The 57,671-nt window shown below is 63.8% G+C and carries 51 protein-coding genes and 1 pseudogene (2 of these 52 running past the window's edge); 23 read left to right on the top strand and 29 right to left on the bottom strand.

What is annotated here, in order from left to right:
• Positions 1-651, top strand: the 3' portion of a protein-coding gene (locus NCS03_RS21015; RefSeq protein WP_175980811.1) for an MFS transporter. 639 nt of this gene lie to the left of the window's left edge; 651 of the gene's 1,290 nt are visible here — the last part of the coding sequence; its start codon lies beyond the left edge, outside the window; the stop codon is at positions 649-651.
• 75 nt (positions 652-726) lie between these two features.
• Here NCS03_RS21015 and NCS03_RS21020 read toward each other — a convergent pair whose 3' ends face one another.
• The gene (locus NCS03_RS21020; protein ID WP_008348017.1) at positions 727-1,716 is read right to left on the bottom strand and encodes a LacI family DNA-binding transcriptional regulator; all 990 of its coding nucleotides are present in this window, start codon (positions 1,714-1,716) and stop codon (positions 727-729) included.
• A 198-nt stretch (positions 1,717-1,914) separates the two neighbouring features.
• On the opposite strand from NCS03_RS21020, the gene NCS03_RS21025 reads away from it, so the two are divergent.
• The 3 genes from NCS03_RS21025 (at position 1,915) to NCS03_RS21035 (ending at position 5,229) form a co-directional block, all read left to right on the top strand.
• A complete protein-coding gene (locus tag NCS03_RS21025) occupies positions 1,915-2,745 on the top strand; it encodes an NAD-dependent epimerase/dehydratase family protein (protein WP_008348019.1) in 831 nt (276 codons plus the stop codon).
• The gene (locus NCS03_RS21030) at positions 2,742-3,650 is read left to right on the top strand and encodes an SMP-30/gluconolactonase/LRE family protein (protein ID WP_250529713.1); all 909 of its coding nucleotides are present in this window, start codon (positions 2,742-2,744) and stop codon (positions 3,648-3,650) included. Before NCS03_RS21025 ends, NCS03_RS21030 begins: the two co-directional genes overlap by 4 nt.
• 232 nt (positions 3,651-3,882) lie before the next feature.
• Entirely contained in the window at positions 3,883-5,229 is a 1,347-nt protein-coding gene (locus NCS03_RS21035) for an MFS transporter (protein WP_008348022.1), read from the top strand.
• A 43-nt stretch (positions 5,230-5,272) separates the two neighbouring features.
• Here NCS03_RS21035 and NCS03_RS21040 read toward each other — a convergent pair whose 3' ends face one another.
• Complete coding sequence (locus NCS03_RS21040; RefSeq protein ID WP_250440954.1) at positions 5,273-6,034, bottom strand: FadR/GntR family transcriptional regulator; 762 nt, start codon at positions 6,032-6,034, stop codon at positions 5,273-5,275.
• A 144-nt stretch (positions 6,035-6,178) separates the two neighbouring features.
• Here NCS03_RS21040 and NCS03_RS21045 point away from each other — a divergent pair, with 144 nt between their 5' ends.
• The 7 genes from NCS03_RS21045 to NCS03_RS21075 all read left to right on the top strand — a co-directional run bounded on the left by NCS03_RS21045 (position 6,179) and on the right by NCS03_RS21075 (position 12,960).
• On the top strand, positions 6,179-7,024 hold the full coding sequence (locus tag NCS03_RS21045; RefSeq protein ID WP_250529714.1) for an NAD-dependent epimerase/dehydratase family protein: 846 nt from the start codon (positions 6,179-6,181) through the stop codon (positions 7,022-7,024).
• A 103-nt stretch (positions 7,025-7,127) separates the two neighbouring features.
• The gene (locus NCS03_RS21050) at positions 7,128-7,874 is read left to right on the top strand and encodes an amino acid ABC transporter permease (protein WP_175980815.1); all 747 of its coding nucleotides are present in this window, start codon (positions 7,128-7,130) and stop codon (positions 7,872-7,874) included.
• Positions 7,871-8,524 carry an amino acid ABC transporter permease gene (locus NCS03_RS21055; protein ID WP_175980817.1) on the top strand — a complete coding sequence of 218 codons (654 nt, stop codon included), beginning with the start codon at positions 7,871-7,873 and terminating at the stop codon, positions 8,522-8,524. Before NCS03_RS21050 ends, NCS03_RS21055 begins: the two co-directional genes overlap by 4 nt.
• The gene (locus NCS03_RS21060; RefSeq protein ID WP_250529715.1) at positions 8,508-9,236 is read left to right on the top strand and encodes an amino acid ABC transporter ATP-binding protein; all 729 of its coding nucleotides are present in this window, start codon (positions 8,508-8,510) and stop codon (positions 9,234-9,236) included. Before NCS03_RS21055 ends, NCS03_RS21060 begins: the two co-directional genes overlap by 17 nt.
• 47 nt (positions 9,237-9,283) lie before the next feature.
• Positions 9,284-10,081 (top strand): transporter substrate-binding domain-containing protein, encoded by a 798-nt coding sequence (locus NCS03_RS21065; protein WP_250436516.1) that lies wholly within the window; start codon positions 9,284-9,286, stop codon positions 10,079-10,081.
• Between the two features lie 302 nt (positions 10,082-10,383).
• The gene (poxB, locus tag NCS03_RS21070; RefSeq protein WP_033536202.1) at positions 10,384-12,105 is read left to right on the top strand and encodes a ubiquinone-dependent pyruvate dehydrogenase; all 1,722 of its coding nucleotides are present in this window, start codon (positions 10,384-10,386) and stop codon (positions 12,103-12,105) included.
• A 3-nt stretch (positions 12,106-12,108) separates the two neighbouring features.
• The gene (locus NCS03_RS21075) at positions 12,109-12,960 is read left to right on the top strand and encodes an alpha/beta fold hydrolase (protein ID WP_250529716.1); all 852 of its coding nucleotides are present in this window, start codon (positions 12,109-12,111) and stop codon (positions 12,958-12,960) included.
• A gap of 29 nt (positions 12,961-12,989) precedes the next feature.
• On the opposite strand, the gene NCS03_RS21080 is transcribed toward NCS03_RS21075, so the two are convergent.
• The 3 genes from NCS03_RS21080 to NCS03_RS21090 all read right to left on the bottom strand — a co-directional run bounded on the left by NCS03_RS21080 (position 12,990) and on the right by NCS03_RS21090 (position 15,304).
• Positions 12,990-13,652, bottom strand: a complete 663-nt coding sequence (locus tag NCS03_RS21080) for a hypothetical protein (RefSeq protein ID WP_008348031.1) — start codon at positions 13,650-13,652, stop codon at positions 12,990-12,992.
• Between the two features lie 219 nt (positions 13,653-13,871).
• Entirely contained in the window at positions 13,872-14,645 is a 774-nt protein-coding gene (locus NCS03_RS21085; RefSeq protein ID WP_250436520.1) for a DUF899 domain-containing protein, read from the bottom strand.
• 149 nt (positions 14,646-14,794) lie between these two features.
• On the bottom strand, positions 14,795-15,304 hold the full coding sequence (locus tag NCS03_RS21090; protein WP_008348033.1) for a DUF6622 family protein: 510 nt from the start codon (positions 15,302-15,304) through the stop codon (positions 14,795-14,797).
• 314 nt (positions 15,305-15,618) lie between these two features.
• Here NCS03_RS21090 and panS point away from each other — a divergent pair, with 314 nt between their 5' ends.
• Positions 15,619-16,578, top strand: coding sequence for a ketopantoate/pantoate/pantothenate transporter PanS (panS, locus tag NCS03_RS21095; protein ID WP_008348034.1), 960 nt, complete (start codon positions 15,619-15,621; stop codon positions 16,576-16,578).
• Between the two features lie 61 nt (positions 16,579-16,639).
• Here panS and NCS03_RS21100 read toward each other — a convergent pair whose 3' ends face one another.
• The 4 genes from NCS03_RS21100 to NCS03_RS21115 all read right to left on the bottom strand — a co-directional run bounded on the left by NCS03_RS21100 (position 16,640) and on the right by NCS03_RS21115 (position 23,334).
• Positions 16,640-17,899 (bottom strand): MFS transporter, encoded by a 1,260-nt coding sequence (locus NCS03_RS21100; protein WP_250440957.1) that lies wholly within the window; start codon positions 17,897-17,899, stop codon positions 16,640-16,642.
• Between the two features lie 83 nt (positions 17,900-17,982).
• Entirely contained in the window at positions 17,983-18,888 is a 906-nt protein-coding gene (locus NCS03_RS21105; protein WP_175980827.1) for a LysR substrate-binding domain-containing protein, read from the bottom strand.
• Between the two features lie 59 nt (positions 18,889-18,947).
• Positions 18,948-20,243, bottom strand: a complete 1,296-nt coding sequence (locus NCS03_RS21110; RefSeq protein WP_175980829.1) for a sugar efflux transporter — start codon at positions 20,241-20,243, stop codon at positions 18,948-18,950.
• 310 nt (positions 20,244-20,553) lie between these two features.
• Positions 20,554-23,334: an ATP-dependent Clp protease ATP-binding subunit gene (locus tag NCS03_RS21115; RefSeq protein ID WP_250529717.1), complete on the bottom strand. Its 2,781-nt coding sequence runs from the start codon at positions 23,332-23,334 to the stop codon at positions 20,554-20,556.
• An 898-nt stretch (positions 23,335-24,232) separates the two neighbouring features.
• Here NCS03_RS21115 and NCS03_RS21120 point away from each other — a divergent pair.
• Positions 24,233-25,282 (top strand): annotated as a pseudogene (locus NCS03_RS21120) (glycosyltransferase family 4 protein); the annotation flags it as partial.
• Positions 25,283-25,620: 338 nt separating this feature from the next.
• On the opposite strand, the gene NCS03_RS21125 reads toward NCS03_RS21120, so the two are convergent.
• The 16 genes from NCS03_RS21125 to NCS03_RS21200 all read right to left on the bottom strand — a co-directional run bounded on the left by NCS03_RS21125 (position 25,621) and on the right by NCS03_RS21200 (position 43,660).
• The gene (locus tag NCS03_RS21125; RefSeq protein ID WP_250529718.1) at positions 25,621-27,006 is read right to left on the bottom strand and encodes a GntP family permease; all 1,386 of its coding nucleotides are present in this window, start codon (positions 27,004-27,006) and stop codon (positions 25,621-25,623) included.
• 142 nt (positions 27,007-27,148) lie between these two features.
• Positions 27,149-27,871: a GntR family transcriptional regulator gene (locus tag NCS03_RS21130; protein ID WP_250529719.1), complete on the bottom strand. Its 723-nt coding sequence runs from the start codon at positions 27,869-27,871 to the stop codon at positions 27,149-27,151.
• 136 nt (positions 27,872-28,007) lie between these two features.
• Positions 28,008-30,743: an ATP-dependent Clp protease ATP-binding subunit gene (locus tag NCS03_RS21135; protein ID WP_034470945.1), complete on the bottom strand. Its 2,736-nt coding sequence runs from the start codon at positions 30,741-30,743 to the stop codon at positions 28,008-28,010.
• Between the two features lie 100 nt (positions 30,744-30,843).
• On the bottom strand, positions 30,844-31,749 hold the full coding sequence (locus NCS03_RS21140) for a LysR family transcriptional regulator (RefSeq protein WP_008348049.1): 906 nt from the start codon (positions 31,747-31,749) through the stop codon (positions 30,844-30,846).
• A gap of 77 nt (positions 31,750-31,826) precedes the next feature.
• A complete protein-coding gene (aroQ, locus tag NCS03_RS21145) occupies positions 31,827-32,264 on the bottom strand; it encodes a type II 3-dehydroquinate dehydratase (protein WP_250529720.1) in 438 nt (145 codons plus the stop codon).
• Between the two features lie 81 nt (positions 32,265-32,345).
• Complete coding sequence (gene aroE, locus NCS03_RS21150) at positions 32,346-33,191, bottom strand: shikimate dehydrogenase (protein WP_250529826.1); 846 nt, start codon at positions 33,189-33,191, stop codon at positions 32,346-32,348.
• Positions 33,191-34,411 carry a CaiB/BaiF CoA transferase family protein gene (locus tag NCS03_RS21155; protein ID WP_008348055.1) on the bottom strand — a complete coding sequence of 407 codons (1,221 nt, stop codon included), beginning with the start codon at positions 34,409-34,411 and terminating at the stop codon, positions 33,191-33,193. Before NCS03_RS21155 ends, aroE begins: the two co-directional genes overlap by 1 nt.
• Positions 34,411-34,878, bottom strand: a complete 468-nt coding sequence (locus tag NCS03_RS21160; RefSeq protein ID WP_250529721.1) for a MaoC family dehydratase — start codon at positions 34,876-34,878, stop codon at positions 34,411-34,413. Before NCS03_RS21160 ends, NCS03_RS21155 begins: the two co-directional genes overlap by 1 nt.
• Before the next feature lie 2 nt (positions 34,879-34,880).
• Positions 34,881-35,273 carry a VOC family protein gene (locus tag NCS03_RS21165; RefSeq protein ID WP_175980860.1) on the bottom strand — a complete coding sequence of 131 codons (393 nt, stop codon included), beginning with the start codon at positions 35,271-35,273 and terminating at the stop codon, positions 34,881-34,883.
• Entirely contained in the window at positions 35,270-36,220 is a 951-nt protein-coding gene (locus NCS03_RS21170) for a ketopantoate reductase family protein (RefSeq protein WP_175980862.1), read from the bottom strand. Before NCS03_RS21170 ends, NCS03_RS21165 begins: the two co-directional genes overlap by 4 nt.
• A gap of 182 nt (positions 36,221-36,402) precedes the next feature.
• A complete protein-coding gene (locus NCS03_RS21175) occupies positions 36,403-37,473 on the bottom strand; it encodes an SDR family oxidoreductase (protein ID WP_250529722.1) in 1,071 nt (356 codons plus the stop codon).
• 209 nt (positions 37,474-37,682) lie between these two features.
• Positions 37,683-38,591 (bottom strand): PilZ domain-containing protein, encoded by a 909-nt coding sequence (locus NCS03_RS21180; protein WP_250529723.1) that lies wholly within the window; start codon positions 38,589-38,591, stop codon positions 37,683-37,685.
• A 168-nt stretch (positions 38,592-38,759) separates the two neighbouring features.
• Positions 38,760-41,024: a xanthine dehydrogenase family protein molybdopterin-binding subunit gene (locus NCS03_RS21185; RefSeq protein WP_250529724.1), complete on the bottom strand. Its 2,265-nt coding sequence runs from the start codon at positions 41,022-41,024 to the stop codon at positions 38,760-38,762.
• Positions 41,021-42,031, bottom strand: coding sequence for an FAD binding domain-containing protein (locus NCS03_RS21190; protein WP_250529725.1), 1,011 nt, complete (start codon positions 42,029-42,031; stop codon positions 41,021-41,023). Before NCS03_RS21190 ends, NCS03_RS21185 begins: the two co-directional genes overlap by 4 nt.
• Positions 42,028-42,585 (bottom strand): (2Fe-2S)-binding protein, encoded by a 558-nt coding sequence (locus NCS03_RS21195; protein ID WP_250503221.1) that lies wholly within the window; start codon positions 42,583-42,585, stop codon positions 42,028-42,030. Before NCS03_RS21195 ends, NCS03_RS21190 begins: the two co-directional genes overlap by 4 nt.
• A 175-nt stretch (positions 42,586-42,760) precedes the next feature.
• Positions 42,761-43,660, bottom strand: coding sequence for a LysR substrate-binding domain-containing protein (locus NCS03_RS21200; protein ID WP_250529726.1), 900 nt, complete (start codon positions 43,658-43,660; stop codon positions 42,761-42,763).
• Between the two features lie 176 nt (positions 43,661-43,836).
• Between NCS03_RS21200 and NCS03_RS21205 the strand changes: the two genes are divergently transcribed.
• From NCS03_RS21205 to NCS03_RS21250, 10 genes are all read left to right on the top strand, one after another.
• On the top strand, positions 43,837-44,907 hold the full coding sequence (locus NCS03_RS21205) for an ABC transporter substrate-binding protein (RefSeq protein WP_008348073.1): 1,071 nt from the start codon (positions 43,837-43,839) through the stop codon (positions 44,905-44,907).
• A 36-nt stretch (positions 44,908-44,943) separates the two neighbouring features.
• The gene (locus NCS03_RS21210; protein WP_175980874.1) at positions 44,944-46,023 is read left to right on the top strand and encodes an ABC transporter ATP-binding protein; all 1,080 of its coding nucleotides are present in this window, start codon (positions 44,944-44,946) and stop codon (positions 46,021-46,023) included.
• Positions 46,010-46,882 carry an ABC transporter permease gene (locus tag NCS03_RS21215; RefSeq protein WP_008348076.1) on the top strand — a complete coding sequence of 291 codons (873 nt, stop codon included), beginning with the start codon at positions 46,010-46,012 and terminating at the stop codon, positions 46,880-46,882. Before NCS03_RS21210 ends, NCS03_RS21215 begins: the two co-directional genes overlap by 14 nt.
• Positions 46,883-46,898: 16 nt before the next feature.
• Positions 46,899-47,696 (top strand): ABC transporter permease, encoded by a 798-nt coding sequence (locus NCS03_RS21220; RefSeq protein ID WP_250436532.1) that lies wholly within the window; start codon positions 46,899-46,901, stop codon positions 47,694-47,696.
• Positions 47,693-48,820 carry an NAD(P)/FAD-dependent oxidoreductase gene (locus NCS03_RS21225; RefSeq protein WP_175980880.1) on the top strand — a complete coding sequence of 376 codons (1,128 nt, stop codon included), beginning with the start codon at positions 47,693-47,695 and terminating at the stop codon, positions 48,818-48,820. Before NCS03_RS21220 ends, NCS03_RS21225 begins: the two co-directional genes overlap by 4 nt.
• Before the next feature lie 11 nt (positions 48,821-48,831).
• Positions 48,832-49,200 (top strand): (2Fe-2S)-binding protein, encoded by a 369-nt coding sequence (locus NCS03_RS21230; protein WP_033536269.1) that lies wholly within the window; start codon positions 48,832-48,834, stop codon positions 49,198-49,200.
• Positions 49,190-50,605 carry an NAD(P)/FAD-dependent oxidoreductase gene (locus NCS03_RS21235; protein WP_008348083.1) on the top strand — a complete coding sequence of 472 codons (1,416 nt, stop codon included), beginning with the start codon at positions 49,190-49,192 and terminating at the stop codon, positions 50,603-50,605. Before NCS03_RS21230 ends, NCS03_RS21235 begins: the two co-directional genes overlap by 11 nt.
• Positions 50,598-51,761 carry an NAD(P)/FAD-dependent oxidoreductase gene (locus NCS03_RS21240; protein WP_250529727.1) on the top strand — a complete coding sequence of 388 codons (1,164 nt, stop codon included), beginning with the start codon at positions 50,598-50,600 and terminating at the stop codon, positions 51,759-51,761. The genes NCS03_RS21235 and NCS03_RS21240 overlap by 8 nt, the downstream gene beginning before the upstream one ends.
• Before the next feature lie 37 nt (positions 51,762-51,798).
• Positions 51,799-52,152 (top strand): RidA family protein, encoded by a 354-nt coding sequence (locus NCS03_RS21245; protein WP_008348087.1) that lies wholly within the window; start codon positions 51,799-51,801, stop codon positions 52,150-52,152.
• A gap of 125 nt (positions 52,153-52,277) precedes the next feature.
• Positions 52,278-53,186: a LysR family transcriptional regulator gene (locus NCS03_RS21250; RefSeq protein ID WP_008348089.1), complete on the top strand. Its 909-nt coding sequence runs from the start codon at positions 52,278-52,280 to the stop codon at positions 53,184-53,186.
• A 15-nt stretch (positions 53,187-53,201) separates the two neighbouring features.
• Here the strand turns inward: NCS03_RS21250 and NCS03_RS21255 are convergent, their stop codons facing one another.
• The 4 genes from NCS03_RS21255 to NCS03_RS21270 all read right to left on the bottom strand — a co-directional run.
• Positions 53,202-54,578 (bottom strand): MFS transporter, encoded by a 1,377-nt coding sequence (locus NCS03_RS21255; protein ID WP_008348091.1) that lies wholly within the window; start codon positions 54,576-54,578, stop codon positions 53,202-53,204.
• Positions 54,579-54,663: 85 nt separating this feature from the next.
• Positions 54,664-56,385: a GMC family oxidoreductase gene (locus NCS03_RS21260; RefSeq protein ID WP_250529728.1), complete on the bottom strand. Its 1,722-nt coding sequence runs from the start codon at positions 56,383-56,385 to the stop codon at positions 54,664-54,666.
• 33 nt (positions 56,386-56,418) lie between these two features.
• Positions 56,419-57,225, bottom strand: coding sequence for an enoyl-CoA hydratase/isomerase family protein (locus NCS03_RS21265; RefSeq protein WP_250436534.1), 807 nt, complete (start codon positions 57,223-57,225; stop codon positions 56,419-56,421).
• Between the two features lie 6 nt (positions 57,226-57,231).
• A protein-coding gene (locus NCS03_RS21270) for an AMP-binding protein (protein WP_008348097.1) crosses the window boundary here: on the bottom strand, positions 57,232-57,671 show its 3' portion. Its footprint extends 1,123 nt past the window's final position; only the last 440 of its 1,563 coding nucleotides appear in the window; its start codon lies beyond the right edge, outside the window; the stop codon is at positions 57,232-57,234.

Genomic DNA, 57,671 nt, shown 5'->3' on the forward strand with positions numbered 1-57,671 from the left:
GCCGCCGACGCGGCCAACGCCAAGGCGCGCGCGCCGGGGTTCAAGGAACTCATCAGGAAGCGTGAGACGTGGGCGTTCATCGTCGGCAAGTTCCTGACGGACCCGGTGTGGTGGTTCTATCTGTTCTGGCTGCCGAAGTGGCTCAACGAATCGCGCGGCATGGACATGCAGCACATCGGCTTGCCGCTCGTCGTGATCTACGCGATCACGACCATCGGCAGCATCGGCGGCGGCTGGATTTCTTCCGCGCTGCTGCGCGCGGGCTGGACCGTTAATGCGGCGCGCAAGACGGCAATGCTGATCTGCGCATGCGCCGTGTTGCCGATCGCGTTCGTTTCGCAGGCAGAAAACCTGTGGGTCGCGGTGGCCATCGTCGGTCTCGCCGCAGCAGCGCATCAGGGCTGGTCGGCGAACCTCTTCACGACGGCATCGGACTTGTTCCCGCGACGTGCGGTGGGCGCGGTGGTCGGCATCGGCGGCATGGCCGGTTCGATCGGCGGCGTGCTGTTCTCGGAAGTGATCGGCCAGGTGCTGCAACGCACGGGTCACTACTGGGTGCTGTTCGCGATCGGCGCATCGGCGTATCTCATCGCCTTCGGGATCATGCACTTGCTCACGCCGAAGATGACGCCGGCGAAGCTCGCAGCGTAATTCGTATTAGCGATTATTAGTCAAGACATGCGCCGCGCCGCCCGCACTCGCAACTTGCAGGCAGCGCGGCGTACGTCATGCAGCGGCAGCAGTCGATTCACGCACGATGAGCCGCGGCTCGAACATGGAGTTGCCCGGATCGGGATGACCGGCGAGGGCGTCGATGAGCTTCTGCATCGCGAGTTCGCCCATCTTCTCGCTCTGAATGTCGACGGTCGTGAGTCCCGGCGCGGCGTATGCGCCGTAGGGCACGTTGTCGATGCCGGTCACCGAGACGTCCTGCGGCACGCGAATGCCGAGCGAAGCGGCTTCCTTCATGAAGCCGAGCGCGATCAGGTCGTTGTAGCAGATCACCGCTTGCGGGCGCTTCGGACCGAGCATCACGCGCGAGCAAGCCTGTTCGCCGGCAAGCGACGTTGGCGCATGGGCTTCGTAGATATCGAGTTCGAGGCCCGCTTCGGCGAGACACTCGCGCGCGCCGCGAATGCGTTCATCGTTGATGCGCGCGTGCTCGAAGCCGAGATACGCGATGCGGCGATGCCCGAGATCGAGCAGATGACGCGCGAGCATGTAAGTAGCGAGGCGGCTGTTGATGCCGACGCTCGGAATCGGCAGCTCGGCGTTACGCAGCAGCACGACGGGCTTGTCGAGATCGAGCATCCACTGCGCGTTTTCGTCTGCCAGGCGCGAGCTGACGAGCAGGCCGTCCACGCGTTGCGCGAGCGCTTCGATGAGCGGCCGCTCGCGCGCCTGATTCTCGTCGATATCGACGAGCAGCAGCGTGTAGTCGTGCCGCAGCGCAATGCGGTTCGCGCCTTTCACGACATGCGTGAAGTGCGGATTGCTGATGTCGAGGATCGTGAGACCGATGGTGCGCGTCTTGCCGGTAATCATCGAGCGCGCAAGCGGGTTCGAGCGGTAGCCGAGCGAATCGATGGCTTCCTTGAGCTTGGCCTCGACCGGCGCGGAGAAGCGCTGCGCGCCATTGATGTACTTCGAGACGGTCGCGACGGAGACGCCCGCCGCAGCGGCGACGTCGCGAATGGTCGGGGAAATTTTTTTCATTCGGAGGGTAACGTTTTCGCACTGTTAACGGATTGTCGCAGAAATTCGGGAAACGATGACATCGAAACTTGCGTTTTGCATGCGGCGTTTTGCATGCCAGACGGCGATTGACGGCGCGTCGCGCCGATCGATATAGTCCCGAAAACGTTTTCTTCCTTATTGCTTTCAACGCATCAGTACGTATTGACAGGAGTCTCGATGAATCAGCCAAACGCAGCGGCCAAGCCGTTCAAGCGTCTGCTTCTGACCGGCGCGGCCGGCAATCTGGGTCGTCAGTTGCGCGGCGCGCTCGCTCAATGGGCCGACGTCGTGAGGCTCTCCGACATCGCGCCGCTCGACGATGCAGCGAGCCATGAAGAGATCAGCGCCGTGGATCTCGCGGATCGCGACAAGGTGATGCAGCTCGTCGAGGGCGTCGACGCGATCGTGCATCTCGGCGGCATCTCGATCGACGCGCCGTTCGACGATCTGATCGAAGCGAATATCCGCGGTACGTACAACATCTATGAAGCGGCGCGCCGTCATGGGGTGAAGCGCATCGTGTTCGCGAGCTCGAACCATGCAATCGGCTTTCATCCAGTCACCGAAGTGCTCGACGCCGATTCGCCCCATCGCCCGGACAGTCTTTATGGCGTGACCAAGTGCTTCGGCGAATCGCTGTCGCGCTATTACTTCGATCGCTTCGGCATCGAGACGGTGAACCTGCGCATCGGTTCGTCGTTCGAGGAGCCGAAGAATCCGCGCATGCTCGTCACGTATCTGAGCTACCGCGATTTCATCGAGCTCGTGCGCTGCTCGCTGTTCACGAATCGCGTCGGTCATGCGGTGGTGTACGGCGCTTCTGACAATCCGGTGAAGTGGTGGGACAACTCGAAGGCGGGCTTCCTCGGCTTCAATCCGCAAGACAGCTCGGCCCAGTTCGACGGGCTCTTTCCGGTGACCGGACCGAGCGCCGATCGCGATGATCCGGCGCAGCGCTTCCAGGGCGGCCCGTTCGTATTGGGCGAGCCGATGGAGCGCAAGCGATGAGCGCCGCCGTGCGCGCGGAACGCATCGACGCGGCCGGGCGCGCGACCGTCGGCGAATGTCCGGTATGGCGCGCGCAAGAGGGCGCGCTGTATTGGGTCGATATTCCCGCGCGACGGATCGTCAGGCTCGAGATCGAAAGCGCGAGACGTACGGAATGGGCGTTCGACGAACAGGTCGCATGCTTTGCGTTCGACAAGGCTGGGCGCGTCGTCGCGGGCATGGAAAGCGGCATGTTCGGCGTGACGCTCGCCGACGCGAACCAGGCGCACGCCGTGAAGCTCGCCGCGCCTTCGTTTCCCGCGACGGGCATGCGCTTCAACGATGGCCGCTGCGACAGGCAAGGGCGCTTCTGGGCCGGAACGATGGTGATGGACATGTCGCTCGCGAGTGCCGTCGGCGCGCTGTATCGCTTCGATGAGCAGGGCGCTTTGTCGGAGCCGGTCGTCGATGGTCTGATCACGCAGAACGGCCTCGCATGGTCGCCGGATGGCAGAACGATGTATTTGTCGGACTCGCATCCGCAACGGCGCATGATCTGGGCATTCGACTTCGACCCCGACACCGGCACGCCGCACGCGCAGCGCGCATTTGCCGATCTGCATCACTACGCGGGCCGTCCCGATGGCGCCGCGGTCGATGCGGACGGCTGCTACTGGACGTGTGCGAACGACGCCGGCCGCCTGCTGCGTTTCACACCGCGCGGCGAACTCGATCGCGAGATCGTGCTACCTGCGAGCAAGCCGTCGATGTGCGCGTTCGGCGGCAGCGATCTGAAAACGCTCTATGTCACGACTATTCGTCCGGCAATGAATGCCACTGACGACGACGGTCACGTGTTCGCATTGAACCCCGGCGTGCAAGGATTACCGGAGCCGGAGTACGCCGCACTGTTACCGGTAGCATAAACTTCACGAAAACGGGGCGATCATTCGCCCCGTCCGCATTTTTTTCGCATGATTTGGGACGCAAACGATTCGAGCGCACTTTATTGGCGCGCATCGAAATGATGGACACGTCCCCCTTCGGAACCGATACCAAGCACAAACACCAATGCTGCAAGTCCTTCTGAAAGAGTAGTCTCCGCAGGTATCTCAAGCACCCGCGATCAACAGATTCTCTAATCCGGAGGAGACATTGATGGACCTTGAAGCTCGCACCATGAAGCGCGTGATGGTTCGCCTCGTGCCGTTCCTGATCTTGTGTTACTTCATCGCATATCTGGACCGCGTCAACGTCGGCTTTGCCGCATTGCAGATGAACAAGGCGCTCGGTTTCACTGCGAGCATGTTCGGTTTCGGCGCCGGCATTTTCTTCATCGCCTATTTCTTTTTCGAGGTTCCTTCGAACCTGCTGCTCGAACGATTCGGCGCGCGCCGCTGGATCGCACGCATCATGTTCACGTGGGGCATCCTCGCAGCCGCGATGGCCTACATTCCGCATATCGCGCAGGCGACGGGCCTCTCCAACGCATACGTGTTCTATGGCTTGCGCATCCTGCTCGGCGTCGCGGAAGCGGGCTTCTTTCCCGGCATCATCTTTCTGCTGACCTTGTGGTTCCCGGCGAAGTATCGCGGCCGCGTCGTCGGCTATTTCATGGCGGCGATTCCACTGTCCACCGTGATCGGCGGACCGATCTCCGGCGCGCTCTTGCAGATGGACGGCATCAACGGCATGGCGGGCTGGCAGTGGCTGTATCTGATCGAAGCGATTCCCGCGTTGCTGCTCGCGTTCGTCGTGTACTTCTATCTGACCGACAAGCCTTCCGACGCACACTGGCTTGCAAAAGAAGAGCGTGACTGGCTCGTCGATCGTCAGGCGCAAGAGCGCGCGCATCGCGAATCCGTGCATGCGTTCAGCGTGAAGGAAGCCATTTTCAATCCGCGCGTGCTCGCCATTGCCCTGATCTACTTTGGCGCGAATGCCACGAACTATGGGCTGAGCTTCTTCCTGCCGCAGATCGTCAAATCGTTCGGTCTTTCCAACTTGCAGACCGGCTTCGTCACGTCATTGCCCTATGCCGTGGGCGTGATCAGCATGGTGCTGTGGGGCCGTCATTCGGATCGCAAGCTCGAACGGCGCTGGCATGTCGCGATTGCGTTGATGGTCGCGGCGGGCGGCATCGCGGCATCGGCGGGCCTCGACGATCCAGTGATGAAGATGATCGCGCTGTCGATCGCGGGCTTCGGCATCTTCGGTTGCCTGCCGGTGATCTGGACGCTGCCGGCCTCGTTCCTTTCGGGTGCGGCGGCGGCGGGCGGCATCGCGGCGATCAACTCGCTCGGCAATCTCGCGGGCTTCTTCGGTCCCTATGCGATGGGCTGGATCAAGGACAGCACGGGCGGCTTCGGCGCGGGCCTGCTGTGCCTGGCAGGGGCGGGCATGGTCGGCGTGGCGGCGGTCCTGCTGCTGCATCACGATCAGGCACTGGAGACGATTTCCGGCGCGCATGACGTCGAGGATGGCGAGCCGAACATGGCGCGTTGATGTTGCATCGCGAGTACCGCGCCAACGCGCGGTACTCGCGTATTCATTCAAGCGACGACTGCGCGCGTCGCAATCTCTCCCGGCTGTTGATCAGATGCAGACGCATCGCGGTGCGCGCCGAATCGGCATCGCCGCGTTCAATGGCGTCCGCGATCTGTTCATGCTCGCGATTCACGCGCATCAGGTAATCCGCGTATTGATCGCGCGGAATCGGCGTCGCCGTGATGCGCGTGCGCGGAATCATGCGCGTGCCCAGATGCTCCATGATCTCGACGAAATAGCGATTGCCCGTTGCATGCGCGATCTCCATGTGAAAGCGCAGATCGGGCGATACGGTATCGCTTGCTTCGCCCACATTTCTTGAAAAGTCCGCGAGCGTCGAGCGCATCGTCGCAAGACGCGCGGCATCGCAACGCATTGCGGCAAGTCCCGCGCTTTCGGTTTCGAGACTGATGCGCAATTCGAGGATGGCGAGCGCATCCATAGAACCGGCGACATCGGCGGGATCGAGTTGCAGAAGAGGCGACATGCCCGCTTCACACACGAACGTACCGATGCCATGCCGCGTTTCCACGAGTCCTGCCGCTTGCAGACGCGACAGCGCCTCACGCACGACGGTGCGGCTCACGCCGAAGCGCTGAACCATTTCCGCTTCCGTCGCGAGCCTGCTGCCGCCCTTCAGTTCCTGTGCATCGATCTGGGCGCGCAAGGCGTCGACGAGTTGCGCGGTCAGACTGCGTCGCGCTTGCGGCGATGCAATCGAGGATGCGTCGGTGCCGGCATGAAGATCGGGCGATAGCGTCACGGTATTCTCGTTGGCGTGGGTTTTACACACATTGACAAATCGTTCGGCAAATGATGATATGCGTCATGCAGTGATATGACAACGTACAAGAAGATGCGCGCAGGGTAATCCCTAGCGACGACAGCCTTCAGGAGACACAACACGATGGAACAACAAACCAGCACGCCGTCCGCCGACGAAGATGCGCAATTCGATCGTCTGTTGCTGACGGGCGCCGCCGGCGGAATCGGCCGCGCGATCCGGCATCGCGTCGCCGAGTTCGCGCGGCATGTGCGGATCTCCGACTTGCCTGGCGTGTTGCAGGGCGACGCCGCGCCTCACGAAGAGATCGCTCCTTGCGATCTCGCCGACCGCGACGCCGTCGATGCGCTTGCGATGGACTGCGACGCGATCATTCATCTCGGCGGGGTATCGGTCGAGCGTCCGTTCGAAGAGATTCTCGAAGCCAACATCAAGGGCGTTTTCAATCTTTACGAAGCGGCGCGCCGTCAGGGCGTGAAGCGCATCGTGTTCGCAAGCTCGAATCACGTCACGGGTTTCTATCGGCAGGACGAACGAATCGACGCCGCTGCGCGCAAGCGCCCCGATGGCTACTACGGCTTGTCGAAGTCCTTCGGCGAGGACATGGCGCAAATGTATTTCGACCGGTACGGCATCGAGACGGTGAGCATTCGTATCGGCTCCGTGTTTCCGGAGCCGAAGGACCGCCGCATGATGGCGAGCTGGATGAGCTACGACGATTTTCATGACCTGTTGCGCCGCAGTCTCTTCACGAAAGACGTCGGCCACACGATCGTCTTCGGCATGTCGGCGAACGCGCATACATGGTGGGACAACCGCTGCGCCGCGCATCTCGGCTTCGTTCCGCGTGACTCGTCCGAGCAGTTCCGCGAAAAGATCGAAGCGACGCCGCCGCCGGCGCCCACCGATCCCGTGGCGGTGCTGCAGGGCGGTGCCTTCACGACGACTGGCCCGTTCGATCCGGTTTAATGCATGCGAAATGCAGTATCACGGCACTCGTAGTATGTCGTCATACATCCAGAGCGGGCGCACAGCGTGTTAGCGCCCACACCCGACAGGAACTCTTGCCGCCATGTTCTCTCTCGATTTTTCACCGCTGCTGCCGTACTGGCCGACGTTCCTGCTGGGCGCATGGCTCACGCTCAAGATGACTTGCGTGGCTGTGTTCTTCGGGCTGATTCTCGGCATGCTGGTGGCGTTCGCGAAGCGCGCGAAAGTGCCGGTCCTCACGCGCCTGTGCATCGTCTATATCGAGGCGGTGCGCAATACGCCGTTCCTCGTGCAGATCTTTCTGCTGTACTTCGGTCTTGCGAGCATCGGCTTGCGCATGCCGACGTTCGCGGCCGCCGCGCTCGCGATGACGATCAACATCGGCGCATATGCGGCCGAGATCATCCGCGCGGGACTCGAATCGGTGCCACGCGGACAAATCGAAGCGGCCGAATGCCTCGGGCTTCCGAAGTGGCGCATCGGCTGGCATGTGATGTTGCAGCCGTCGATCGAAAAGGTCTATCCCGCGCTGACGAGCCAGTTCCTGCTGATGATGCAGGCCTCCGCGATCGCCTCGCAGATTTCGGCCGAAGAGCTCACGGCGGTCGCGAACACTGTGCAGTCCGATACGTTCCGCTCGCTCGAAACGTACATCGTGGTCGCGGCGCTGTATCTGGCGTTGTCGCTCGTCATCAAGCTCATCGCGTGGGCGGTGGGAGAGCATCTCTTCAAGCGCCGCCGCGCGATCCGTCTTGCTGCTAAACGCGCCGGCAAGACGCCGCCCGATCCGCAGCGCATCGATACGGTCATTCCCGGAGGTGCGGCATGAGCGGCGGATTCACGTCATCGCACCTTGTCTATCTAGTGCAATCGATCGGCTGGACGCTCGTGCTTTCCGCGCTTGCGTTCGTGCTCGGCGGTATCGGCGGCTTTGTCGTGATGCTCGCGCGCATCTCGCCGCGCGCATGGCTTGCGCGCGTGGCGCTCGTGTATATCGAGGCGATTCAGGGCATACCGCTGCTGATCCTGCTGTTCATCGTGTACTTCGGCCTGTCGGTGTACGGCTATCAGGTGCCCGCGCTCGTCGCGGCCGGGCTCGCGCTGATGATCTATTCGAGCGCATATCTCGGCGATATCTGGCGCGGCTGTATCGAAGCGATGCCCAAGCCGCAGTGGGAAGCGTCGGAATGCCTGTCGCTCACGCGCTGGCAGACGCTGCGCCTCGTCATCATCCCGCAGGCGATGCGTCTCGCGCTGCCGCCGACCGTCGGGTTTCTCGTGCAGCTCATCAAGATGACGTCGCTTGCTTCGGTGATCGGCTTCATCGAGTTGACGCGCGCGGGGCAGATCATCAATAACTCGATCTTCCAGCCGTTCCTCATCTTCGGTCTGGTCGGCGCTTTCTATTTCGTCCTGTGCTATCCGCTTTCGCGCTGGAGCCAATCGATGGAGAACAAGCTCAATGTCAGCAATCGTTAAGGTCGGCGATATTCACAAGAGCTTCGGCTCCAATCATGTTCTCAAGGGCGTTTCCTTCGAAGTCAACAAGGGCGAGATGATCGCCGTGATCGGCGCGAGCGGTTCGGGCAAGAGCACGGCGTTGCGTTGCATCGACAGGCTGGAGACGATCGACCAAGGGCAAATCGAAGTGTGCGGCATTCGCGTCGATGATCCGAAGGTCGATCTGCATCTGTTGCGCCGCGAAGTGGGCATCGTGTTTCAAAGCTATAACCTCTTTCCGCATCTGACGGTCGAAGAGAACATCATGCTCGCGCTGCGTCACGTCAAGAAGATGTCGCGCGACGAAGCGCGGCGCATTGCGATAAACGTGCTGGAGCAAGTCGGTCTCGGACAGAAGGCCGATGCGTATCCCGAGCAATTGTCGGGCGGACAGCAGCAGCGCGTGGCGATCGCGCGCTCGCTCGCGATGTCGCCAAAGGTGATGCTGTTCGACGAAGTGACCTCGGCGCTCGATCCGCAATTGACGGGCGAAGTGCTGCGCGTGATGGAAGACCTCGCTGCCGACGGCATGACGATGCTGCTCGTCACGCACGAGATGGCCTTCGCGAAGCGCGTGGCGGATCGCATCATCTACATGCATCAGGGAAAGGTTTGGGAAGTGGGCGACGGCAGCATGCTCGATGCGCCGCGCACACCCGAATTGCGCGCATTCCTCGATAACGGACTTTGATAATCGCAGCATCAATTCAGCAACATTAATAACGACGGAGACGTAACTTGAAAGCGAAATCAATCATTGCACGCGCAACGCTCGCAACGTTGATGATGGCAGGCGCGGTTCACAGCGTGATGGCCGATGAACTCGACGACATCAAGAAGGCAGGCGTCGTGCGCGTCGCGATCGCCATCGGCACGCCGCTCTTCAGCTATGCCGACCAGAACCTGAAGCCCGCGGGATCGGACGTCGATACTGCCGCCGCGCTTGCGAAGGATCTCGGCGTGAAGCTAGAACTCGTGCAGATCACCAACGCCGCGCGCATTCCGACGCTGCAGGCGAAGCGCGCGGACCTCGTGATTTCCTCGCTGTCGGTCACGCCGGAGCGCGCCAAAGTCGTCGATTTCTCGAACCCGTATGCGGTCATCTCGATCATCGTTGGCGGCGTGAAGGCGGCGAACGTGAAGAGCTATGCGGATCTCGACGGCAAGACCATCGGCCTCACGCGTGCAACGGTGAACGACACGCTGACGACACAGCAGGCGAAGGGCGCACAGATTCAGCGCTATGAAGACGATGCGACGCTCATCACGTCGATGGTCACGGGACAGGTCGACATCTTCTCGAGCACGCCTTCGAACTTGAAGGAGATGCAGGATCGCGCTCCGCAACGCAACATCGAGATGAAGTTCGAGCAGAAGACGTTCGATCTCGGCATCGCGATGAACAAGGACCAGCCGCGCCTGAAGGAATGGGTGAACAACTGGGTCGGCGCGAACATGAAGAGCGGCAACCTCAACACGATCTACAAGAAGTATCACGGACGGGATCTGCCGGAGAACATGCGCAAGGGCGCCTGAGCGCAGGGTCTCGCTTCAGTCATGCGCAACGGCGGCGGGTCATCGATCCGCCGCCGTTGTCGTTTGCATTACGCATACCGGATTCCTTCCGGAATGATGCATTCAAAATACCGCGATCGCCTATCCTGAACGCCCGCACCACGCGGTCTCGACACGGTTCAGGACAAACCGCCGCGCTCCGGCGTACACTCCTTTTGCGTTTTGAATCCTGCATGCATTGAGCCAACACGGATGCGCGCCACGTCATTCCGTGCGCGGCTCCGTCGATCACTGGACATCCTCTCTTCATCACGGGACACATCATGGCCAAGGGCACGATAGCGGACTATCTGGCGAAGACACTGGCGGCGGCGGGCGTAGAGCGAATCTGGGGCGTGACGGGCGACAGCCTGAACGGTTTGGCGTTCAGCCTCGATCGTGTCGGCTCGATCCGCTGGATGCATACGCGTCACGAGGAAGCAGCCGCTTTCGCGGCCGGAGCCGATGCCGCCGCGACAGGCAAACTCGCGGTATGCGCGGGCAGTTGCGGCCCAGGCAATCTGCATCTCATCAATGGTCTTTACGACTGTCATCGCAATCATCAACCGGTGCTCGCCATCGCGGCGCACATTCCATCGACGGAAATCGGCCTCGGCTACTTTCAGGAAACGCATCCGCAGGAATTGTTCAGGGAATGCAGTCACTTCGTGGAGCTGGTGTCGAATGCGTCGCAGTTTCCGCGCGTGCTCGAACGTGCGATGCGCGCCGCGATCGATCAGCGCGGCGTCGCGGTGATCGTGTTGCCGGGCGACGTCGCATTGAGCGAAGGCCCGGCCGTCGAGCCGCGCTGGACCGCGAGCGCGCCGGGCGCGATCGTGCCGGCAGACGCCGATCTCGACAAGCTCGCGAGCCTTCTGAACGGCTGCGAAGCGGTGACGATCATGTGCGGCAGCGGCGTCGCCGGCTCGCACGACGAAGTGGTCGCGCTCGCCGATACGCTCGGAGCACCGATAGTGCATGCGTTGCGCGGCAAGCAGTTCATCGAGTACGACAACCCGTTCGATGTCGGCATGACAGGGCTCATCGGTTTCAGTTCGGGCTATCACGCGATGATGTCGTGCGACACGCTGCTCCTGCTCGGATGCGATTTTCCGTATCGCCCGTTCTATCCGCCGCAAGCGAAGATCGTGCAGATCGACTGGCGCGGCTCGCAACTCGGACGCCGCGCGCCGCTGGAAATGGGGCTCGTCGGCACGATCAAGGAAACGCTCGCGGCGCTCTTGCCGAAGCTCCAACGCAAGGACGAGCGGCGTTTTCTCGAGAACGCATTGAAGCACTATGCGACCGCCCGCAAGGACCTCGACGATCTCGCGACGCCATCCGCGCCGGGACGTCCGATTCATCCGCAATATCTGACGAAGCTCGTCGATGAAATCGCAGCCGACGACGCGATCTTCACCGTCGACGTCGGCACGCCGACACTGTGGGCCGCGCGTTATCTGACAATGAACGGCAAGCGCCAGTTGCACGGCTCGTTCAATCACGGCTCGATGGCAAACGCAATGCCGCAGGCGCTCGGCGCTCAGGCCGCGCGGCCGCAACGGCAAGTCGTTTCGCTATCGGGCGACGGCGGTTTGTCGATGCTGCTCGGCGATCTGCTCTCGGCCGTGCAACTCGATCTCCCGATCAAGGTCGTCGTGTTCAACAACAGCCTGCTCGGTTTCGTGTCGATGGAACTGAAGGCTGGCGGCTATCTCGACACCAACGTCGATCTCAGCAAGACCGATTTCTCGCAGATCGCGAAGGGCGCGGGCATCTGGTCGGTGCGCGTCGAGGAATCGGAGCAACTCGAAAACGCGCTGCGCGAAGCGTTCGCGCACAAGGGACCGGCGGTCGTCGATGTCGTCACGTCGAAGCATGAACTCGCGATGCCGCCGACCATCGAACTGTCGCAAGCGAAGGGCTTCAGCCTCTATATGTTGCGAGCGATCCTGAGCGGGCGCGGCGATGAGATCGTCGAACTCGCGCGCACGAATCTGCGTTAAGCCATGAACGAATCGAACGATACGCTGCCACTCGATCACGTTTTCGAATACGAAGGACAAGCCGTGCGTTACGGCATGATCGGCGAGGGCGCGCCGCTCGTGATGGTGCACGGCACGCCGTTTTCATCGCAGGTGTGGCGACGCATCGCACCGGTAGCGGCGCGTTTGCGGCATGTGCATTACTTCGATCTGCTGGGCTACGGTGCGTCGGAGATGCGCGAGGGGCAGGACGTATCGCTCGGCGTGCAGAATCGCGTGCTCGCGGCGCTTCTCGCGCACTGGTGCGGTGAGTGGAACGGTGCCTTGCCCGATGTGCTCGCACACGATTTCGGCGGCGCGACATCGCTGCGAGCCGCGTTGATCGACGGCTGCGCGTATCGTTCGCTGATGCTCGTCGATCCGGTCGCCGTCGCGCCGTGGGGATCGCCCTTCGTGCGTCATGTGCGACAGCATGAAGCCGCGTTTGCGGGTGTGCCGCCGTACATGCATCAGGCGATGCTCGATGCGTATCTGCAGGGTGCGGCGCATCGGCGGTTGCAGCAAGAGACGCTGCGCGTCTATACGCGGCCGTGGACCGGCAAAGTCGGGCAGGCCGCGTTCTATCGGCAGATCGCGCAGATGGATCAGCGCTATACCGATGAAGTGCAATCGCGCTATGGCGAATTGAAATGCCCCGTATCGATTCTTTGGGGCGAAGAGGACGAGTGGATACCGGTCGAGCGCGGTGTCGAACTCGCATCGCTGATTCCGGGCGCGCGCTTTACGCGCGTGCGCGGATCAGGGCATCTGATGCAGGAAGATGCGCCCGAAGCGATCGTCGGCGAATGGCTGACGTTCGCGGACGCAATCCAGTAACGCGATCAGAAGCGCTATCAGAAGCGCGATCAGAAGCGATAAGTGACGCCCACCTTTACGATCGGATAGAAGCGCAACTTGTCCGCCTTGTTCTGCAGATCCTGCTGTTCGGCGTCGATGTTTTCCTGTCCCGCCGCCGCGACGATATCCGCCGGAACGTCGAGCGTGACGCGCGGGCGGCCATACGCGACGCCTGCATCGAAGAACGCGGAGAAGCCTTTCTCGGCAACAGGCGTATGCCCGAAGCCGATGCCGATATACGGACGCACGGCCGGGAACTTAGCCTTGGCGTGAATGCTTTCCCCGAAAGTCGGATAAGCGATGCCGTCGATGGTGTAGGTGCCGTTCATGCTGGTCGCGGTGCCATCGACATGATCGCCGCCGATGAGCGCGCCAGCCGTGATGCGAAAACCGACCGTTCCCGGCGCCGGAAAAAAGTCGAAATAGAAGCCGCCGTGATAGATGCTCGCGGTGCCGTCGTAGTGGAGACCGCCAGCGTCGAAGTTATGCGAGAACTTCAGGCCGTTGAATTCGGCGCGCACGTTGTCGCGCGTGCCGAGCGGTTCCGAGTAGCCGATGCCCACGCCTTCGGTGCCGATCTGACCGTAGATTTCGCGGGCGTGCGAGAGCGGAGCGGCAAGCGCGGCGAGCGTGCCGATAGCGGCCGCGCATGCGGCCAACGACTTCTTCATTGCAGATTATCCGTGGAGGAGATGGACGAGAGGGCGTCCAGGCGAAAGCGGCGAATAGTGCCGGCTGGTGCGGGAGAGCCGTGCGCGACGGAGGCGTCGCTGTTGATGATTGTGTTTACGGAAACGTTTGCTGAAAACTTTAGCTAAATCGTTCCACAAAAATGCGGAACGGAACCGGCAAGAAATGATGACCGGTTCCGCATTCAACATCGCTCGCTTTTAGACCTTGTTCCTTGCGCTTTCAGCACGGAATGCCGCTTCGCCGGCATCGGAGATTTCGACCCATTTTTTATCGGGCGGCGCATCGTCGACATAACTGTCGTGCCAGTTCCACCACTTATAGGTCGGTGTCTGCGGATAGCCTTCAGGCGAGTCTTCCCAGAGTTCCTGTCGGCCGAGCGGCGTGATGTCGAGATAGTTCCAGGTATTGCCCATCTGCTCGTCGCCGCGATTGTTGAGAAAGTACGTGCGAAATGCACGTTCTCCTTCGCGGAAGAACACGTTCGTGCCGTGCCACTCGTCGACGCCGAAGTCGGCATCGAAGCGATCCGTCAGCGTGAACCAGGGAATGGTCCAGCCCATGCGTTCCTTCACCCGCGCGATGTCCTGCTGCGGCGCGCGCGATACGAAGACGAGCGTCGTGTCGCGCGCATTCAGATGTGCAAGATGCGCGACCTGATCCGCGACCAGCGAGCAGCCGCGGCACGCGTGCTCCGGCCATCCGAAGACGCCCGGCTCATAGAACGCGCGATAGACGATCAACTGACGCCGGCCATCGAAAAGATCGAGAAAGCCGATCTTGCCCGCGGGGCCTTCGAACATGTAGTCCGTCTTCACGGCGGTCCAGGGCATGCGGCGGCGTTCAGCGGCGAGCGCGTCGCGCGCGCGCGTCTGGGCTTTCTCCTTCACCAGCAACTGCTGACGCGCTGCTTCCCATTGCTCCTGCGACACGACGGGCGGCGTGCGCATCCCTGTTTCGTCGGATGTAGTCATGGCCTTGCAACCTCCTGAGTTGGACTCTTGCTCGTTGTTTGCCGTGATTCAGTCTGACTCCGATAGCGGAAAACGGAGAGTAACAAGTGTGACGCCATTTGCCCGATCGCGCGTTCCGATGGCCCGACGCGCGACCGCAGCAATCAGGATCAAGCCCACGAAGCGCGCAGCGCGTGCATCGTTTTCCAGTACGTGAAGAAGCGTCCCGCGAAGATGCCCGCGACGATGCCCGACACGGCGGCGTCGATTGCCGCATAGGTCGTGAGCGCGGGCAGATAGGCGACGGTCGCCATCTCGAAGCCGAGCCAGAACTTCGCGATGAACGTCGCGAGGATCAGCAGCATCGGCAACATGGAGCCGGGCAGCATCACGGTTCGCGCGATCGGATCGACGATGAAGCGGCTCTGGCTCGCAAGGAACACGCCGCCGACGATGCCCGCGCCCAGCGTGGCGATCCACACGGCGACGGCCATCCATCCGGCGAGCGGCGACGCGACGAGATGCGCGATGCCCATGCCCGCGAAAATAATCGGAACGATTGCGAGCTTCGACAGCGGGGTGGTGCTGGCCTGCATCGCCTTGATGCCGCGATACAAAAGGAATGCGAGCAGCACCCAGACCCACGTCGGCGTGCCTTGAACGATGGCGATTGGCGTCATGATCATCTCCTTGCAAGTGGTTGTTTGATGCGCATGATGACGCCGGAGAATGAGCCGCGAATGAGTTGGCGAGCGTATGCGCGCGTCGCGGGAATTAAGCGAATTCCGAAAACCCGTCGCGCGACGGGTAAAATGCGGCGCCTGCCCGACGATCGGCTAGAGAGACCGCGCGTGACCCGCGCGCGCCGGCATCGCGGGCAGCGTCCGCCCCACGAGGGCAAGCTTTCGTCCGTCTGCGCCTGTCCGGTCAACCCGCGCACCGCCGCTTTCGCTGAACCACACACGACACGCAACGACATTCGAGGATCGTTTTCATGCTTGCCCGCATCACCCGCCTTTTCCCGCTCTGGGCCGTGCTGGTTTCCATCGCCGCCTATAGCGCGCCTTCATCCGTGACGGGCATCGCGCCGCACGTCACGACGCTTCTCACGATCATCATGCTGTCGATGGGCGTCACGCTTTCCATCGACGATTTCAGGCGCGTGTTCACGCGGCCCGCGCCGGTCATCGCGGGCATCGTGCTGCATTACCTCGTGATGCCGCTCGCCGCGTGGGTCATCGCGAAAGCGCTGCACATGCCGCCCGATCTGATGGCGGGCATGGTGCTCGTCGGCAGCGTCGCGAGCGGCACAGCGTCGAACGTGATGATCTATCTCGCGCGTGGCGACGTGGCGCTGTCCGTCACGATCAGCGCGCTCTCGACGCTCGTCGGCGTGTTCGCGACGCCGCTGCTCACGCGCCTTTATGTCGATGCCTCCATCGCCGTCGACGTGCACGGCATGCTGATGAGCATCGTGCAGATCGTCGCGCTGCCTATCGTCATCGGCCTCGTCGTGAACCATCTGTTCGGCAAGCTCGTGCGCAAGATCGAGTGGATGCTGCCGCTCGTGTCGATGGTGGCGATCCTGCTCATCATCGCCGCGGTGGTCGGCGGCACGCAGAAGAGCATCGCGTCGGTGGGCATGGTCGTCGCGGTGGGCGTGGTGCTGCACAACGGCATCGGTCTATTGGGCGGCTATTGGGGCGGGCGTCTGCTCGGCTTCGACGAAGCCGTCTGCCGCACGCTGGCAATCGAAGTCGGCATGCAGAACTCGGGGCTCGCGGCGACGCTCGGCAAGCTGTATTTCACGCCGATCGCGGCGTTGCCCGGCGCACTTTTCTCGGTGTGGCACAACCTGTCGGGGTCGATGCTCGCGGGCTATTGGGCGGGACGTCCGGCGAAAGGCTCGACGCGCGAAGCCCACGCGCAGGCCGCCGTCGCGCGGCACGGCTGAACGTGTGAATCGATCGAAAAAAAACGCGCCGATTGTGGCGCGTTTTTTTTCGGACGCGAAATCAACTCGCCGCGAGCGATGCTTCCGCGACCGGCCGGTCATCGATCGGAAAATGCAGCAGCGCCGCGACGAGTCCGGCGATTGCCGTCGCGGCCCAGATCAGCGAGTACGAGCCGGTCGTGTCGAACACGTAGCCGCCGAGCCACGCGCCGAGAAACGATCCGAGCTGATGACTGAGAAACACGACGCCGAATAGCGTGCCCAGATGCCGCGTGCCGAACACCTTCGCGATGAGTCCGTTGGTGAGCGGCACCGTGCCCAGCCACGTCAGGCCCATCACGGCGGCGAAGACGACGACGGATACGCTCGTCGTCGGCAACAGGACGAAGAGGGCGATCGCGCCGCCGCGAATCAGATAGAGCCACGCGAGGACGTGATGCTGCCGCCAGCGTCCGCCGAGCCAGCCGCATCCCCAACTGCCGATCATGTTGAAGAGGCCGATCAGCGCGAGCGCGGTCGCGCCGAGTCCGACCGGCATGTGGCACAGCATCAGATAGCCGGGCAGATGTGTCGCGATGAACGCAAGCTGAAAGCCGCAAGTGAAAAAGCCGAGCGTCAGCAGCCGATAACCGCGATGCCGCGACGCATACGCGAGCGTTTCGCGCAACGGCATCGCGGCGGCTTGCGCGTGCGTTTCGTGCGATGCCGAAGATGCCTTGCTCCGGCGGCTCGCGCGATCGAGCGCGATGCCGAGCGGCGCGGCGAGCAGCAGCACGAAGGCGAGGGCATAGAGCGACGCCGGCACGCCCGCATGCACGCGCACTTCCTGCGCGAACGGCACCATCAGCACCTGGCCGAGCGAGCCGCCCGCGCTGGCCAGGCCCATCGCGACGCTGCGTGTTTGCGGCGACGCCACGCGTCCGACCGTCGCGAGCACGACGCCGAAACTCGTGCAACTGATGCCGATGCCCACGAGCAAGCCGAGACCGAGCACGAGCATCCAGCCGGAAGTCGCGGCGGCGGCGAGCGCGAGCCCGGCGGCGAACGTGGCCGCGCCCGTCGCGACGACCGGCGCTGCGCCGTATCGATCGGCGGCCGCGCCCGCGAACGGCTGCGCGAAGCCCCACACGAGGTTGTGCAGCGCGATCGCGAAGGCGATCAGCGTGACGGGCATGCCGCGATCGAACGAAAACGGCCCGATGAAAAGCCCGAACGTCTGGCGCACGCCCATCGCGGCGCTCAGGATCAGCGCGGCCGCGCCGATGAGCACCCACGTCGTCGCGCGGTCCGTGGCCGATCGTGTGGTCGATAAAGACGACATGGCTCGTTCCTCCTTGCGGCCATCGTCGCAGGCGAACGTCCGTGCTGACAAACGAAAAGATTTCGCCGTCGGATGAGCGCAGTTCAACCGTTATCGACGAAACCGGCCGCTTGTTCGATCAGCCAGTTGCGAAACGCGACGAAATCCGCGCGCGCGCTCGCTTGCGGCGTCTCGCAGAGCCAGTAGGCGGTTTGCGTCTCGACGCTCGTCGCGGACGCTTCGACCAGCGTGCCCGCCGCCAGCTCGCGATCGACGAGCGGACGCCTGCCGATGACGACGCCAAGCCCGGCCGCGGCGGCATCGAAGCCGAGCTGAACGGTATCGAAGCGAAGGCCGCCGTGCAGATCGAGACCGTCGATGCCCGCGCCGTCCATCCACGCTTGCCAGTCCTGACTGGCCGTATCGATGTGAATGAGTGCGGCGCGGGTGAGATCCGGAACGCCGCCGGCGCCGGTCAGCATCGCGCGATAGGCGGGGCTGCACACCGGCACGAGCCGCTCGCCGAAGAGACGTTGCCACGACGATGCGCCATCGACCGGGCCGCGCGAGAGGCGCAGGCCGAAGTCGAAGCCGTCGACGGGAAAGCCCGCCTGGCGGCGCGAAGTGTCCACGGTGACGTCGATGTTGGGCCAGCGCGCGCGGAAATCGGCGAGGCGCGGCACGAGCCAGCGGGCCGCGAGCGTCGGCGCGCACGTAACCGAGATCGCGCGGCGCTTGCGCCTGTCGGGCAGCGACTGCGTGCCGACGACGATAAGCGAAAACGCTTCGGCGATGTACGGCAGATAGTGTTCGCCGGCGGCGGAGAGCGACAGCCCGCGCGGCTCGCGCACGAAAAGCTCGACGCCGAGCATCGCTTCAAGCGCGCCGATGCCGTGGCTCACGGCGCCCGGCGTCACGTTGAGTTCGGCGGCCGCGAGCTTGAAACTGCGATGGCGCGCGGCGGCTTCGAAGAGACGCAGGGCGTTGAGCGGCGGGAGGCGCTGAGACATGGTCGCGTGGGAATCGACGAAAGGTGCGCCTATATTGCCATTCCCCGACAGCGAAGAGGTCAGGCCGATGTCTGCCGCCGCGCCTTCCACCAGTCGAGAATGCGCCGCGCGATGAGCGCGAACGGCGGATTGGCGAACAGCACCGCCGCGCTCAACGCGATGCATCCGCACACGAGAAACGTGCCGCGATAGCCGAGCGCGGCCACGAGCGCGCCGGACAGAACGCCCGACAGGATCGATCCGACGCGCGACGCGTTGAAGAAAAGCGCCGTCGCCGATCCGGGGCTTTGCGGCATCAGATCCTGCATGTACGTCATGCCGAGGCACGACGTCACCGAGACGACGAAGGCGTTGAAGGCTTGCATCGGAATGAGGAAGTGGACGTTGGGCGACGCCGCCACCGCAATGAAATAAATCAGATGCACGACGGCGCACGACGCGAGCCATCGCTGCTTGTCGAGACGCGAAGCACGCGCGCCGAGCGCGAGCATCATCGGAATTTCGAGGAATGCGCCGAGGCCCAGCATGATCGATACGTCGATGCGCGTGCCGTGCATGCCGTGCACGACGTAGAGCGGCAGGACGATCATCGTAGCGCTCGCGGCGAGCCCGATGAGCGTCATCGCGACGGTCGCGCGCCAGATCTCGGCGCGAGAGTGCGACGCGCCGGGGTGCGGCGGGACGAGCTCCTCGGTGTCGGGCGCGGTGACTTCGAGCAGCGATGTCGGGTCGCCGGCGTAGTGCGCCGGTGCGCTGTGCGGGTCGCCCCTGGGCGAGCCGTGCATGCGCCAGACGATCGCGCCGCACGCGACGAAACAGGCCGCCGCGAACAGAAACAGGCCGTAGAAGCCGGCGCCGGCCAGCACCAGCGCGCCGACGGAGGGCCCGAAGACCCACGCCATCGAAAGAACGGTTCGCAAGGTGGCGAGCGCGAGGGACCGCTCGGCTTCGTCGTCGACGGGCAACGCGGCGCGCGCGAACGAGAACACGAGCGACATCGCGGAGCCGCCTGCGCCGAGAAACAGGATGCCGATCACGACCAGCGCGGTGTAGTTGCGCACGACGCACATCAACAGAAAACCGAGCGATGAAGCAATGAGCGCCGCGAGCAGCAATTCCCGATGATGGCCGTGCCTGTCGGACCATTTTCCGGCAAACGCGCTGGCCACGACGCCGCTCGCGGCGATGACCGTCATGAAGACGCCGAGCTTCAAGGGGCTCATATCCGCCTGTTCGACGCTGAACAGCGACAGATACGGCGCGGTGAACGACATCGCGACGCCGAGCATCAGGGTCGCGCTGGAGAGCGGCAGGAAGAACGGGATGCGGGTGAGACCGAGCAGGCGTGTGTTCATCGGGACGTGGGTCGGCTTGGAGACTCGGGCCGAAAAGGCAGGTCGTGCTTTGAGCGCAAGCGGCGTACCGCTTTGAATGCGGCAACGCGCGGAACTTGCGCAGTTTGCCATCGTTGTCGGAGGATGCGTGTAGCGATTAGTTAATCGCGATTGACATAATGCAAATTAGCGCATGGATTGATGCCGAGGCTCAATTGAAATGTCGTACTTGGAATTGCGACAGCTAGCGAATCGTCTATCCGTACGTGCCGCGGGGCGCCCGGTCGAACCTGACCGTGCGCGCTTCGGACGGCATTGGCAACGGCCGCGTTCAATGTTCGCTCTTGGCCGACTCCTTGCTGCGTTCCGCCGACTTTGCCCCGTTCTTCTTCTTGCTCGCTGGACCGGACTTGTTTTGTTTCGGCTTCGCTTCGCCCTCGACCTTGGCGAACGTGATCGCGTCCTTGTCCTTGTCGTAGCTCACGTCTACCGTGTCGCCCGGAGCGAGTTTGCCGCCGAGAATCTCCTTCGCGAGCCGGGTCTCCAGTTGCTGGCGGATCTGGCGTTTCAGTTCGCGTGCGCCGAATTCGGGCCGATAACCCACCTCGGCAAGATGATCGATGACCGAGTCCTGCACCCTGAGCGTGATGTCCTGAGCCGCCGCCGTGCGCGCGACGCGGTCCAGCTGTATCTGCACGATCGAGCGGATGTTCTCGCGCGAAAGCCCGTGGAACACGATGATTTCGTCGATGCGATTCAGGAACTCGGGGCGAAAGTGGCCTTTCAGCACGTCCATGAGCTTCTCGCGCATGGCTGCCTCCGTGTCGCGGTCCTTCTCGGTTCTCTCGAGGTTGTCCATGATGATGGACGCGCCAAGATTGCTGGTCGAGATGATGACGGTGTTGCTGAAGTCGACGACGCGGCCCTTGCCATCGGTGAGGCGGCCATCGTCGAATACTTGCAGCAGCACATTGTTCACATCGGGATGCGCCTTCTCGATTTCGTCGAGCAAGATCACGCAGTAGGGACGGCGGCGCACGCGTTCGGTCAGCTGTCCCCCTTCGTCATAGCCGACGTATCCCGGCGGCGCGCCAATCAGCCGCGCGACTGCGTGGCGCTCCATGTACTCGGACATGTCGATGCGGATCACCGCCTGCTCGTCACCGAACACGGTCTCCGCTAGCGCCTTCGCAAGCTCGGTCTTGCCGACGCCCGTCGGTCCGAGGAACAGGAACGTCGCGATGGGCCGGTGCGCTTGCCCCATGCCCGCGCGTGACAGCCGCACCGCATCGCTCACCGCGACCACGGCTTCGTCCTGACCGATCACGCGTTCGCGCAGCTTGCTCTCCATCTCGAGCAGTCTTTCGCGTTCTTCCTGCGTGAGTTCGGTGACCGGAATGCCGGTGAGACGCGAGACCACTTCCGCGACCGCTGCAACCGTCACTTCGAGCGTCTCCGATCCGGTCTTGCGCTGCCATGCCTCGGTCAGGTCGTCGAGCTTCGTCTGCTTCTCGTTGATGCGTTCCTCGAAGTTCTTCGCTTCATCGAAACGCTTGCGCGACGAGGCATAGGCCTGCTCGCGCTTCGACTGGGCGATTTCCGCTTCCAGCTCCTGCATTTCGGGCGGGCGCGACTTCGAGCCGATTCGCACGCGCGCCGCAGCCTGATCGATGAGATCGATAGCCTTGTCGGGCAAATAGCGCGATGTGATGTAGCGGTCCGACAACTCCGCTGCCGCGACGAACGCTTCATCGGCGAAAGTGACCTGATGGTGCGCTTCGAGTTTGTCGCGCAAGCCGCGCAAAATGACGATGGTTTGCTCGACCGTCGGCTCCGGCACGAGTACCGGCTGAAAGCGCCGCTCGAGCGCCGCATCCTTCTCGATGTGCTTCTGGTATTCGTTGAGTGTCGTCGCGCCGATCAAACTCAGCTCGCCGCGCGCGAGCGCCGGCTTCAGCACGTTCGCGATGTCGAGTCCGCCCTCGCCGCCGCCCTGACCCGCGCCGACTATCGTGTGCAACTCGTCGATGAACACGATGAGTTCATCCTGCTTCGAAGTGATCTCGTCGATCACCTGCTTTGCGCGCTCTTCGAATTCGCCGCGATACTTCGCGCCCGCGACCATCGAATTGATGTTGATCTCGATGAGCCGCTTGTTGCGCAAGTCTTCGGGCACATCGTCGTTCACGATGCGCTGTGCCAGCCCTTCGACGATCGCAGTCTTGCCCACACCCGGCTCGCCGATCAACACAGGATTATTCTTCTTGCGCCTCGCGAGCACCTCGATGGTACTTTCGATTTCCTGTGCGCGTCCGAGCACCGGGTCGAGTTTGCCTGCGCGCGCCATCGCGGTGAGATCGCGGCCGAACTTGTCGAGCGTCGGCGTGCCGGTCGGCGTATCGACGCGGCCGTCTTCCGCACCCTTGCCCACGACCTTCACCACTTTCTGGCGAAGCGCCTCGGGCGTGACGCCGTACTTTCTGAGGAGCCCCCCGGCGATGCTGTCGGTCACGGACGCAAGCCCTATCAGCACATGCTCGGGACCGACATAGGAATGGCCGAGTTCTCGCGAGGCCTGGAACGCGTACTGAAAAGCCTTCTTCAAGCGCGGCGAAATCGTCATCTTTTCGACCGGCGTATCGGGCGCGGCTTTGCCCTTTTGCGCGTGCTCGTCGATATAGCGGCGGATGTCGTCGGCAGAAAGCTTCAACTCCTTGAAGAGCGCCTGCACGACGTCCATGTCGGCCAGCACGTAAAGCACCTGCTCGGTGTCGAGTTCCGTCTTCTGCAATTCGTGCGCCTTTTCGGCGGCGCGTTGCAGAAGTTCCATCGTCTGCTCGCTGAAGGCATCGGTCACGTCGACGGACTCGCGCGGCACCGAAGCGACGATATCGTCCTCGTCTTCCTCGCCAGTGCCGTCCGTGTCACCCATCAGACGCGACAGACCTCCGCCGCCCAGTAAGGAATCGAAAGGATTCAGCATGGTTTGATGCCGCATCAACTGGCGATAGTCGTACTCGCAAATCGACATCGATTTGCGGCGGCCGTTCTGCACGACGGTTACCTGCGCAACCGCCGGACGGGCATGACAAATCTCGCAAAGGGCTGGCATATCAATCGTCTCCGGTTGGGGCGATTCGATACCTATGGCGCACAGCGCTGAGTTCTTTCGAACCGCCGGGTGTCGAGGGGCATCTCCTGACAAGTCTCTTTCGAACGTGTTCCTCCGTGCGGCGTGTCGGCTAATTCGCCGGCCGCGATGAAACGGATGCCTGACTCATCGCTAACGTTCATCGTGAGTGAGCGGTGGTATCGGACAGCATTCGACGTTCCGTTAAATGCCTGCTCTCTTGCACCGATCTTCTTTTCGCGTTGAATCATCGCGACCACGGGCAACGGGTGGCCGGTGGCTCTGCATTGGTGTCCACGCCAGGGGAAGCATCTCCGTGTGCTACGCGATGTGAGCGTTTCGCGAAACGGCTCGTCTCTGTGTCTGATCCGCGGCCCGTCACCAGATCGGTGCGCTTCGTCGTCCTGGACAGGTGCTCATGACGAGGCATCACCGATGCAGACTATGCGTGCGCGTCAACTGACCGAATGGCGACCCTTCCGGCTCGTGAACCTAGCCGCTGTTGCAACATCTGCAGCCAAGTGCAAGTTCTCCGCGATTACGCGATTACACGTCGCGCGCCACGCATCGATTAGATAGCCATACCAATCGCACCGAATCTCGATGCTCATCCGCGAGCCGATTCTGTCGACATGAATCGGGCACGCCGATAGCTGCCGATTTCATCACGCACCGTCACGAATAATGCGCGGCGTTGGCACTCACTGTTTAGGATGGCGATAGATTGTCCGGATTCAACCAGCAATAGCAGAAGCTGTCTGCAAGGTGCCGGTCTGCATGAGAGGGGACGTCCCGCAGGGATGGGCGCGAGCGTCGCGAGCATGTCTGAGCACTCGCGTTGCACGAATCCGCAGGCCGGGCCGCACTGGAGAACCAACCTATGCGAATCGCACAAATCGCACCGTTGCACGAAGCGGTTCCCCCGAAGTTATACGGCGGCACTGAGCGCGTGGTGTCGTATCTGACAGATGCACTCGTCGACCTCGGCCACGATGTGACCTTGTTCGCAAGCGGCGATTCGCAGACCCGCGCGAGGCTCGAACCAGCCTGGCCGCGCGCTCTGCGGCTCGATCCGGGCATCCGCGATTCGCTTGCCCCGCACATGCTGCTGCTCGAAACCGTTCGCCGCCGCGCGCATGAGTTCGACGTCTTGCACTTCCATCTCGAGTACCTGCCGTTCCCGCTGTTCTCTCAAAGCGATACGCCGTTCGTCACGACGCTGCACGGCCGTCTCGATCTGCCCGAGCTGCGCGCGATCTTCGCGACGTTCACGCACGCGAACATCATCTCGATCTCGGACGACCAGCGTAGCCCCTTGCCGCGCGCAAACTGGCTGAAGACGGTGTATCACGGCTTGCCGGACGGCCTGCTCACGCCGCAGCCGCACAAGAAGCCGGAATATCTGGCGTTCCTCGGCCGCATCAGCCCGCAAAAGCGTGCCGATCTCGCCATCGAGATCGCGGCGCGAAGCGGCTTGCCGCTGAAGATTGCGGCGAAGGTCGACAAGGCTGATGAGAAGTATTTCGCGTCGACTGTCGAGCCGCTGCTTTCGCAGGCGCACGTCGAATTCATCGGTGAAATCAGCGAAACGCGGAAGCCGGATTTTCTGTCGGGTGCGAAGGCGCTACTGTTTCCGATCGACTGGAACGAGCCGTTCGGCCTGGTGATGATCGAATCGATGGCGTGCGGGACGCCGGTGATTGCGTTCAAGCGCGGAGCGGTGCCCGAGGTGATCGATCATGGCGTGACCGGTTTCATCTGCGAAGACGTGCAAGACGCGGTCGGCGCACTGCATCGGATCGACGAGCTGTCGCGCCCCCGCGTCCGCGCGCAATTCGAGCGCCGCTTCAGCGCCAGCAGGATGGCGCAGAATTATGTCGATGCCTATACGTCGATGCTGCACGCCGCCAAGCGCCCCGTGCCGCGTAGGGAATCGCCGAGGTGCGCGATGGACGGAAGACGGAACCATTGGAATGCCGACCGTAAGCGAAGCGACGCACTGACTTGCGAAACCATCGACGACAACGAGCCTGTGCCGCAACGAAAGTTTCAACGCGCTCGCTTCGGCGGTCCGAACATCGGCAGCGACAATCCCTGGACCTTCGCCCTTGCCATTCTGCGAGGCCTAGGCAGCTTGGCCACCCTAGGCTGGGCTTTGGGCACGGTTGTAGCCGTGGCCGTCACGAAGCTGCGCACGCGCGGTGATCACGCGCTTCGTCTGGAGTCGTCAGCGCTCCGATGACTGATTGCCGGCGTGTTCCCTGCAGTTCAGCCAACGTGGACTGCCGCGTTGAAGATCAGCGCCATCACCAGGCCAACCACAGCCACGATGGATTGAACCACCGAGATCGTTTTGGTGGCTTCGCCCATCGTCATGCCGAACGATTCCTTCACCATCCAGAAGCCGGCGTGGTTCGCATAGTTGAAGAACAGCGAACCGCAGCCGATGGACAAGGCCAGCAAAGGCAAGTTAAGGCTCGGATCGGCGCCGGCCAGCGGAGCCAGCAGACCCGCCGCGCCGACGATTCCCACCGTCGCCGATCCGGTAGACACGGACAGCAACATCGCGATCAGCCATCCGAGGATCAGCGGGGGAAAAGCGAAGTGCTGCGTCAGATGCACGATCGCCTCACCCACCTTCGCACTGGTCAGCATTTCCTGAAACGCGCCGCCGCCGGCGATGATCATGATGATGGAAGCAATCGGCTTGAGGCTGTTGCCGAGCGCGTGACGCAGCTTTTCGGCATCGCCGCCCCGGGCGAGGACCAGCGCCGCAACTGCGAAAAGTACGCCCAGCAGCATGGCTATCAGCGGATTGCCGAGGAAGCTGGCAACGTGCAGCATCGGTGCGTTCTTCGGCAACACCATCTCCGCCACCGCATGAACCAGCATCAGGATGGCGGGCAACAGGGCCGCCAGCACGCCGAGACCGACCCCGGCGCGGTGGCCATTGTCGGACTGTTCGACGACGGTGAACTGGTCCAGCAAGGCCTGATCGGGCCTGGTGCTCATGCGCGGCGAGATGAACGCGCCATAGAGCGGGCCGCCCAGAATCATCGCGGGAATGGCCGCCAGAAAGCCGTACAGCATGGTCGGCCCCACCGAAGTCCTGAGCGTGGCGATAGCCGTCAAAGGACCCGGATGGGGCGGCACCATGCCGTGCATCGCGGCAAGAGCCGAAATCACGGGCACGCCGACGTACACATAGGCCGAGCCCTTGAACCGGGCATGGCTTTCCAGCTTGCGCGCCACGCTGAAAATCAAGGGAAGCATGACGACCAGCCCCACTTCGAAGAACATCGGAATGCCGACCACGAAAGCCACGAGGGTCATCGCCCAGGGAATCATACGGTCGGAGGCGCGCCTCAGGATGGCCTCGGCAATCTGCTCGGTAATGCCCGCATCCGCGAGGATTTTGCCGAGCATCGCACCCAGCGCGATGACGACGCCCACCGCGCCCAACGTCTTGCCCGCGCCGTTGGTCAGATGCTTGACGATGCTTCCCGGCTCCATGCCGGTTGCGAACCCTACGCCGATTGAAACGACGAGCAAAGCGAGAAGCGGATGCATCTTGATGCGCGACACGATGAGCGCGACAAGCAGCACCACGCTGATCAGCGCGGTCAGCAACAAATCGATATCTAGACTGGTCATGGAATGAATCTTAGGTTTGGAATGGTTTGCCGAGCGTGCTCGTCAATCGATCGTGCTCGGAAAGGGAAGCATGGTCGCGTCGGCTTCAGGCGAACGGCCCTGAACCGGCTGCGCATGCCGTCTCCCAATCGCGGTTCTTTGGCTAGCGGATCTCCGCCTGATAGATGAATTCGCTGGCGGGTCCGCGCGAACGGCGCCACTCGAGCGGCTGCCGATCGTAGCCGAAGGCGAGACGCTCGATGACCACGGCAGGCGTCCCCGGCTCGATGTTCAAAAGCTTCGCGTGTCGCGAGCCGATGGCTTCGACGGTAAGGGTTTCCGTGGCGGATGCCACGATCTGATTGCACTGCGTCTCGTAGACCGGGTAAAGGAGGTCGCCGATCTCGCCCACGTCCATCTTCGCAAACGCCGCAAAACGTGCGTAGGGCAACCAGATCTCTTCGGCGAGCATCGGAACGCCGTCGATCAGCCGCACGCGCGACATCTGGATCACGCGCGCCGTGCTCGATATCCGCAGTCTCGCGGCTACCGCCGATGGCGCATCGACCACGTCCCGGCGCAGTATGCGACTCTCCGGAATGCGCCGTTCGCCTTGCCGTGTTTGAAAGCGGAAGAAGCGAAACAGGGAGCCGTCGAAGTTCGCGCGCCGTACAAAGGTCCCTCTTCCCTGAAAGCGCTCGAGCATGCCTTCCGCGACGAGCAGATCGACGGCCTTTCGCACTGTGCCGACAGCAAGGCCGTAGCTTTGAGAAAGCGCCTGCTCGGTCGGGATCGCTTCGCCCGGGCGCCATTCACGAGCCGCGATCAGGGCAACCATTTCATCCCGCAGGCGCTGATAACGGGGTAAGCGGCCATCGGCCTGCATGATCGTCTCCATCGAATTCATATATATGATTACATGTTTTCTCTCCGAATGGATCGGGGATAACCCTGCCGGATCATGACGCGACCGTCGCCCGTCGGCTTGAAAGACGCGAGGTTTGGCGTAGTGATGCTCGCGGTCAAGGTGTGGGCGGCGTGCCCTCGCCCGCCTGATTCGCCAGTCCCGCGCGCTTCACATCGAACGCGAGCCGCTTGTTCTCCGCGTCGTAGTGGCACTTCACTTGTGCGCCCTCGGTAACGTCGCCCTTGAGCATTTCCTTCGCCAACTGGTTTTCGATCGACTGCCTGATCTGCCGACGCAGTTCGCGCGCACCGAACTCGGGACGGTAGCCGACGTCCGCGAGATGATCGACGACGGATTCGTCGAACTCCAGCACGACGTCCTGGCTGTGCGCGAGGCGCTGCACCTGATCGAGCATCAGCCGAACGATCTGGCGCACCTCATCGCGGCCGAGCGAGGAAAACAGAATGATGTCGTCGATCCGGTTCAGGAACTCGGGCCTGAAATGCTGGCGCAGCACGCTCATCACGCCATTCTGAACCGATGCGTCCGCATCGCTCGCGTTGGTCGTGAATCCGAGCGTCGCGCGCTTCTGACCGGCGATCACGTCAGAGCCGAGATTGCTCGTCGCGATGATCAGCGTGTTGCTGAAATCGACCACGCGGCCTTTGCCGTCGGTCAGGCGCCCGTCGTCGAAGACTTGCAGAAGCACGTTGTACACATCGGGATGCGCCTTTTCGATCTCGTCGAGCAGGATCACGCTATAAGGCCGACGCCGCACGCGCTCCGTCAATTGCCCGCCTTCGTCATAGCCGACATAACCCGGCGGCGAGCCGATGAGCCGCGACACCGCGTGACGCTCCATGTATTCGCTCATGTCGACGCGCAGCATGGCGTCTTCATCGCCGAAGACGACTTCCGCCAGCGCTTTCGCAAGCTCCGTCTTGCCCACACCCGTCGGCCCGAGGAACAGGAACACGGCGATCGGCCGGTTGCGGCCCTGCAAGCCGGTACGTGCGCGCCGCACCGCGTCCGACACCGCAACGACCGCTTCTTGCTGCCCGATCACCCGCTTGTGCAGGCGCTCTTCCATTTGCAGCAGACGGGCACGCTCCTCCTCGGTCAGTTGAGTCACGGGAATACCGGTGATCGTCGCGACGATCTCGGCGACGTGCGCGACCGTCACCGTCGACGTGTTCGTGCCGACGCGCTGCTTCCAGCTATCCGTGGCATCGCCGAGTTGCTTTTCCTTCTGCGCGATCTCGCTGTCCAAAGCATGCGCGCGGTCGAACTGCTTGCGCGATGCCGCATAGTCCTGTTCGCGTCGCAATTGCGCGAGCTCGGACTCCAGTTCGAGGATATCGGCGGGGCGCGATGTGGCCGACAGATTCACGCGCGCCGCGGCCTGATCGACGAGATCGATCGCCTTGTCAGGCAGAAAGCGCCCCGTGATATAGCGATCCGACAGTTCCGCCGCGCCGACGATCGCATCGTCCTGGATCGTGACCTTGTGGTGCGCTTCGAGCCGGTCGCGCAGTCCACGCAGGATATTGATGGTCTGCGCGACGGTCGGCTCCGCGACCAGCACCGGCTGAAAGCGCCGCTCGAGCGCCGCGTCCTTTTCGATGTGCTTCTGATACTCGGCAAGCGTAGTCGCCCCGATCATGTTCAGCTCGCCGCGCGCCATCGCCGGCTTGAACACGTTGGCGATATCCAGTCCGCCTTCGCCGCCGCCCTGCCCCGCGCCGACGATGGTATGCACTTCATCCACGAACAGCAGCAGCTTCTCGCGATTCGCGGTGATTTCATCGACGACCTGCTTCACGCGCTCCTCGAACTCGCCGCGATACTTCGCGCCCGCAACCAGCGAGTTGATGTTCAGCTCGACGAGGCGCTTGTCGCGGAGCGACTCGGGCACATCGCCGTTGACCATGCGCTGCGCGAGCCCTTCGACGACCGCGGTCTTGCCCACACCCGGCTCGCCGATCAGCACCGGATTGTTCTTGCGCCGGCGCGCGAGCACTTCGACCATGGTTTCGATTTCGCGCGCGCGTCCGATCACGGGGTCGAGATGCCCTTCACGTGCGAGCGCGGTGAGATCGCGGCTGAACTTGTCGAGATGCGGCGTGCGTGACGGCGGCCCGTCGCCGCGCGGCGGTCCGCCCGCGCCGACCGTCTGCGCGGTCTGCTGCCTGAGCGCCTGCTGATCGACACCGAGCTTGCCGAGCAATTGGCCCGCGAAGCTGTCGGGTACATCGGCAAGGCCGATCAGCAAATGCTCCGGCGCGACGTAGCTATGCCGCAGCTGACGCGATGCGAGAAAAGCGCGGTCGAGCGCGCTCTTCAGACGAGGCGACACGGCGATCATGCCGTCCGGCGGCGGGCTCGCGCGCTCGCGGCGTTGCGCGTTGGCGTCGATGAAGCCGCGGACTTCGGCCGCATCGATGCCGATGCTCTTGAGAATCGACTCGATGACGGCGTTGTTTGCAAGCTCGTAGAGCAGATGTTCCGTGTCGACCTGCGAGCAGCCGGATTGCACGGCGCGCTCGGCGGCGCGCATCAGCATCTCTTTCGCGCCGTCGCTGAAGTATCGGTCGATGTTCGCGCCTTCGTTTTCGTTGCGCCGCACACCGGCATCGCGCGGTTCTTGCTGTGCGGCACTTTCGGGCGCGGACGCCTCGCCGGGCGCGCCGCCCATGAACAGCGATTCGAGCGGCGAGAGCGCGCGCTGGTGCCGCGTGAGCTGCGCATAGTGAAAATCGCACACGTCGATGACGTGACGGCGGCCGTTGCGCAGCACTGCGAGGCGCACGGTCGCGGGCCGTGCGCCGCATACGTCGCACAAGTGAGCCATATTCGTCTCCTAGGTCGTGGCAGGGCACGCCGCCCCGGAGAGGAATTTGCTGCAACCGTTGTTCCTGCGCCCGGCGGAACGACGATTGCTACTCGCCCGTCTAGTTTTTCGCGAGGAACAGCTCAGCGACGACAGAGCGAAGCCAGCGGTTTCCCGCTTCGTCGTGATACTTCGCATGCCAATGCTGCCGTACCGCGAACTTCTCTACCGGGAACGGGCAAGAGTGAACCGCAAGGCCATTCACTTTTGCCAAGGTTTCTCCAATGTTTCGCGGCAGCGTCGCGATCAGGTCGGTTGATTTGACAATCGATCCAAGCCCAAGCATTCCCGGAAGCTCCAGCACGACATCACGTTCGATTCCATCGCGCAATAATGCCTGCTCGAGTAACTGCGCACCCGTGCCTGCGGCGATGATGACGTGCCCTTCGCTGCGGTATTGCTTCAGTGTCAGCTTCGCGCGGACGCGCGGATGGTCCGGGTTGGCGAGACACACCCAATCCTGCATATAGAGCTGTTGCTGATACATTCCGCCGCCGAGCCACGGAACATGACCGATCGCCAGATCGGCCTCGCCAGATTCGAGCGCGCGCTCGGTGTTGCCGTCGATCCGCGCCGCCTCCAGACGGATGCCCGGTGCCTTGGCGCGCACATAGGCCAGCATCCGCGGAAGCAAGGTGATATGACTCGCGTCGGTCATGCAGATGCGAAACCGTCGCTTCGCCGTGACCGGATCGAAAGAAATCTCCCACGACGAGAATCTGCGAAGCGACTCGAGGATTTCCCTGCACGGACCGATCAGCGCATCCGCCTGAGGCGTGGGTGTCATGCCGCCTGGCGTGCGAATGAAAAGGGGATCCTGCAGATGTTCGCGCAAGCGCGCGAGCCAGATGCTAACGGTCGGTTGGGCCTGTCCAAGCTGCTCCGCTGCACGCGTGACGCTGCGAACGTCATAGAGCAGATCGAAGAGCTGAAGCAGCTTGAGGTCGGGCAGATCGGGCGTGGTCATGCATCCATTGTAGAACGCAATGTCGCTCTCGCGACCATTGCATCAGAGATGACGCACACCGGACCTGACTTTGTTTGTCACGCTGCCGCGGACACCGCCGCGCGCAGACCAAAGGAATAGCTTTCGATACCGAACCCGCATATCTGCCCCTTGACGATTTCCGCGAACACCGAATGATGACGGAAAGCCTCGCGTGCATGGATGTTCGACATATGAATCTCCACGACGGGCACGGTCAGAATGGCGAGTGCATCGCGGATGCCGTAACTGTAATGCGTCCATGCGCCAGCATTGACGAGCACGCCATCGACCTTGTCGGCAAACGCCTGATGGATGCGTTCGCACATGTCGCTCTCGCTGTTGCTCTGATAGCTTTCGACCGTTACGCCGAGTTCATTCGCGAGCGCCTGCAATTTCTCATCGATGTCGGCGAGCGTGGCCGTGCCGTACTGAACGGGATCTCGCTTGCCGAACATGTTGTGGTTGACACCATGCAGCATAAGAAACGTTTTCATTCTTTCGTCCGAGTCTAATTGCAGACCGTTAATGTTCATTCCACCGATGTCTTCTCGACCGCCGCGCCTCTTTTCGCCGGATCAATCGAGCGGAACGGTCAGCCGCTCGATGAGCGCGCGCGTTTCTGGACGCACGCCCCGCCACCACGCGAACGCCTCCGCAGCCTGCTCGACCAGCATGCCCACGCCGTCAGCGATACTTTTCACCCCTGCATCGCGCGCCAGCCGCAAGAAAGGCGTGAGCCCCTTCCCGTAAGCGAGTTCATAGGCGCTTCCGCCGGCGCTGAAGACACTCGCTGGCACCGGCGGCAGTTGCCCGGTCAGGCTCGCGGATGTCGCGTTGATGACGAGGTCGAAGCGCCCCAGTGCCGCCAGGTCCGCATACCCGCACGCGGTGAGCGATCCGCCAGCAGTGTTCGATCGGGCGACCTGTTCGACAAGCGCACGCGCCTTGTCCACATGCCGGTTGGCGACGACGAGCTCGGCAGGCCGTGCCGCGACGAACGGCAGCAGCGCGCCGCGCGCAGCGCCGCCCGCGCCGAGGATCAGCACGCGCTTGCCGACCATCGGCTGATGCAGGTTGACTTCGATGTCGCGCACGAGTCCGACGCCATCGAAGTTTTCGGCGATGATTTGGCCGCCCTCGAACTTCATCGCGTTGACCGCGCCCGAGAGCTCCGCTCGTTCGCTGCGCTCATCGGACATGGCGAATGCAGCGAGTTTGAACGGCGCGGTCACGTTCATGCCGCGGCCGCCCGCTGCAATGAAGCGCTTGACGCTATCGGAGAAGCCGCTGGCAGGTTCCACAGGCCCTTCGATGGCCTCATAGCTCATGTCCTGGCCGGTCTCTTGCGCGAAGAAGCCGTGGATCAACGGCGACTTCGTGTGCCCGATCGGATTGCCGATGACCGCGTATCGATCGCTCATCATGCCCCCGGCTTCGAGAACAGCACGCCGTCGGTCTGCATCGCATCGATCTCGGCCGCGCTGAAGCCCAGCGACCGCGCGACTTCCTCGTTGTGCTGCCCGAGATCGGGGCCGACCTCGCGAATCGACGTATCGCAGTCCGAGAAGCGAAACGGCAGGTTCGGCAGACGCAGCGTGCCCAGACGCGGATGCTCCTGTTCGATCACCATGCCGCGCGCGACGATCTGCGGATCGGCCACGACCTCGTCGATGCGTTGCACCTTCGCGCAGGGCACATCGACGCTGTCCAGCAGCGCGAGCACATCGGCGACGTTGCGTGCAGCGACCCACGGCTTCACGACCGCGAGAATGGCCTCGCGGTTCGCATTGCGCCCGTTCAGGCTGTGCAGGCGCGCATCGGTGGCGAAACCCGCAGGCCCGCCGTTTTGCTCGACCGCCGCGGCGAAGCGCTTCCACGATTCGTCGACCTGCGCGGCGATGACCAGGTCGCCATCGTTTGCGCGGAACACGCCGTATAAAGTCGATGTCGGCATGTCATGACCGGTCTGCTCGGGGACCACGCCCTGCATCGTGTAGCACTGGACGGCATATTCGTGCATCGAGAACAGCGTATCGTACAGCGCCATGTCGATATGCTGGCCGCGTCCGCTCTTCACGCGGCCGAGCAAGGCAGCGTTGATCGCGGCCACCGCATGAATGCCGGTGTACATGTCGCCGAGCGAAATCCGCATGAGCGGCGGCGGCTCGCCCGGGTTGCCGATCATCTGCATGATGCCGCTCTTCGCTTCCGCGATCAGCCCAAAGCCTGCGCGATGCGCGTCCGGACCCGTGTGACCATACGCCGAGATCGAGCAATAGACGAGACCCGGATTGCGCTCGGAGAGCGCGGCATAGCCGAGGCCGAGCTTATCCAGCGCACCGGGGCGATAGTTCTCGATGAACACATCCGCCGAATCGCACAGGCGCTGCATGAACGCCTTGCCCCGCGGATCTTTCATGTCGACGCTCACGCCGCGCTTGCCCATGTTCAACTGGAGGAAGTAGGCGCTTTGCTGGTCGTCGAGGATCGTCGCGTGCTGGCGGCCTGCATCGCCGCTGCCGGGACGCTCGACTTTGATGACTTCGGCGCCGAGCGCGGCGAGACAGCGTCCGACATACGGACCGGCGAGAAAGTGGCTGTAGTCGACGACGCGAAAGCCTTCGAGGGGACGGGCTTGCATCAGTAGGCTCCCGGACGGCGCGGGACCATCAGACGATGCTCGCCGCGTTGAACGACTTCGCTGTTCTGGTTGATCAGTTCGGACGGCAACACGACGATGCCCCAGCCCGGACGGCTCTTGCTCGCGCGCATGGACGTCACGCGAAACTTCACATGCAGCACGTCGTTGACCTTGATCGGCAGCACGAAGTCCCACGTCCAGCCGAGCGACATGCCCGGCAGGAAGCGATAGTCGCTCTGTGTCTTGAGGCCATCGGCGATCGACAGCCCGAACAGGCCATGCGCGACGATCGACCCGAAGTGGCTCGCGTTGGCATAGTCCTCGTCGACATGCACCGGCGTATGGTCGCCCGTGAGATCGGCGTAAGCGAGAATGCGTTCCTTCGTGACGGTGTAGGTCGGGCTGACGCACTCGTCGCCTTCCTGCGCATCGTCCCAGTATTTCTCGGTGATGTTGATGGTGCTCATGCTCACGCCTCCGCGCGTGGATTGATCGACAGCGCCTGCGCGACGCATGTGGCGGGTCTTGCCTGAATGAGTTCGACGGCGAGCCCGTCGGGCAGACGCAGCCAGTTGCGGCCCTGCGTCATCTCCGTGACGCCGAACGGCTGCGCGGCGGCGAGCGCGGCTTCGAGGTCCTCGCACATCACGCCCAGATGCGCGAGCCGGCCTTCGGGACCGTCGTAAGTCGGATCGCTGATGAACTGGAGTCCGCCGAGTGTCCAGTACTGACGCGGCTCGTCGCGCGGGCCGTCCACTTCGCGCATGGTCATGCCGAGCACTTCTTCGAAGAAGCGAATGTGCCAGTGGATATCCTTCACCCAGATCGCGACGTGCTCCAGATAGGCTTTGGTTGCGCTCATGCCGCGCGCTCCTCATTCTGGCGGTCGGTCATGCCACGCTCGATGCCTTTTATGCACGCCACGAGCGTCGAATTCACCGGCGTCGGCACGCCGAGCCGTTCGCCCCATCGCACGACCGCGCCGTTGATGAAGTCGATTTCGGTGACGGACGACTTCTCCAGGCTTTGCAGCATGGAGGTCTTGAACGCGGCCGGCAGTCCTTCGGCGGCCATGTTCCAGGCGTCTTCCGCACGCGTGATGGAAAGTTCGATGCCGGCCGCCTTCGCCGCGGCCATCGCTTCCTCGATGGCGGCAAGCGAGGTCGCCTTCAGCACCGGTTCGCTGTAAAGCTGCCCATACGTCAAACGCGTGATGCCTGTGATGGCACCGGTCGCGACGTTGATCAGCAGCTTGTCCCACATCGTGCCGAGGATGTTGTCGCTGACCGTGGTCGTGAGCCCCGCGCTGTTGAACGCTTCCGCCACGGCTTGGGCGCGAGGCGTCACGCGGCCGTCGAGTTCGCCGATGATGGTGATCTTTCCGGTCACGCCGGACTGGATGTGTCCCGGTGCGCGCAACACGCCACCGACGTAGGTCTTGCCCGCAAGCACGCGCTCGCGTCCGACGATATCGCTCAGCACGTCTTCGTGACCGAGGCCGTTCTGAAGGGACAGCACGAGCGTCTCGGGGCCGATGAGGTCGAGCGCGCCGCGCATCGCCGAATCGGTGTGGAAGGATTTGACCAGTACGATCACGACGTCCACCGGCCCGACGTCGGCGGGGTTCATCGTCGCGCGCACCTTGACGCGGCGCGTGCCGCGTTCGTCGTCGACTTGCAGGCCGTCGCGGGACATGGCCTCTACGTGCGCCGCGAACTTGTCGACGAGCCACGTCTCGTGACCCCCTTCGGTCAACGCGGCGCCGATGGCGCAGCCCAGCGCGCCCGCGCCCAGAAATGCGATCTTCATACATGTCTCCTCGAATGGAGACGAAGATACGATTCCGCGCACACTCTGGCAATGCAATGAATGCAATAGCGATATTGCCTATGGCAATTCAGATGTGGACTGAGCTATTCGGTAAGGGAAAGTACCAGGACGCTCGGTGCGGTTTTGTACCGGACGACGAGACGTCCGGCATATCGGAGGCTTCAGCTCGGAATGATGCGAAGCGTCTTCAAACGATCGAATAGCGCAATGAAAGAGTCGGGCGTGCTTTGATAGTCGAGAAAGCCTGCCTTACGGCTCTTGCTCATATCGGTGAGCACCTCCATCGGCCGCCCCAGATCGGCGTCCGTGTGCCACCAGGACGCGAGCTTGCCGATATCGGCTTCGGCAAGATCGTGGCGCGCGGCGATTTCACGCCACGCCTCGCCCGCATCCTGCATGCGATCTTCGAGCGGACGCATCGTGCCGTCGAATTCCACCGGCTCGATTCCGAAGTAATTCGCGACGAGCGACCACATCCACTTCCAGCGGAACACGTCGCCGTTGACCACGTTAAATGCTTCGTCGCGGGCGTTCGGTGACGTCGCCGCCCATTCCAGATGACGCGCCAGCAGGCGGGCATCCGTCATGTCGGTAAGGCCGTTCCATTGGGCTGCGGACCCGGGGAATATGAACGGCGCGCCGCTCGCCTTGCAGAGCGTCGCGTACACCGCGAGTGTCACGCCCATGTTCATCGCATTACCGACCGCGAAGCCGATGACCGTATGCGGACGATGAACGCTCCAGCCGAAACCGAACTGCCTGGCGGCGTCGAACAGCCGATCCTCCTGCTCGTAGTAGAAATTATCGACATCCTGCCGCCCCTGCTCCTCGCGAAACGGCGTCAGCGGCACGCTGCCCTTCGCATAGGCTTCGAACGGCCCCAGATAGTGCTTGAGCCCTGTGACGAGCGCAGCGTGCTTCAGCGTGCCGGAAGGTCCGAGCGCCTCGAGTACATGACGAACCATCGCGCCGTTGACGCGGATATTTTCCTGCTCCGTCGCCTGTCGCGACCATGCCGTGAAAAACACATGCGTGAATTGCTTCCCGCTCAACGCGCGCTGCACCGATTCGGCCGATGTGAGATCCGCCGTAATCGATTCGACACCGTCACGCAAGGCGGAACGTCCGCGCGAGAGTCCGGTGATGTGCCAGTCGCCGGATGCGAGCAGATGGTCGGCCAGATTGCCGCCGACGATGCCGGTGGCTCCAATGATGAGTGCTCTTTTGTCCATGATGTGAATGGTTCGCCTTTCCAGGTACGTGCGCAGTGACGCGCGTTATCGATCGACATAGGGTCGACCGAAAAGCCCTGGATTGGTTTCATGCCGATGCGAACGAGCGGCAAGGCTCGTCGGCCGTTTCGGGCGACGCGCATCATTCATCGATGACCCAGGCGGCGCGATACGTCGATGTCGGCGGCGCTCCGCGATTCGCGTCGTGTTCAGCGCAACTGCGCGGCACTGCCCGTTGCGGCTTCGAACATGTGATGCCTCAGAAGCGCCATGGTATCCGCCTGTTGGCTGCTGAACTCGGCGCCTATCAGGACGCCGCCGTCGACGCGCCTGACATTGCGCGCGATGCAGTTGAACACGACCGCGTGAGACTTACCTCCGGCGCGCAGGCGCAGTCCTAACCGGAAGTGCTCGGCGACGTTGACGAGGGCGTCGGAGGCACGGAAGGCGACTCCGCCCAGACTCACGTTCGTGACCGAAATGTCGAACCCGGCGGCGATACAGTCGTTTCTAATGAGCCGTCCCGGCATCTCCGTCGAAACGCGCACATGGTTGCGCACGACCTGAGTCTTCACGGACTCGGGCCATGCGAGATAGATGACGCGTACCGGCGTCTCGCTTCGTCCGATCACGGTGCTGCGAAACTGATGGATGTGACGCCCTCTGAGCGCACTGCAAGCGACCTCGGCGCCGGTTTCGAACAACGCGTGTCCATCCGTAGCGGTCACGAGCAGCGCGCGGCCGGTAATGGAACCAACGAAGTCGGTCTGACAACGCAGCGTTCCGCTTCCGTCGACCGTCACCTGGATGCTGTCCAGCGTCTTCGGCAGCATTCCAGTGTTCGCTATGGGCTCGTCGAGGATGGCCTCGCCCGATTCCTCTTCATGTTTGGCAGTCGAGATAAGTATTCCGGCTGGCCGGGGTGCGCTTTCGTTCGATGCACTCGTCACCGCATCCTCGCTGCGCAAGCCCCCGGCCGCCAGAATCCGGTCGCGCTGGCTCTCCGACTGAACCCGATATCCGCGCGCCAGAAGGAGCTTGCCGGCTGCGGAATACACGGCGAACGGAAGCGGCGTACCAATTTGCAGTTCGCGGGCGGTGATCTTGACGAGGGCCATGTCCGTTGCCCCGAAGACATCGCGGACCACCGCGGCGCTGGGACGCATCAGTTTTGGAAGCGCTAACTTAACGCTCGGCGCACCGGCCTGACGTGCGCCGTCGCACAATTGTCTGCAGAAAGCGGCTTCGCGGCGGTTTCTGCCATGCGAGGATCGCCGGCCTGCCAATCATGCGAAGACTGTCTCCAGCGTGATCGGCAAATCCCGTACGCGTTTGCCCGTCGCATGCCAGATCGCGTTGGCGACCGCCGCCGCGACGCCGACCACGCCGATCTCCCCCACGCCCTTCGCGCCGAGCGGATTCACGATGTCGTCATGCTCGTCGACGAAGAGCACATCTATGTCGTGAATGTCCGCGTTCACCGGTACGTGGTATTCGGACAGGTTGTGGTTCATCTGCCGGCCGAGCTCGTGGTCGAACTGCCCGTGCTCGTGCAACGCCATGCTGATGCCCCAAACCACGCCGCCCGATATCTGACTCGCCGCCGTCTTCGGATTGACGATGCGTCCTGCCGCCACCGCGGTGACCACGCGCGTCACGCGCACCGTGCCGAGCGCGGCATCGACGCGCGCTTCGACGAATACCGCCGAGTGCGTGGCAATGGAATACGACTGCTGCCTGTCGTGCGGCGTGACCGTTACCTGCGCGTCGATCGTGTCGAGGCCGGCGCGCGTCATCAGTTCCCGCAGCGACACGCGTTGCGCCTTGCCCTCGCCGCAAACGACGTATTCGCCATCGAGTTGCATCGTGTCGGGCTGCGCGCGAGCGAACGCATTGCCGCCGTGTTCGGCCGCGAGCGCCGTCAGCTTCCCGCGCAAACGCGTACAGGCCGCGTGCACCGCGCTGCCGACCGATGACACTGTCCACGATCCGCCTTCGAGCGGCGCCTTCGGCAGACGGCTGTCGCCCAGACGAAAATCGACGTGCTGGAGCGGCACGCCGAGCGCATCGGCGGCGAGCTGCGTCATCACCGTGTAGGTGCCGGTGCCGATGTCCGCCGTGGCGCTCGCCACGACGACACGTCCGTCCGCCCCGATTTGCGCGAGCGCGGAAGCCTCGTTCTGCATCGCGTCCCAGATGCCCGTCGCCATGCCCCAGCCGACGAGCTCGTTACCCTCGCGCATCGAACGCGGCGCGAGCGGGCGCCTGTCCCAGCCGAAGCGCGCGGCGCCTTCTTCGAAGCACTGACGCAGCGCCTTGCTGGAGAACGGCAGGTTCTTGTTCCCGTCGCGCTCCGCGTAGTTGATGAGGCGCAACTTCAGCGGGTCCATGTCGAGCGCCTCGGCGAGCTCGTCCATCGCCATTTCGAGCGGAAAGAGCCCCTGCGCTGCGCCCGGCGCGCGCATGTCGGCGGGCGTCGGCACGTCGAGCTTGCTCACCTTGTAGTCCATCCGCACGTTGTCGCAGGCGTAGAGCTGTCCGGCCCAGTTCACCATGACATCGCAATAGTCCTCGTATTGCGAGGTTTCCGACACCGCCTCGTGGATGACCGCCTGCAGTTTGCCGTCGCGATTCGCGGCGAGCGCGACGCGTTGCAGGCTCATCGGCCGATGCGCGAAGGTGAACATCTGCTGCCGCGTCAGCACGAGACGCACGGGCCGCTTCAGATCGCGCGCGGCCATGACGGCAAGCGGCAGATGATATTGCGGACGCAGCGCCGAGCCGAACGCGCCGCCGACGAACGGCGAGACGACTTCGAGCGCGTCGTCGTCGAAGCCGAAGAGCTTCGTCAGATACTGCTTCGTGTTGAGCACGCCCTGCGTCTTCTCGTACACGACGAACTTGCCGGAGGCTTCGGGAATCACCGTGCAGCCGTGCAATTCGATCGGGTTGTGATACTCGGCCGGCGTCGAATAGCGGCTGTCGATTTTCACGGCGGCTGCGGCAAGCGCGCCGTCGGCATCGCCGCGAGGCGGCGGCGGAGGCTCGAAGCCGCCCTTTTCGGTCGATGGCGGATAGCTCTCGGCTTCCACCTCGCGCAGATCCGTGCAGTGGCTGCTTCGCTCGTAGGTGACTTCGATCAGCGAAGCGGCATGACGCGCCAGTTCATGGCTTTCCGCGACGACGAGCGCGACCGGCTGGCCGCTGTACCAGATGCGGTCGTCCCAGAGCGGCCGAAACGGCATGCCGCCCGGCGCGGACTGGTCCTGCCACGCCGCGTCGCGCAGCGGCAGTTCGGGCCGGTTCTCGTGCGTGAGCACCATCAGCACGCCCGGCAATTCCAGCGCGCGCCGCGACTCGATCGACACGATGCGCCCGCTCGCGATGCGGCTCGGGAGCACGAAGCCGTAGGTCATTGCATCGGAAAAAAATTCGGCTGCGTAGCGGGCCTCGCCCGTCACCTTCTTCCTGCCGTCGACCCGGCTGACGGGCTTGCCGCTGACATGCGCGCCCCGTTCGGCGATGCGTTCCAGTTCGTTCGGAAAGTTCATGATGCGTCGTCCTCTCTGGCGGCGAGGCTGATCCCCGATGCCTGCTCGAAAGCGCGCTCGATGGCGCGCGCGGTCAGTTCGATCTTGAATGCGTTGCCGGGCAGGCCGCGCGCGTCGCGCATCATCGCGCTCGCGAAATCGCGCACCGTCGTAGCGTCGAGCGTCTTGCCCCGCAACGCGGCTTCGGCATCGCGATCGCGCCACGGCTTGTGCGCCACGCCGCCGAGCGCGCAGCGGACCGCTTCGATGCGCGTGCCGTCGAGCTTGAGCGCGAGCGCGACCGACACCAGCGCGAACGCGAACGACGCGCGGTCGCGTACCTTGACGTAGGCGTAGCGATCGGCGAAGCCCTCGGCGGGCAACGTGACAGCGACGATGATCTCGTCGTCGCGCAGGTTCGTATCGATATGCGGCGTATCGCCGGGAAGCCGGTGAAACGCGTCGAACGGCACGACGCGCTCGCCTTCGCCGCCTGTCACGCGCACGGAGGCGTCGAGCGCGGCGAGCGCCACGCACATATCGGACGGATGAACGGCGATGCAATGCTCGCTCGCGCCGAGAATGGCATGAATGCGGTTGACGCCATTCATCGCGCCGCAGCCGCTGCCGGGCCGGCGCTTGTTGCATGGCGTGGCGGTGTCGTAGAAATAGTGACAACGCGTGCGCTGCAGGAGATTGCCGCCGACCGTCGCGACATTGCGAATCTGCGCCGAAGCGCCGGACAGAATCGCCTTCGACAGCAGCGGGTAGCGCGACTGGATGCGTTCGTCGTAGGCCACGGCGCTGTTCGTGGCGAGCGCGCCGATTTCGATGCCACCGTCCGCGCTTGGCTGAATCGCCGCTATCGGCAGGCGGCGGATATCGACGAGCCGCTCGGGACGCGCGACGCCTTCCTTGATGAGATCGACGAGATTGGTGCCGCCCGCGAGAAACGGCGCCGACGGTGCGCGGTGCGCTTCGAGCGCCGCGGAGACATCGTTCGCGCGCGTGTAGGAGAACCGGTTCATGAGTGCGTCTCCCCGTTCTCGACGGCGGTCTCATCGACGCCGTTCGCGCTCGATACTTGCAGAATCGCCTGCACGATGTTCGGATACGCGCCGCATCGACAGATGTTTCCGCTCATCGCCTCGCGCACTTCCGCGGCGTCGTGTGCATGTCCTTCCGCGAGCATGCCGACCGCCGAGCAGATCTGGCCCGGCGTACAGTAGCCGCACTGGAACGCGTCACAGTCGATGAACGCCTGCTGCATCGGATGCAGCGTGTCGCCGCTCGCGAGCCCTTCGATTGTCGTGATTTCCGCGCCGTCGTATGAAACGGCGATCGCGAGACACGTATTGATGCGCTGGCCATCGACGAGCGCGGTGCAAGCGCCACACTGCCCGTGGTCGCAGCCCTTTTTCGTGCCGGTGAGCTGGCACCGCTCGCGCAGAAGATCGAGCAGCGTCGTCCACGGCTCGATGTCGAAGGTCTGCGTCCCGCCGTTGATCGAGAGCGTACAGGCGACGCGCTGCGCATGCGGCGCGCCCACGTCCAGGGCCGTCGCAGTCGGTGTGGTGTTCATGGAATCTCCTTTCTGGAATGCTGATTGCCAGCATGCCGCGTGCCGCGGAGCCAAACGCCGTCACGGCGTGGCCGGCCAGTGCAAGACCCCGTATCGAGATTCTTGCGAAAGGCGACCGCGTACTTCGTGAAAGGATTGCGGTGAATACGCCGAGCCGATGAGCACCGTTCGACGGCTAGACGATCCCATCGAGCAGTTCGTCGTGCAGCTCGCGCAGGACCTCCACGAACGCGGATGCAAGCCGCTCACGCGGCCGATGCGGCGGAAACAGCAGATACGTCGGAAAGCGCGTGACCGGCTGAAACGGCCGGATGACGATGTCGGGTCCGACGAAGTCTCGCGCCACGATCGGATGCGCGAGCGTCACGCCCATGCCGTGCCGAACCATCTCGCAGCACATGGCCGTGTATTGCGCCTCGATGGCCAGCACGCGCTGCACTCCCGCGCGCTGAAAGACTTCATCCATCACGGCGCGCGTGCCATCGCCGTGACAGAGCGAGATGAACGATTCGCCTTCGAGATCCTTCGGCCGAATGTTGCGCTTCGCCGCGAGCCGATGATTCGCCGGCATCACACACACGGCGGCCACGTTCGATAACTGCTCGACCTCGCAATCGGACGCTTCGCTCACATACACCGCGACCCCGAGATCGCAAAAGCGCGATGCCGTCCAGTGATTCACCGTCCCCGACGTATTGACATGCAGCGAGACCGTCACGTCGGGAAACAGCGCATGAAATCGCTTGATCGCATGGGGCACGAGCGTCATGCCGGCCGATGGCATCGCCGCGATGCGCAACCGCCCGCTGCCGAGATTGCGGATCTGCGCCGCCGCATTCGCGAGACCCTGCAAGCCGACGAACGCGCGCTCCACTTCACGAAAGAACGCGGTGCCTTCGCCGGTCGGAATCAGACGCACGCCGCTGCGCTGGAAAAGCTGCAAACCGGTGTCGCGTTCGAGTTGCGAAATGAGCCGGCTGACGTTCGGCTGCGATGTGAAGAGCGCCTTGGCCGCGGCCGTCATCGACCCGGAAACCATGACCGCGCGAAACGCCTCGATGTGCTTCAGGTTCATGCGCGCTTTCCCTTAAGTAGTCACCATGACCCGATGAAATGTATATCAACTATGTATAGGTAGGTATTTTATTTGTATTGGACGATATGAATTGACAGCGCGACACTCGATCCGTCGATGGGCCAGATGTCTTCCAAATCCCACCCGCCCACGCCCCCGCAATGGAGATCCTCGTCATGAAAAAAGCGTTGCATCGCCGTCCGTCCGCCCTTCCCGCACGTCGCGTCATCGCCGCTCTCGCGTTCTCGGCGGCCGTTGCCGCGCCGATGCTCGCGCAGGCCGACACGACGCTGTACGTCGCCAATGTCGGCGGTTCGAACGAACAGTTGTATCGGCAGAAAATCATTCCGGCGTTCGAGAAGGCGCACAACGTGAAGGTCGTCTATGTGGCGGGCAATTCGAGCGACACGCTCGCGAAGTTGCAGGCGCAAAAGGGCCATCAGCAGATCAATGTCGCGGTGATGGACGACGGCCCGATGTATCAGGCCATGCAGATGAACCTGTGCGCGAAGCTCGACGACGCGCCCATCATGAACGACGTGTATCCGCTCGCGAAACTCGGCCCGACGGCGATCGGCGTCGGCATGGTGGCGACGGGCATCGGCTATAACGAAGAAGCGTTCAAGAAGGCCGGCCTGCCGCCGCCGGACTCGTGGAAAGTGCTCACCGATGCGCGCATCAAGGGCAAGCTCGGCGTTCCGCCGATCACCAACACTTACGGCCTGCATACCCTCGTGATGCTCGCGCGTCTCTCGGGCGGCGGCGAGAAGAACATCGACCCCGGCTTCACGGCGATGACCAAGCAAGTCGCGCCCAACGTGCTCTCGTGGGCCCCGACGCCCGGCGAAATGGATGGCCAGATGCAATCCGGCGACGTGATTCTCGCGCCCTACGGCAGCGGTCGCGCGGTCGCGTTGCAGAACACCGGGTTTCCGCTCAAGTTCGTCTATCCGAAGGAAGGCGCGGTCGCGCTGCAAGTGGCGGCGTGCGTGCTCGCGGAAAACGCGCAGCCCAAGCTGTCGCAGGAATTCGTTCAATACTTGCTGACGCCCGAAGTGCAACTGCTGCAAGCGCAGAACATCGGTCTCGGGCCGGTCAACAAGACCGTGAAGCTCGCGCCGGAAGTCGCCGCGCGCGTGCCTTACGGTCCCGAGCAGGTGTCGAAGCTCACCGCCGTCGACTGGGCGACGATCAACCAGCATCGCACGGAATGGACGGAACGCTGGAACCGTTCGGTCGAGCGCTAAAGCCGCGCATCCGCATCTGTCGAAGGAGTCACGCGCATGGCATTCCTGACGCTTCAGGGCATCTCCAAACGCTACGGCGATTTCACGGCGATCGAACATGTCGACCTGTCCGTCGAACGCGGCGAATTTCTCTCGCTGCTCGGTCCGTCCGGCTGCGGCAAGACCACGACACTGCAGATGGTCGCGGGCTTCGTCACGCCGACGAGCGGCCGCATCCTGCTCGATGGCCGCGACATCACCAACGAGCGCCCGGAGAAGCGCGGCATCGGCGTGGTGTTTCAAAGCTACGCGCTGTTTCCTCACATGACGGTGGCGGGCAACGTCGGCTTCGGGCTGGAGATGCGCAAGGTGAAGCGCCGCGAGCGCGAAGAGCGCATCGAGGAGGCGCTCGCTCTGGTGCGGCTCAAGGGCCTCGGGCATCGCTATCCGAAGGAACTGTCGGGCGGGCAGCGGCAGCGCGTGGCGATTGCGCGCGCCATCGCCATGCAGCCGGAACTGTTGCTGCTCGACGAACCGATGTCCAATCTGGACGCGAAGCTGCGCGAGGAAATGCACATCGAATTGCGCGCGATTCAGAAGCGTCTCGGCATCACGACGATCCTCGTCACGCACGATCAGGTCGAAGCGATGACCATGAGCGACCGCATCGCGGTGATGCATGGCGGCAAGATCGCGCAACTCTCCACGCCCTACGATGCGTACGAGCGTCCGGCGACGCCCTTCGCTTCGACCTTTCTCGGCCGCACGAATGCGTTCGCGGGCGAAGTGCTGCAGCGCAATCCGCGTTGCGCGGTCGTGAACGTCGCCGGGACGGAACTGCATGTGCCGCACGAAGGCCGTCACGTCGATGGCGCGGTGAATGTCTATATTCGCCCGGAGAAAGTGCATCTCGCCAACGGCGATGCGCGCATCAGAGGACGTATCGCGACGCGTGTGTTCATCGGCAATCAATGGCTGCTCGAAGTGGAGACGGCGCTCGGCAAGTTGCGCATCGCGCAGCCGAACCACGGCGCGCCGCCGCCGCAAGAAGGCGACGAAGTGGGTCTCGACTGGACCGACGACGACCTGCGCGTGCTCACGCAAGACGGCAAGGAGACGCTGCATGGCCACGCTTGACGACGCTCGCCCCGGCGCTGCGCCGTGGCTCTTGTCCGGCCCCGCGCTGCTGCTGTTCACCGGCCTGCTGCTGGTGCCCTTGATCCTCACGCTCGTCCTCTCCTTCCGCGTTTTCAGCGATACGGCCGGCATCACCAGCGCGTTCACGCTGTCGAACTATTGGGAAGTCGTGAGCGACCCGTACTACGGCACGATCTTTCTGCGCACGGCGGGCCTCGCAACGGGCGTGACGCTCCTGTCGATCGTGCTCGGCGTGCCGGAGACGATCATCCTCGCGCGCATGAAGAAGCCGTGGCAATCGCTGTGTCTGCTGATCGTGCTCGGGCCGCTGCTGATCTCGGTCGTCGTGCGCACGCTCGGCTGGCAGATTCTGCTCGGCAACAACGGCGTGCTCAATAACGTGCTGCAAGCCCTGCATATCACCGAGGAACCCATCCGCCTCGTCTTCACGATGACCGGCATGATCATCGCGCTGACGCACGTGCTGGTGCCGTTCATGGTGATGTCCGTCTGGGCCAACATGCAGAAGCTCGACCCGCAAGTGGAATGGGCGGGCCGCTCGCTCGGCGGATCGCCGCTCAAGGTGTTTCGCCGCGTGGTGCTGCCGCAGATCATGCCGGGCGTGCTGTCGGGATCGATCATCGTCTTCGCGCTGTCGGCGTCGGCGTTCGCCACGCCCGCGCTCATTGGCGGACGGCGGCTCAAGGTGGTCGCGACCGCCGCCTACGACGAGTTTCTCGGCACGCTGAACTGGCCGCTAGGCGCGAGCATCGCCGTGTTGCTGCTGATCGCGAACGTGGCCATCGTAATGGGATGCAGCCGTCTCGCCGAGCGCCGCTTCAAGCACATTTTCGACTGACCGCGAGGACACGCACATGAAGCAGAACGGCCCGCTCGCGCTCGTATTCAATGCGCTTTTCCTGACTTTCATTCTCGCGCCGCTCGTCGTGGTGATGCTCGTCTCGTTCACCGACAAGGGCTTCATTTCGATGCCCTTCGACGGCGCATCGTTGCGCTGGTTCCACGCGATCATCGAGAACGGCGACATCGTGTCGGCGTTCTGGCTGTCGATCAAGCTCGCGTTCGCGGCGGCGACCATCGGCGTACTGCTCGCCGTGCCGGCCGCGCTGGCGATCGCGCGTTACCGCTTTCCCGGCCGCGCCGCGCTCACGAGCTTCTTCCTCTCGCCGATGATGATTCCCGCCGTCGTGCTCGGCATCGCGTTCCTGCGCTTCCTGTCGATGCTGAACCTGTCGGGATCGTTCTGGTCGCTCGTGTGCGCGCATGTGGTGATCGTGCTGCCGTATGCGCTGCGGCTCGCGCTCTCGTCGGCGGTCGGCCTGGACCGCGATGCCGAACGCGCGGCGCTGTCCTGTGGCGCGAGCCGCTTCACCGCGTTTCGCCGCGTCGTGTTGCCGATGATCCGCACCGGCGTCGCGGGCGGCTGGGTGCTGTCCTTCATCCAGAGCTTCGACGAACTGACGATGACGATTTTCGTCGCCACGCCCGGCACCACGACGCTGCCGGTCGCCATGTACAACCAGATCGCGCAGACGATCGATCCGCTGGTCGCGAGCGTCTCGGCGGTGCTGATCGTCGGCACGGTGCTCCTGATGATTCTGCTCGACCGCATGGTCGGACTCGACCGTATTCTGATCGGAGAAGCCCGATGACTTCTGCTAGTCCCGACGTACTCGTTCTCGGCGGCGGCCTCGTCGGATCCGCCGTCGCCTACGGTCTCGCCCGCGAAGGCGCGCGCGTGACCGTGCTCGATGAAGACGACGGCGGCTTGCGTGCCTCGCGCGGCAACTTCGGCCTCGTGTGGATTCAGGGCAAGGGCTACGGCCTGTCGCCGTATGCGCGCTGGTCGCGTTCGTCGGCGGTGCGCTGGCCTGCGCTCGCGGAGTCGCTTCACGCCGAATCGGGCGTCGATGTGGCGCTGCGCCAGCCCGGCGGCTTCCACTTCTGCTTCAACGACGCCGAACTCGCCGACCGCGAAAAGCGCCTTTCGACGCTGCAAGCCGAACTCGGCGATTACCCGTATCAGATCCTTACCGGCGCCGAAGTGCGCGAGCGCATTCCGCAAGTCGGGCCGAAGGTGATCGGCGCGAGCTATACGCCGATGGACGGCCATGTGAATCCGCTGAAACTGCTGCGCGGCCTTCATACGTCGATGCAGACGCGCGGCGTGCGCCTCGTTTCCGGCGAGCGCGCCGAGCGCATCGTGCCCGAAGCGAACGGCTTCGTCGTGCAGGGCAAGCGCGGCACGTATCGTGCGGGACGCGTGGTGCTGGCGGCGGGTCTCGGCAATCGCACGCTCGCGCCGTTCGTCGGGCTGAATGCGCCGGTCGCGCCCAATCGCGGACAAGTGCTGGTAAGCGAGCGCGTCGCACCGTTCCTGCACTATCCGACGCTCAACGTGCGTCAGACCGACGAAGGCAGCCTGCAATTCGGCGATTCGATGGAAGAAGTGGGCTTCGACGATTTCACGACCACGCCCGTCCTCGCCGATATCGCCCGGCGTGCGGTGCGCGCCTTCCCGCTGCTGGAGCATGTGCGCCTCGTCCGCATGTGGGCCGCGTTGCGCGTCTACAGCCCCGACGGCTTTCCCGTCTATGACCAGTCGGAGCGGCATCCCGGCGCGTTCGTCGTGACCTGCCACAGCGGCGTGACGCTCGCCGCCGCGCACGCGATGCGCATCGCTCCGTGGATTCTCGGCGCACCGGTTCCCGACGAACTGCCCACCTTCTCCGCGCGCCGCTTCGAGCACGCCAAAGAACTCATCTCCGCACATTGAGCACGCACGACATGACTTCATCGACACCTACGCTTTTCAAGCCGCTGCCGGGCGCGGACGGCGCGAGCATCGACATCTTCTTCAACGACCGGGCGCTGACCGTGCAAGGCGGACGCTCCGTCGCGGCGGCTTTGCTCGCGGCGGGCGTGTCGCGGTTTCGCGCGACGCCGGTTTCGGGCGCACCGCGCGCGCCTTACTGCATGATGGGCGCGTGCTTCGAATGCCTCGTCGAGATCGACGGCGTGCCGAGCCGCCAGAGCTGCATGGTCGAAGTGAAAGCCGGCATGCGCATCCGGTCGCAGGAAGGCGCGCGCGATCTGCCCCCTTCGATCGGCACCGATACCGCCGACGCATCGCTGGAGAACGCACATGGCCGCTGAACTCGTTTCGTCGCATGCCGAAGCCGTCGATGTCGTCGTGATCGGCGCCGGTCCCGCGGGCATGAGCGCCGCGACGCGTGCCGCGCGCGCGGGCCTCAAGACCGTGTTGATCGACGAACAGGACGCCGCCGGCGGACAGATCTATCGCGGCATCGGCCGGGCGGACGCGCGCCGCAAGGAGATTCTCGGTCCCGATTACGCGGCGGGCGGCGCGATCGCCCAGGCGTTCGCGGCATCGGGCGCGCGGCATCTGACGGGCGCGACCGTGTGGCAGGTCACGCGCGAGCGCGGCATCAACTATCTGAAGGACGGCAGGATCGGCAGCTTCGACGCCCAGCGCGTGATTCTCGCGAGCGGCGCGATGGAGCGGCCTTTTCCGATTCCCGGCTGGACGCTGCCCGGCGTGCTGACGGCGGGCGCCGCGCAAATCCTGCTCAAGAGCGCGGGCGAAGTGCCTGCCGCGCCGCCGATTCTCGCGGGATGCGGACCGCTTCTCTATCTGCTCGGCTGGCAGTACATCCGCGCGGGCGTGCCGATTCGCGCGCTCGTCGACACGACGCGCCACGAAGACCGCTGGCGCGCGAAGCGTCACATGCTGTCGGCCTTGCGCGCGTGGCCGTATCTCAGCAAAGGACTGCAGCTGATGCGCACGCTGCGCGAAGCGGGCGTGCCGATGTTCGAGGCCGCCGACGACCTGCGCGTCGAATCGCGCACCGGCGCCGACGGCGTGGAGCATGCGAGCGCGCTCGGCTTCACGACGCAGGGCGCGGCGCACCGCATCGAAGCGGACGTGATTCTGCTGCATCAGGGCGTCGTGCCGAATACGCAGTTCACGCAGGCGTTGCGCGCGACGCATCGCTGGGATAACGCGCAACTCTGCTTCACGCCGAAGACCGACGCATGGGGCGAGCTCGACGTGCCCGGCATCTTCGTCGCGGGTGACGGCGCGGGGATCGGCGGCGCGCAGGCGGCGGCCTTGCAGGGCGCGCTCGCGGGCGTCGCGGTGGCGGCGCAACTCGGCGCGATCGATACCCGCAAGCGCGATCTCGAAGCGATGGCGCTCAGGCGCGATCTCGCGGGCGCTCTGCGCATCCGTCCGTTCCTCGATTCGCTGTATCGTCCGCGCGATGTGAACCGCATTCCGAAGAACGAAACCATCGTCTGCCGATGCGAGGAAGTCACCGCGGGCGAGTTGCGCAAGTTCGTCGAGCTGGGCTGCGTCGGGCCGAACCAGGCGAAGTCGTTCGGGCGCTGCGGCATGGGACCGTGCCAAGGCCGCATGTGCGGGCTGACGGTGACGGAAGTCATCGCGGATGCGCGGCGCGTGTCGCCTGCCGAGGTCGGCTATTACCGCATTCGCCCGCCGATCAAACCGCTCACGCTCGGAGAACTCGCCGGTGAATGAAATCAGCGAAGCCGATGTGATCGTCGTCGGCGGCGGTCTGCACGGCACCAGCAGCGCGTTGCATCTGGCGAAGCGCGGCGTGAAAGTCATCGTGCTCGAAGCGGATTACGTGGCGCGTCATTCGTCGGGCGTCAACGCGGGCGGCGTGCGCACGCTCGGGCGTCCGCTGCCCGAAATTCCGCTCGCGCTGATGTCGCGCGAAATATGGCACGGCATGACCGATCTGCTGGGCGAGGATGGCGGCTTCGTGCCGTCGGGGCAACTGAAGATCGCGGAAACGGAAGCCGAGCTCGAAACCTGCCGCGAACGCGTCGCGCTTTTGGCGTCGCATGGCTTCACGCACGAGAAGATCATCGATCGCGAAACCGTGCTCGAACTGGAACCGGCGCTCGCGAGGCACGTGACCGGCGGCATCTGGGTCGAGCGCGATGGCTACGCGTTGCCGTACCGCACGACGACTGCCTTCAGGCTCGCGGCGCAACGTCTGGGCGTGCGCTTTCTGGAAGGCACGCCGGTGAGACGCATCGAACAGCGCGGCGAGCGATGGTTCGCGCAGACGCCGCGCGGCACGTTCGGCGCGCAGAAGATGCTCATCGCGTCGGGCGCGTGGTCCGGCGAGTTGTCGAAGCAGGCGGGCGAGCCGGTGCCCGTGCATCCCGAAGGCCTGATGCTGATGGTCACGCACCGGGTCGCGCCCTTCTGCCGCGCGACGCTCGGCGCGACGGGCCGTCCGCTGTCCTTCAAGCAATTCGACAACGGCACGGTCGTGATCGGCGGCAAGCTGATCGGCATCGCGGAACTGGCGAACCGTCACGGCGAAGTCGATTTCATGCGCCTCGTGAAAAGCGCGCAGACGGTCACGGATCTTTTTCCGCATCTGCGTCATCTCGGCGTGAATCGCGCGTGGGCGGGCGTCGAAGCATTTACCGAAGATGAACTGCCGGTGATTTCGGCAAGCCGCACGGCGTCGAATTTGTACTACTCGTTCGGCTATTGCGGCAGCGGCTTTCAGCTCGGGCCGGGCTGCGGCAAGCTCGTCTCCGAACTCATGCTCGACGGCGAGCCGTCGCTGTCGCTCGATGCATTCGCCATCGACCGTTTCGATGTGCGCGCCACGTCGGCAGCCGCCGATGCGTTGCCGCTCGTCACGCACTGATCCGTATTCCCCAACCCTTTCGTAAGGAGAACAAGTAATGAGCGATATCGTTCGCATCGACACCAATCAGCGCATGAGCCGCGTCGTTAAGGCGGCGGGACTCGTGTTCATCGGCGGGCAGACGTCCGCGGATCAGACGCCCGATATCAAGCTGCAGACGGCAAAGGTGCTCGAAAAGATCGATGGCTTCCTGGACAAGGCGGGCATCGACAAGACCCGTCTCGTGTCGGCGCAGGTGTGGCTGTCGGATATCGCGCGTGATTTCGCGGGCATGAACGAAGTGTGGGATGCGTGGGTTCCCGAAGGCTGCGCGCCGACGCGTGCGACCGTGGAAGCGAAGCTCGCGTCGCCTGCGTTGCTGGTGGAGATCGCCGTCATCGCGATGAGCTGACGGCGGCCGGGGCGGTCTCGTTGCAGGCAACCGGCGACTCGATTCTCCGGTTGGCGACGCGACGCCGCCCCCTGAAAGACGGCGCGCGGTACTATGTTCACGGACCGTCCCGCACACCCCGTCTCATGGAACTGAAGCAGATTCAGTACTTCATCGCGCTTTTCGAGGAAGGCACCGTCACGCGTGCCGCAAAGCGGCTGAACATTGCGCAGCCGGCGCTCAGCATGCAGGTCGCCAAACTCGAATCCGAGATCCGGCAGAAGCTCTTCGAGCGCGGGCCGCACGGCATGGCGCCCACCGAAGCCGCACGATTGATGTACCGCCTCTACACGCCGATCCTGCGCGACATCGACCACGCAAGGGAGCACCTGAGCCGTCGCGATGTCATCGTGACGGGCCGCGTGTCGCTTGGGATGGTCTCGTCGGAAGCGCAGAGCGTATTGCCCGAATCGCTCGCCCGCTTCGATGCGCTTTTCCCGCAAGTCGAAGTATCCGTCGCCGATGGCTTCAGCGCGCAACTGATCGACGCCGTCGAATCGGGCCGGCTCGATGCGGCCATCATCAACAAGCCGCGCGGACGCCTGATGCTGGACGTCAAGCCGTTGCTCGTCGAAGAAATGGTGCTGGTGACGAGCGCGCTGCACGGCCCCGAGCTTCCCGGCACGATCGATCTGACCGGGCAGCCGGACATCGAGCTCGTATTGCCTACGCGGCGCAACGGTCTGCGCGGCGCGCTCGATGCCGCCCTGATGGCGGCCGATGTCGTCATCCAGCCGAAGTTCGAGATCGATCTGCTGAGTACCATCGTGCAGTTCGTCGAGCAGAGCAGCGTCGCGACGATCCTGCCGCGCGTCGTGGTGCAGGCGCAAGCGGACGAAGGCCGCTTGCGCATACGCACGATCTCGGCGCCGCCCATCGTGCGCCACATCATTCAGGTGACGCATCCGAAGCGGCCGATCGGGCCGGCCGCCGAGGCATTGATCGCGATCATCGCCGAGGAGATCGGACGCGTGACGACGCGCGCGCCGGAATGACGCGCGCCGTGAAGGTCACGAAGGACTGCCCGCGTTGCCGTTCTCGAGCTTGCCGAGCGTCTCCGGCACCACGAACGCGCCGACGAGAAAGATCACGCTGATCGCGCCGACGAAAATCGCGAGCGTCGACGGCAACTGGCTCGCATCCTTCGCGACGAGCGAGACGAAGGTCGGCATCATCCCGCCGATCGCGAAGCCGATGTTCCACGAGAGGCCCGTTCCGGTCGCGCGAATCGCGGTCGGAAAGCGCTCGTTCAGGAAGATCAGTATGGGCGCGTAACCGGCGCTGCCGAGCGCGGACAACAACACCGCATAGACGCCGATCATCGTGATGCTTTCTGCCGTCGGCAACAGCAGAAAGAGGCCGGGCAACGCGACGAGCCGGATGATGCCGATCCAGATGAACGCGCCCTTGCGCCCGATGAACGTGCTGAGATGCCCCGCCAAAACCGATGCGATCACCACCGCCACGCTGCAGATCATCAGGATCGCGGCGGCCGCCCCGTTCGGCGCGTGGCTCACGACCTTGAGGAACGTCGGCAGATAGCCCGACGTGAGGTAGTAGCCGCTGCCGCCGCCGATGGTCAGCAGGAGATTCACGAACAACACGCCGCGGTACTCGCGCGAGAACAGCGTGCGGATCGGCGAGCGCACGACTTCGGCCTTTGCGCGCTCGGTATTTGCCGCGGCCTTCGCGGCTTTTTCGGCGGCGAGCTTCTTCCACAGCGGCGACTCTTCGAGACTGTTGAAGACGAAGAGACCGAGCACCGAACTCACGATCCCGGTGAAGAACATGCAGCGCCAGCCCCACACGTCGAAGGCATCGCCGGGAAAGAGCGCGGACATCGCGAGAAAGGTGAGCGATGCCAGAAGCGCGCCGAGTCCCGCGCCGCCGCCGCCGATCAGCCCCGACACCGCGCCGCGATATTTCGGCGCGACCGATTCGGTGCCGATCGTATGCGTCGACGCCACCACGCCGCCGACGAACACGCCCTGCACGAGACGCAGCAGCAGGAAGAGGATCGGCGCGACGATGCCGGCCTGCGCGACCGTCGGCAGCGCGCCGAAAGCCGCAGTGGACAACCCGACGCCGACGACCGCGAAGATCATGGCGCCCTTGCGGCCGCGACGATCCGCATACGAGCCGAAGAGCGCGGAGCCGAGCGGACGCATCAGCAGCGTCACCGCGAATGAAGCGTAGACCGCCGCGAGCGAGAGCATCGCGTGTTCGGACGGGAAGAACAGACGCCCGACAACCGGCGCCACATACAACAACACGAACAAGTCGAACAGATCGAGGGCCCAGCCGATGCACGACGCCATCACTGCACCCATGATCTGCCGCTGATTTGCCGGAAGCACGGCGGCTCCGTCTTGCGCTGCTACGGACATGTGTATCTCCTTTGGATTACCGCAGGCACGCTTTTATGGATGCGTGCTCTTGTTACGATTGAAAAACGAAATTGCTCGAGCAGTGTCAGTACGCGGCGGCGAGCGGCGGTGCCATGCTCGCGCTTCGCTGCGCGACCATCGCGTCGGCGATCTTCTCGGCGATCATGATGGTCGGTATGTTCGTATTGGCCGATGGCAGCCTCGGCATCAGCGATGCATCCACGACGCGCAAGCCGCGCGCGCCGTGCACGCGCCCTTCGGTATCCGTGACGGCATCGCGATCCTCCGCGCCGCCCATGCGGCATGTGCCGCTCGCGTGCCACACGCCGAACACGTTCGCGCGGATGAACGCGGCGAGCGCGCGGTCGTCGGCGAGCAGCGCGTCCATCTTCAGTCCGCGCGTGAAGAAGCGTTCGATGAGGAAACGGCGCACCGGCGCGGGCGCATCGAGCAGCACGCCGAGAACGGACGTGAGGCGCGCATTGCCCTCGCCGACCCGGCTCAGCGCCTTCACGCGCGCAGAAAACGCCGCCGGAAAGAAGTCGCGCGAACTGCGCCCGAGTCCCGATGCGTGGACCACGCTCGCCAAAATCCGCACGCCCGCGGCGAGGCGCTGCACATCGCGTTCGTCGTCGAGCAGATTGAGATCGACGCGCGGCGCGGCGGCCGCATCGGGCGATGCGAGCTGCACGCGGCCACGCGAATACGGCCGGTTGCACCACAGAAAGAAGAGTCCGAGCCGGTTGCCGAGCGCATGCCACGCCGCACGCGTCGCGCTCGACAGATACAGGTCCGAGGCATCGCAGTCCGCGACGCCGGAACTCAGACGCGCGGCCATCATGCTGGCGCGGCGTCGTGCGAGCGGCATGCGAAAGCGCGGCTCGAGAAAATGACAGAACGTCAGCGACGGATGATCCTGCAGATTGCGTCCGACGCCCGGCAAGTCCACTTCGCACGCGATGCCGAGCGCCGCGAGCTCGCGCGCATCGCCGATGCCCGCGCGCATCAGCATCGCCGGCGACTGCAGCGCGCCCGCGCTCAGCACGACTTCGTCCGCATCGAACTGAACGCGCTCGCCGTTCTCCGCAATCGCGACGACACCGCGCGCCGTCGCGCCGTCCATCACGATGCGTTCCACGCGCAGCTTCGCGTAGACCGCGAGATTCGGACGCCTGCGCGTGGCCTCGTCGAGATAGGCGATGGCCGTGGACACGCGCCGATCGTCGATATTGGAGAACGCGCCGGGAAAGAACCCGTCGCCGAACTCGCCATTCTGGTCCTGCAACTGCGCGACCCCGTTCTCGCGCAGACCCTTTGCGAACGCGTGGCAGAACGCCGGCCAGTCGTCGGGCATGATGCGGCGGATCGGCACCGGGCCGTCGCTGCCGTGCATCTCGCCGCCGGGAAAGTCGACGTCGCGTTCGAGCTTGCGAAAGTACGGCAGCACGTCGCGCCACGCCCAGCCATCGGCGCCGTTCGCGGCCCATTCGTCGTAATCGCGCGGCAGGCCGCGATTGGCCGACTGCACGTTGATGCTCGAGCCGCCGCCCATCACGCGGCCCTGCTCGTACACGCGCGGCGCGGCATCCTTCGTGGCCTTCGCTTTCAGGTCGGGCCAGATGTAGGTATCGCCGCAGAAGACCGGCATCGGATAGCTGTCGAGAATGGCCTCGGGCACGGCGCCGGGCGGCGTATCCGCGCCCGCCTCGATCAGCGCGACGCGCAGCGACGGCACCGCCGACAGCCGATGCGCCAGCACGCATCCCGCCGAGCCGCCGCCCACGATCACGACATCGAAGCGCTCCATCGCCTGTCTCCTTTTATTGTGCAAAGCGCGGGATCAGGACCCGCGAAACACCGGCTTGCGCTTGCCGTGGAACGCTTCGACGCCTTCGCGGAAATCGTCCGACGAGCGCAGGCGGCTATAGCAATGGCCTTCGAGTTCGATCGCGATCGAAAGCGGCGCGTCTTCCGAGTCGTTCAGCAGCTTCTTCGCCGTGCGCTGTGCCAGCGGCGAGAACGCGCGCAGTTCGTCGACGAGCGCATCCGTCGCCGATTCGAGTTCCGCGTCGGCCACGCAGTCCACCGCGATGCCCCATTCGTACGCCTGCTTGCCGGGAATGCGGCGCGAGCGCATCACGATGTCCTTCGTGCGGCCGATGCCGACCATCGACTGCAAGCGCGCCGAGCCGCCCGAGCCGGGAATCTGCCCGAGCTTCTGCTCCGGCAGCGCATAGAACGTCGTATCGGTGACGATGCGGAAATCGCACGCGAGCGACAACTCGAAGCCCACGCCGAAGCAGAATCCGCGATTGGCCGCGATGACCGGCTTCGAGCAGCGCGCGGGCGCCGCGATATTCCACGCGAGCTTCGACACATGTTCCGGCGATGCCTCGAGAAAGCCCTTGATGTCGCCGCCGCTCGAGAAGTGCTCGCCCTTGGCGCGCACGACGATCACGCGCACGCGGTCGTCCTCGTCGAGCGCCTCGAATGCAGCGCGCAACTGGTCGCGGGCGTGCATCGAAATGACGTTGAACGGCGGGCGATGCAGGATGATGTCGGCGCGCTCGCGGGCGGCGTCGATCTCGACTGAAAAGCCGTCCAGGTCTTGCAGCAGCGTCTGGCCGCGATGGTTCAAATCGCTCATGTTCGGTTACTCCTTGGTGGTCTCTGTAGAGGTTGCGTGGGTCTCGCTCGCGTATTCGCCGGCCTGCAGCTTGCGGCGCAGGATCTTGCCGACCGGAGACTTCGGTATGTCGTCGACGAACACGTATTCGCGCGGCCGCTTGAAGTTGACGAGATCGGACTGACGGCACCAGCCGTCGAGCGCTTCTGCATCGACGAACTCGCGGCGCTTGATGAACGCGACGACGCGCTGGCCCCATCGCTCGTCCTTGACGCCCGCGACCGCGACTTCGTCGACGGCCGGATGCAGCGACAGCACCGATTCGATATCCACCGGCGAGATGTTTTCTCCGCCGCTGATGATCATGTCGTCGACGCGGCCGGTGACGTACAGGTCGCCGTCGGCATCGAAGTAGCCGGTGTCGCCGGTGAAGTACCAGCCTTCGCGCAGCGACTTCGCATTCGCGT

The organism is Caballeronia sp. ATUFL_F1_KS4A (assembly GCF_023630905.1).
GTDB classification, from domain to species: Bacteria; Pseudomonadota; Gammaproteobacteria; order Burkholderiales; family Burkholderiaceae; genus Caballeronia; species Caballeronia zhejiangensis.

Coding starts and splice junctions, on each gene's coding strand:
- NCS03_RS21255 (WP_008348091.1), bottom strand. CDS start 54,578: ATGTCCGTAGCAGCGCAAGACGGAGCCGCCGTGCTTCCGGCAAATCAG.
- NCS03_RS21230 (WP_033536269.1), top strand. CDS start 48,832: ATGACTTCATCGACACCTACGCTTTTCAAGCCGCTGCCGGGCGCGGAC.
- NCS03_RS21210 (WP_175980874.1), top strand. CDS start 44,944: ATGGCATTCCTGACGCTTCAGGGCATCTCCAAACGCTACGGCGATTTC.
- NCS03_RS21035 (WP_008348022.1), top strand. CDS start 3,883: ATGGACCTTGAAGCTCGCACCATGAAGCGCGTGATGGTTCGCCTCGTG.
- NCS03_RS21220 (WP_250436532.1), top strand. CDS start 46,899: ATGAAGCAGAACGGCCCGCTCGCGCTCGTATTCAATGCGCTTTTCCTG.
- poxB (WP_033536202.1), top strand. CDS start 10,384: ATGGCCAAGGGCACGATAGCGGACTATCTGGCGAAGACACTGGCGGCG.
- NCS03_RS21215 (WP_008348076.1), top strand. CDS start 46,010: ATGGCCACGCTTGACGACGCTCGCCCCGGCGCTGCGCCGTGGCTCTTG.
- NCS03_RS21205 (WP_008348073.1), top strand. CDS start 43,837: ATGAAAAAAGCGTTGCATCGCCGTCCGTCCGCCCTTCCCGCACGTCGC.
- NCS03_RS21140 (WP_008348049.1), bottom strand. CDS start 31,749: ATGACCACGCCCGATCTGCCCGACCTCAAGCTGCTTCAGCTCTTCGAT.
- NCS03_RS21110 (WP_175980829.1), bottom strand. CDS start 20,243: ATGAACACACGCCTGCTCGGTCTCACCCGCATCCCGTTCTTCCTGCCG.
- NCS03_RS21195 (WP_250503221.1), bottom strand. CDS start 42,585: ATGAACACCACACCGACTGCGACGGCCCTGGACGTGGGCGCGCCGCAT.
- NCS03_RS21105 (WP_175980827.1), bottom strand. CDS start 18,888: ATGTCTCAGCGCCTCCCGCCGCTCAACGCCCTGCGTCTCTTCGAAGCC.
- NCS03_RS21135 (WP_034470945.1), bottom strand. CDS start 30,743: ATGGCTCACTTGTGCGACGTATGCGGCGCACGGCCCGCGACCGTGCGC.
- NCS03_RS21250 (WP_008348089.1), top strand. CDS start 52,278: ATGGAACTGAAGCAGATTCAGTACTTCATCGCGCTTTTCGAGGAAGGC.
- NCS03_RS21030 (WP_250529713.1), top strand. CDS start 2,742: ATGAGCGCCGCCGTGCGCGCGGAACGCATCGACGCGGCCGGGCGCGCG.
- NCS03_RS21225 (WP_175980880.1), top strand. CDS start 47,693: ATGACTTCTGCTAGTCCCGACGTACTCGTTCTCGGCGGCGGCCTCGTC.
- NCS03_RS21235 (WP_008348083.1), top strand. CDS start 49,190: ATGGCCGCTGAACTCGTTTCGTCGCATGCCGAAGCCGTCGATGTCGTC.
- NCS03_RS21050 (WP_175980815.1), top strand. CDS start 7,128: ATGTTCTCTCTCGATTTTTCACCGCTGCTGCCGTACTGGCCGACGTTC.
- NCS03_RS21180 (WP_250529723.1), bottom strand. CDS start 38,591: ATGGCCCTCGTCAAGATCACCGCCCGCGAACTGCAAATTGGTACGCCG.
- NCS03_RS21130 (WP_250529719.1), bottom strand. CDS start 27,871: ATGCAGGCCGATGGCCGCTTACCCCGTTATCAGCGCCTGCGGGATGAA.
- NCS03_RS21125 (WP_250529718.1), bottom strand. CDS start 27,006: ATGACCAGTCTAGATATCGATTTGTTGCTGACCGCGCTGATCAGCGTG.
- NCS03_RS21245 (WP_008348087.1), top strand. CDS start 51,799: ATGAGCGATATCGTTCGCATCGACACCAATCAGCGCATGAGCCGCGTC.
- NCS03_RS21060 (WP_250529715.1), top strand. CDS start 8,508: ATGTCAGCAATCGTTAAGGTCGGCGATATTCACAAGAGCTTCGGCTCC.
- NCS03_RS21045 (WP_250529714.1), top strand. CDS start 6,179: ATGGAACAACAAACCAGCACGCCGTCCGCCGACGAAGATGCGCAATTC.
- aroE (WP_250529826.1), bottom strand. CDS start 33,191: ATGAGCGATCGATACGCGGTCATCGGCAATCCGATCGGGCACACGAAG.
- NCS03_RS21160 (WP_250529721.1), bottom strand. CDS start 34,878: ATGAGCACCATCAACATCACCGAGAAATACTGGGACGATGCGCAGGAA.
- NCS03_RS21020 (WP_008348017.1), bottom strand. CDS start 1,716: ATGAAAAAAATTTCCCCGACCATTCGCGACGTCGCCGCTGCGGCGGGC.
- NCS03_RS21025 (WP_008348019.1), top strand. CDS start 1,915: ATGAATCAGCCAAACGCAGCGGCCAAGCCGTTCAAGCGTCTGCTTCTG.
- NCS03_RS21100 (WP_250440957.1), bottom strand. CDS start 17,899: ATGTCGTCTTTATCGACCACACGATCGGCCACGGACCGCGCGACGACG.
- NCS03_RS21265 (WP_250436534.1), bottom strand. CDS start 57,225: ATGAGCGATTTGAACCATCGCGGCCAGACGCTGCTGCAAGACCTGGAC.
- NCS03_RS21165 (WP_175980860.1), bottom strand. CDS start 35,273: ATGAGCGCAACCAAAGCCTATCTGGAGCACGTCGCGATCTGGGTGAAG.
- panS (WP_008348034.1), top strand. CDS start 15,619: ATGCTTGCCCGCATCACCCGCCTTTTCCCGCTCTGGGCCGTGCTGGTT.
- NCS03_RS21170 (WP_175980862.1), bottom strand. CDS start 36,220: ATGAAGATCGCATTTCTGGGCGCGGGCGCGCTGGGCTGCGCCATCGGC.
- aroQ (WP_250529720.1), bottom strand. CDS start 32,264: ATGAAAACGTTTCTTATGCTGCATGGTGTCAACCACAACATGTTCGGC.
- NCS03_RS21155 (WP_008348055.1), bottom strand. CDS start 34,411: ATGCAAGCCCGTCCCCTCGAAGGCTTTCGCGTCGTCGACTACAGCCAC.
- NCS03_RS21115 (WP_250529717.1), bottom strand. CDS start 23,334: ATGCCAGCCCTTTGCGAGATTTGTCATGCCCGTCCGGCGGTTGCGCAG.
- NCS03_RS21080 (WP_008348031.1), bottom strand. CDS start 13,652: ATGAAGAAGTCGTTGGCCGCATGCGCGGCCGCTATCGGCACGCTCGCC.
- NCS03_RS21190 (WP_250529725.1), bottom strand. CDS start 42,031: ATGAACCGGTTCTCCTACACGCGCGCGAACGATGTCTCCGCGGCGCTC.
- NCS03_RS21260 (WP_250529728.1), bottom strand. CDS start 56,385: ATGGAGCGCTTCGATGTCGTGATCGTGGGCGGCGGCTCGGCGGGATGC.
- NCS03_RS21175 (WP_250529722.1), bottom strand. CDS start 37,473: ATGGACAAAAGAGCACTCATCATTGGAGCCACCGGCATCGTCGGCGGC.
- NCS03_RS21085 (WP_250436520.1), bottom strand. CDS start 14,645: ATGACTACATCCGACGAAACAGGGATGCGCACGCCGCCCGTCGTGTCG.
- NCS03_RS21200 (WP_250529726.1), bottom strand. CDS start 43,660: ATGAACCTGAAGCACATCGAGGCGTTTCGCGCGGTCATGGTTTCCGGG.
- NCS03_RS21055 (WP_175980817.1), top strand. CDS start 7,871: ATGAGCGGCGGATTCACGTCATCGCACCTTGTCTATCTAGTGCAATCG.
- NCS03_RS21090 (WP_008348033.1), bottom strand. CDS start 15,304: ATGACGCCAATCGCCATCGTTCAAGGCACGCCGACGTGGGTCTGGGTG.
- NCS03_RS21185 (WP_250529724.1), bottom strand. CDS start 41,024: ATGAACTTTCCGAACGAACTGGAACGCATCGCCGAACGGGGCGCGCAT.
- NCS03_RS21075 (WP_250529716.1), top strand. CDS start 12,109: ATGAACGAATCGAACGATACGCTGCCACTCGATCACGTTTTCGAATAC.